This window comes from Klebsiella sp. HMSC16A12 (assembly GCF_001808265.1).
GTDB classification, from domain to species: Bacteria; Pseudomonadota; Gammaproteobacteria; order Enterobacterales; family Enterobacteriaceae; genus Klebsiella; species Klebsiella pneumoniae.
Genome location: NZ_KV792516.1, coordinates 1 through 57,671 on the forward strand (window position 1 = coordinate 1; position 57,671 = coordinate 57,671).

Here is a 57,671-nt window from a genome sequence, read left to right on the forward strand (position 1 = left end):
CGACGAGCTACCAGGCTGCTCCCCCCCGCGTCCGTGGAAGCGCACTATACTCCGCTAGCGAGATGATGCAACCTTTTTTCGACCAAATCGACATTTTTGTAAGAATTGGCTTATAAAACGCCACGTTGTGGTGTTTTTTTACACAAATCTGTGCCATCGATGAGATCGCGCATTTCAATAGCTCCGGCGCTTTGTTATCTTCAACACGCACTAAGGCTTCGCAGCAAAAGATGAGACACCATGAAAGGACGTTGGGCAAAATATGTAGCGACGGGGGCAATGCTGGCCATGCTCGCCGCCTGTTCCTCAAAACCGACCGACCGCGGTCAGCAATATAGCGATGGCAAGTTCACCCAGCCGTTTTCACTGGTAAACCAGCCGGATGCCGTCGGGGCGCCGATCAACGCCGGCGACTTCTCCGAGCAGGTTAATCAAATTCGTAACGCCTCGCCACGCCTCTATAATAGCCAGAGCAACGTCTATAACGCGCTGCAGGAGTGGCTGCGCGCCGGCGGCGACACCCGTACGCTGCGCCAGTTTGGCATCGACGCCTGGCAGATGCAGGGCGTCGACAACTATGGCAACGTCCAGTTTACCGGCTACTACACGCCGGTGGTGCAGGCGCGCCACACCCGTCAGGGCGAATTCCAGTACCCCATTTACCGTATGCCGCCGAAACGCGGTAAGCTGCCGTCCCGCGCCAGCATCTATGCCGGCGCGCTGAGCGATAACTATGTGCTGGCGTACAGCAACTCGCTGATGGATAACTTCATCATGGACGTGCAGGGCAGCGGCTATATCGACTTTGGCGATGGTTCGCCGCTCAACTTCTTTAGCTATGCCGGGAAAAACGGCTGGCCCTATCGCAGCATCGGCAAAGTGCTGATCGACCGCGGGGAAGTGAAGAAAGAAGATATGTCGATGCAGGCGATCCGCGAGTGGGGTGAGAAGCACAGCGAAGCGGAAGTGCGTGAGCTGCTGGAGCAGAACCCGTCGTTCGTGTTCTTTAAACCGCAGTCTTTCGCGCCGGTGAAAGGGGCCAGCGCTGTGCCGCTGATCGGCCGCGCCTCGGTGGCCTCCGACCGGTCGATTATTCCGCCAGGAACCACCTTGCTGGCCGAGGTGCCTCTGCTGGATAATAACGGCAAGTTTAACGGCCAGTACGAACTGCGCCTGATGGTCGCGCTCGACGTCGGCGGGGCCATCAAAGGTCAGCATTTCGACATCTATCAGGGCATTGGGCCTGACGCGGGCCACCGTGCCGGCTGGTATAACCACTACGGCCGCGTATGGGTGCTGAAAAACGCCCCGGGCGCGGGGAATGTTTTTAGCGGCTAACTCCCCTGGCCATGCCTGTTGACCAGGGCGCCCGGATGACGCCGTTTACGGCGGCCTCCGGGCGCTGTCATTTTGTTCTGAGGTTCTATGTCTGTTGTAATCAGCGATGCCTGGCGCCAGCGTTTTGGCGGTACGGCACGTTTATATGGTGAAAAAGCGCTGCGATGTTTTGCCGACGCCCACGTCTGCGTGGTCGGGATCGGCGGGGTCGGCTCCTGGGCGGCGGAAGCGCTGGCGCGGACCGGCATCGGGGCGATCACCCTTATCGATATGGACGATGTCTGCGTCACCAACACCAATCGTCAGATCCACGCCCTCAGCGGCAACGTCGGACTGGCGAAAGCGGAGGTGATGGCGGAGCGTATTCGCCTCATCAACCCGGAGTGTCGGGTGACGGTGGTGGATGATTTCGTGACCCCGGAAAACGTGGCGGAATATCTTGGCGTCGGCTTTAGCTATGTTATCGACGCCATCGATAGCGTCCGGCCGAAAGCGGCGCTTATCGCCTGGTGTCGCCGCTACAAGGTGCCGCTGGTGACTACCGGCGGGGCGGGTGGTCAGATTGACCCAACGCAGATCCAGGTCGCGGACCTGGCGAAGACCATCCAGGATCCGCTGGCGGCCAAACTGCGCGAGCGGCTGAAAAGCCAGTTTGGGGTGGTGAAAAACAGCAAAGGTAAGCTCGGTGTAGACTGCGTCTTCTCTACGGAAGCGCTGGTCTACCCGCAGGCGGACGGCAGCGTCTGCGCAATGAAGAGCACGGCGGAAGGGCCGAAGCGGATGGACTGCGCTTCCGGCTTTGGCGCGGCGACGATGGTGACCGCGACCTTCGGGTTCGTCGCGGTGTCGCATGCCCTGAAGAAGATGCTGGCGAAAGCGCAGCGTGACGCTGCGGCTTCCGGAAAATAGTTTCCCCACCGGGCGCGGCGGCGGGAAAGCGAAATCGGGAGATTACCTTTCGCGGGCGGCGGCGAGCACCGCCTCGCTCAGGGCGCTGAGGCCCTGGCTGCGCGAGGCGCTGAGCTGGCCGCGCAGCCCCAGCTCGTCGAACAGCGCCAGCGGATCCTGCGCCAGGATCCCGGCGCGGGTTTTTCCTTCCACGGCGGTTAAAAGTACCGCCAGCAGACCGCGCACAATCCTTCCTTCGCTGTCGCCAAAGAAGTGCAGCCTGCCCTCGGCGTCCTCCTCATAGCCCAGCCAGACGCGGTTCTCACAGCCGGCAATCTCATGGGCCTGCGCTTTGCGCTCGTCGGTCAGCGTCGGCAGCTTTTTGCCCAATAAAATCAGCTGACGGTATTTATCCTCCCACTGGTTCAGCGGGGCGAAGATCTGGCGCAGCGTAGCGTCGGTAATGGTTGTGCCGAAGGGGTGCAGAGTTGTCATTAATCCACCAGAATTTCCAGGGCGCGATCCACCGCGTGGACCAGCGCCGCAACATCGTCTTGGGTATTGTAGGGGGCGAAAGAGGCCCGCAGGGTGCCGCTGACCCCTAAGGCCGCCAGCAGCGGCTGGGCGCAGTGTTGCCCGGCGCGCAGGGCAATGCCGGACTCCGCCAGCAGCGTCACCAGATCGCTGTGATGAATACCCTCAAATTCAAAGGCCAGCAGGCTTGACTGCTGGCAGCGGAAAGAGCGGAAGCCCGGCCGTTTCGCCAGTTCCTCTTCCGCCAGGCTCGCCAGACTGCGGCTCCAGTTTTCCGCCTGGCCGATATCGCTCTGCGCCAGCCACTCCAGCGCGGCGCTGAGGCCGATAACCCCGGCGACATTCGGCGTACCGGCCTCGAGGCCATAGGGGGCCGGCTGCGGCGTAAAGCCGTCAAAGCTGACCTCGACGATCATTTTCCCGCCGCCGAGCCAGGGCGACATCGCTGCCAGCAGCTCGCTTTTGCCGTACAGGGCGCCGATCCCGGTCGGGCCATACAGCTTATGGCCGGAAAAGGCGTAAAAATCGATATCCAGCGCCTGCACATCAGCGGGGAAATGCACCGCCCCCTGGGCGCCATCGACCATCACCACCATCCCGGCGGCGTGGGCAAGGCGGATAGCCTGGGCCAGGTCCGGGCAGCCGCCGGTGACGTTGGACATCTGGCCGATGGCCAGCACCCGGCTGCGCGGGGTAATCAGCGCGCTGAGGCTGGCGATATCCGGCAGACGGTCGGCGCCAAGCGGCAGTTTGACCACTCTGGCGCCGGTCTGCCCGGCCACCATCAGCCAGGGCACGAGGTTGGCATGATGCTCGGCTTCGCTAACGATAATTTCATCGCCAGGCTGCAGGCGCGGCCGGACGTAGCTCTGCGCCACCATATTGATGGCCTCGGTGGTCCCTCGCGTCCAGACGATATCTTTGCCGGACGGGGCGTTAAGCCACGCCGCCACGCGATCGCGGGCCGCCTCGTAGCGCTCGGTCAGCCGCTGGGCGGCGGCGAACTGGCTGCGATGGACATTGCCGGCGCTCAGGCGATAAAACTGGTCGCTGGCGTCGATCACCGCCAGCGGTTTGAGCGCTGTCGCCGCGCTGTCGAGATAGACGCCGGCATCGGCCAGAGCCGGAAACTGCGCGCGAAAGTGCGCCGGGTTGAATGCGTTCATGGAATTCCTCGTATCAATGCCGCGATCGTCGCGCAATTTGCCGGGCGTGACAAGGTCTCTGCGTCCTGTGGAATTGTCCGAATGTGACTCCACGTCGGTCAAAGAGGGTTATGCTGAAAAGTGTTGGGTTTGTGTTTTAACCTATTACTTAACGAGTTACGAATAGTATAAATAGCCGTAAGGAGAGAAGAATGAAAATGACTAAGGCCGCTGCGATTATCTCTGCCTGTATGCTGACTTTAGGCCTGAGCGCCTGTTCCTCTAACTATGTGATGCATACCAATGATGGGCGGACCATCGTTACCGACGGGAAACCGCAAACCGATAATGACACTGGCATGATCTCGTATAAAGACGCGTGGGGCAACAAACAGCAGATCAATCGCTCTGACGTGAAACAACTGGGTGAACTGGACGAGTAAGGCAGTAAAAAGGCAAAAAAAAGCACCGCGCGTTGCGGTGCTACATTAAATCACTATGGACAGACAGGGTAAATGTACAGGAAGTGAAAAGGGGTAGCTTTGCTACCAGGGTCTGCAAAAACAGACCAATTGCAAACACAACAACACAACATCACAACCGTAAGCCAAAAGCTTGATGGAACACGCATTCCAAAAAAAGCTTCTCGTTCCGGCTCAGGAAGTGCCGCCACTATAGGTATTTGCTGGTAGAACCTCAACGGACAATTTATAATGGCTCAGATAAAAAAAACTAATAGGTTAATCATTGTTTCCTATTTGTTAAATTGAGTTAACATCTAAGCCAGAATAACCATGTCGAAGCGATTACCACCTCTGAATGCATTACGTGTTTTTGATGCAGCCGCACGTCATCTCAGCTTCACTCGGGCAGCCGATGAGCTTTTTGTGACGCAGGCCGCAGTCAGCCATCAAATCAAGTCTCTCGAGGATTTTCTGGGCCTTAAGCTGTTCCGTCGGCGCAATCGTTCGCTGCTGTTAACGGAAGAAGGGCAGAGCTATTTTCAGGATATTAAAGAGATTTTTTCGCAACTGACGGAAGCGACGCGTAAACTGCAGGCGCGCAGCGCCAAAGGGGCATTAACGGTCAGTTTATTGCCAAGTTTCGCCATTCAGTGGCTGGTGCCAAGACTCACAAGCTTTAACTCAGCTTATCCGGGAATCGACGTCAGGATCCAGGCGGTGGACCGTCAGGAGGATAAGCTGGCGGACGATGTCGATGTGGCGATTTTTTACGGCCGCGGCAACTGGCCGGGCCTGCGTGTGGAAAAATTGTACGCCGAGTATCTGCTGCCGGTCTGTTCCCCGCTCTTGCTCACCGGCGACAAAGCATTGAAAACGCCTGCCGATCTGGCGCAACATACCCTGCTTCACGATGCGTCCCGCCGCGACTGGCAAACTTATACCCGTCAGCTTGGTCTAAGCCATATTAATGTGCAGCAGGGGCCGATTTTCAGCCATAGCGCGATGGTGCTGCAGGCGGCCATTCACGGGCAGGGCGTGGCGCTGGCCAACAACGTCATGGCGCAGTCCGAAATTGAAGCCGGTCGTCTGGTGTGTCCGTTTAATGATGTTCTGGTCAGTAAGAATGCGTTTTACCTTGTTTGCCATGACAGTCAGGCAGAACTGGGTAAAATAGCCGCTTTCCGGCAGTGGATCCTGGCGAAAGCGGCAAGTGAACAAGAAAAATTCCGCTTTCGTTATGAACAATAATTACTTGTAGGGTAACAACATGACCAGCCGTTTTATGCTGATATTCGCCGCGATTAGCGGCTTTATCTTTGTGGCTCTGGGCGCCTTTGGCGCGCATGTCTTAAGTCAATCGCTCGGCGCGGCGGAGATGGCCTGGATCCATACCGGCCTGGAGTACCAGGCCTTCCATACCCTGGCGATTTTTGGTCTGGCGGTGGCGATGCAGCGTCGGATCAGTATCTGGTTCTACTGGAGCAGCGTATTTCTGGCGTTAGGGACCGTGCTGTTCAGCGGCAGCCTCTATTGTCTGGCGCTCTCTCATTTACGTCTGTGGGCGTTCGTGACCCCGGTGGGCGGCGTAAGCTTCCTCGCCGGTTGGGTTTTAATGTTAATTGGTGCAATTCGTCTGAAACGTAAGGGCGTTGTTCATGAATAAGGTTGTCCTCTATTGTCGCCCTGGGTTTGAGAAAGAGTGCGCAGCAGAAATTACCGATAAGGCAGCCCGCCTTGAGGTGTTTGGTTTTGCCCGGGTCAAAGAAGACTCTGGCTATGTAATTTTTGAAGGTTATCAGCAGGACGACGGCGAGAAGCTGGTGCGCGATCTGCCGTTCAGCTCGCTAATTTTCGCCCGTCAGATGTTTGTGGTCGGCGAACTGCTGCGCGACCTGCCGCCGGAGGATCGCATTACCCCGATCGTCGGCATGCTGCAGGGCGTGGTGGAGAAGGGTGGCGAGCTGCGTGTGGAAGTGGCGGATACCAACGAAAGCAAAGAGCTGATGAAGTTCTGCCGCAAGTTTACGGTGCCGTTACGCGCGGCGCTGCGCGAGGCGGGCGTGCTGACCAACTATGAAACGCCAAAGCGACCGGTGGTGCATGTGTTCTTTATCGCACCCGGCTGCTGCTATACCGGCTACTCATACAGCAACAACAACTCACCGTTCTATATGGGCATTCCGCGGCTGAAGTTTCCGTCCGACGCCCCGAGCCGTTCCACCCTCAAGCTGGAAGAGGCGTTCCACGTCTTTATTCCGGCGGACGAGTGGGACGAGCGTCTGGCGAACGGCATGTATGCCGTCGATCTCGGCGCCTGCCCGGGCGGCTGGACCTATCAGCTGGTGAAGCGCAACATGTGGGTCTCTTCGGTCGATAACGGCCCGATGGCCCAGAGCCTGATGGATACCGGCCAGGTGACCTGGCTGCGCGAAGACGGTTTCCGCTATCGTCCGAACCGCAACAACATCTCGTGGATGGTCTGCGATATGGTGGAGAAACCGGCGAAGGTGGCGGCGCTGATGGCGCAGTGGCTGGTCAACGGCTGGTGCCGGGAGACCATCTTCAACCTCAAGCTGCCGATGAAAAAGCGCTATGAAGAGGTGTCGCAGAATCTGGCCTATATTCAGGCCCAGCTGGACGAGCACGGCGTTAACGCCCAGATCCAGGCGCGTCAGCTGTATCACGATCGTGAAGAGGTGACCGTTCACGTGCGCCGCCTGTGGGCCGCCGTCGGCGGACGTCGCGACGAGCGTTAATCCTTCCCCCTCAGGCCGGAGACGCGTGCGCGTCCTCCGGCCTTCCCCTTAAGGCTGCGGCGCATCCGACACAATATGCGTCACGTCATCCAGATGACCAATCCTCGCCTCGCCGGAGCGGTTGAACTTGCTTTTGTCGATCAGCAGTAGCGACTGCGCCGCCCGCTTAAGCAGGATCGATTTGAAGTCGGCATTGAACGCATTGGAGTCCCACAGCGCGCCCTGCGGGTCGATGCCTTCGCAGGAAAAAATAAACAGATCGATCTCCAGCGATTTCAGCTGGGAAATCAGCGCCGGGTTCACGTAGCAGCCATATTTCCGCTGCAGAGTGCCGCCGGAGCAGGTGAGCGTGATCTGGTCGCGTTTGGCCAGCTCCTGGCAGATGGGCTGGCTGTTGGTAAAGACGTGCAGCGGGCGGTCCGGCAGCTGGCGGGCGAGATACCAGCAGGTGGAGCTGGCATCGAGGGCGATCACCATCCCTTCGTCAATCCAGGCCAGCGCTTCGCGGGCGATGTCGGCTTTATGCGCGTAATGGCTTTTCAGGCGCATGTGGAAAGGATCGCCGCTGTCCTGGCTGCGCTGGTGGATCACTTTGGCCCGGCCGTGGTTACGCAGCACTTTGCCCTGCGCCTGCAGCTCGCTCAGATCGCGGCGAATAGTTTCCCTGCTGACGTTGAGCTGTTTTGACAACGTTTCGGTGGTCAGGCTGCTGTGGGTGATCAGGAGATCGACGATCGCCTGCTGGCGGGCTGCTTTCATTTATTCTCATCCCATCATTGATTGAGCGTCTGCATCAGGCAGACGCTCCGGCATGAGATTACGGCGTGACTCCTTTTTTTAAAAGGATATTTCCGTACTTAGCGCACTCTCCTGTGATAACGATCGCAAAGGCTTTTTGCGCCCGGTCGTAGAAGGCAAAGCGGTCAATCCGCACGATATCCGGGCAGGGGGCCTGCGCCGAGAGCGCCTGCCGATAGCGTTGTTCCACCGTCGGGTCGAGCGCATCGCCTTCGACGGCGGCCATCATCACCACCGGCGGCGCATAGCTGTCTAATTCGAACAGCGGGATAATCGCCTGCAGCAGATCGCTGACTCGCAGGCCATCGGCGCGGATCACCTGCGGCCCCATGCTGTGCGCCGGGAAATGGGCATCGGAAAAAATGATTTCATCCCCATGGCCCATTTCGGCCAGCACTTTCAGCAGTTCCGGCGATATCAGCGGGGAAATGGTTTTGAGCATCTCAGGCTTCCTCTATCAGTTCAGGTTCAGTTTGCGGCCAGAAATAGCGGTAGCGGTACGCGACCTGCGCTCTGGCCTGTTCTGGCGAAGAGAACTCGCCCACGCCATACCAGCCAAACATCGCCGCGCCGGCCACGGTGGTTTCGGCATCGTCGAGGACTTTGATCGGTATCCCGAGTCGGTTGGCCTTGATCTGGTTCCATAGCGCGTTGCGGCTGCCGCCGCCCACCAGCAGCAGCTCTTTCGACCTGAAGCCGCCGATTTTTTCCAGGGTTTGCAGATGCTGCGCCAGCTGATCGCTTAACCCCTCCAGCGCGGCGCGGTAAAAATGGCCGCGGGTGGTGTTGAGCGTGACGCCCTGCCAGCCGGCGTGCTGGCTGGCGAGCAGGTCACACTGCATCCTGACGCCCTGGGCGCCGGGCGGGATCGCCTGCGCTTCGTCAATCAGCGTCTGCCATGGGGTGTCAGCGCTATACAGCAGTTTGCGCACCCACTCGAGCACGCCGGAGGCCAGCCACTGCATCCCCGGGTTATAGCGGCCCGGCTGGCTGTCCAGCTCGCAGGTGGAGCCGCTGTAGTCACAGAGCAGCGAGGTGTCGACCTGCGCGCTGCGCACCATCAGGATCTCCCAGGTCCCGGAGGAGAGCACCGGCTCATCCTGCCCGGCGCCGGCGCCAAACAGAGCGAACTGGGTGTCATGCCCGGCCGAGATAACTGGGATCCCGACGGGGAGGCCCAGCAGCGCAGCGGCCTCCGGCAGCAGGGTGCCGATCGGCTGGCCTGCTTCAACCAGCCGCGGGAACAGGCGGCGCGGCAGGCCGGTCGCCTGCAGGATCGGCGCGCTGAAATCGCGCTGCCGGAGATCGAGCATCTGGCTGGTGCCCGCCATGGTGAGGTCGGTGGTGAACTCCCCGGTCAGCCGATGGTTGATCAGCGATGAAATAAACAGCCAGGCATGGGCCTGCGCCAGCAGCTGCGGGTGGTTCTCTTTCAGCCACACCAGCTTATACAGGGTGTTGAACGCAAACGCGCCGACGCCGGCTATCTGCTGCAGCTGGCGCGCGGGCATATACTGGCTGATTTTCTCCATCACCGCCGCGGTGCGTGGGCATTTCCAGCTGATGATCGGATACAGCAGGGCACCCTTCTCATCTACCAGCGCGCCATCGACGCCAAAGGTCGTGACGGTAATGCCGCGCACCGTGCAGGAGGCCAGCTGGTCATGGATCTGCCGACAGCAGTCGGCAAAGCGCTGCATAATGGCCTCCAGCGACCCCTGGTGCCAGTCGCTTTTTTCCGCCGCGATGTCGCTGGCGTTCGCCGTTGCGGCGCGGGCGATAATGTTCCCTTGTCGATCCACGGCCATCGCCCGCACGTTCGTGGCGCCGCAGTCGAGGACCAGGATAACGTCTTGCTTCATAGTGACTCCCGAAACAACATTGCCGGATGGCGCAGCGCTTATCCGGCCTACAGACCGCGCGCGTCTGTAGGCCAGGTAAGCCTGCTCCTCCGGGCGAAACCAACCTGTTAACGCTTATACAGCGGCCCGTAGTTCTGGCAGGCGCGGTAGTCCTGGCCCTCGATATCCATGCCGTGCGCGGCCCAGGCGGAAGGGCGATAGATTTTCGCCTCTTCCACGTTGTGCATGGAGACCGGAATGCGCAGCATGGCGGCGAGGGTAATGAAATCTGCGCCAACGTGGCCGATGGTCAGCACGCCGTGGTTGGCGCCCCAGTTGGCCATCACCGAGTACACATCGCTGAACGGGCCCTTGCCGGTCAGGCGTGGGGCAAACCAGGTGGTGGGCCAGGTGGAGTTGGTGCGGGCGTCGAGCTGGTCGTGCATCGCTTTGGGCAGCGCTACGCTCCAGCCTTCGGCAATTTGCAGCACCGGCCCCAGACCTTTGATGATGTTCACCCGGGTCATGGTGAACGGCACGCCGCCTTCGGTCAGGAAGCGGGAAGAGAAGCCGCCGCCGCGGAAGTATTCGTGGATCGCCGGGCACCATTCGGTCGCCGCGAGGCAGGCATCCGCCTCGCTCTGCTCAATCTCCCAGTGGGGTTTCATCGTCGGATTGCCCTGCGCGTCGCGCTGCTGGCAGGAGCCGTCCAGCGCCGCAGAGCCGGAGTTAATCAGGTGAATGATGCCGTGCTCCGCCCGCCCGGTGAGCGTCTGCCCGGTGACCCGTTCAACGGCATCCGGCGACCAGTAGGTGCGTACGTCGGCAAACATCTGGGCGGTGCCGGTGAGCTGATGGCCCATCAGCATGGCCACGCCGTTGAGGCTGTCGTTTTCGGTAGCGACGACAAACGGTTCGCGCACCCCGTTCCAGTCAAAAGAGCTGTTGAGCAGCGCTTCGGCGGTATCGCCATTGGGGTATTGATCGGTCCAGTGGCGCTGACCCTGGAAACCGGCGGCGATGGCGTTGTAACCCAGCGACTCCTCCACCAGCCCTTTTTCTGCGAGCTTCGGGTTGCCCTGCATCATGTCGCGGATGCACATCGCCATCAGCAGGCTCTCTTTCAGCACCGCGCGGCTCTGCGTTTCATTGCGCTTATACTGTTCAGCGTTCTGATCTTCGCCGTAGCGGAAGTGTTTATCCGCCCACGCCAGCGCCATCTCCAGCTCGGTTTCATCATAGATTTTTTGATCGATTCGCCGGCGCAGCTCCGTCATGTCGACAGCCTGCACCTTCATGCCGAGCCAGGACTCAAAAAAGTTGTGGTCGACTATAGATCCGGCGATGCCCATTGAGACGCCGCCCAGCGACAGATAGCTTTTCCCTTTCATACTGGCGACAGCCAGGCCGGCGCGAGCGAAGCGCAACAGCTTTTCTTCGACATCCGCTGGGATCGACGTGTCATCGGCATCCTGCACGTCATGTCCGTAGATGGAGAACGCCGGGATCCCTTTCTGGCTATGGGCCGCCAGCGCCGCGGCCAGATAGACCGCCCCCGGACGCTCGGTGCCGTTAAAGCCCCAGATGGCCTTCGGGCGCAGCGGATCCATGTCGATGGTTTCGCTGCCGTAGCACCAGCAGGGGGTGACGGTGATGGTGACGCCGACGTTCTGGCTGCTGAATTTCTCTTCACAGGCGGCCGACTCGGCCATGCCGGCGATGCAGGTATCGGCAATCACGCACTCCACCCGGGCGCCGCAGGCGTGGCGCAGTTTCTCGCTGATAAGCGCGGCGGTGGCTTTCGCCATGTTCATGGTTTGCGCTTCCAGCGACTCGCGGACCCCCATGCGACGACCATCGATTACCGGACGAATACCGATCTTCGGTAAGCTGATTTTTTTCATTACAGATCCCTCAGGTTATGCGGATAACAGGTTTAGTTCGTCGCCGCTTGTGAACGGAAACGGGCAAAAATAAAGATGATGGCGAAGCACAGCGCCGGGACCAGTTCGGCGGTCGGGATATTGCCGGCGGCGTCGCTGACAAAGCCCATCACCGGGGTAACTATCCCGCCGCCGATAATGGTCATGACGATAAATGACGAGCCATATTTGGTGTCCTGGCCCAGATGCTTAATCCCCAGCGAGAAGATGGTCGGGTACTGAATGGACATAAAGGCGCTGCACAGGGTCAGGGCCAGCAGACCGACGTGGCCGCCGCTGAAGGCGGAGAGCAAGCAGAGCAGCATGGCGATAAACGCATAGATAGCGAGCACGTTGTGCGGCGCGAAGCGGCGGATAAGCCAGGTGCCGGTAAAACGGCCGATAAAGAAGCAGACCATGGTGGCGGTCAGGTAGTTGGCGGCGAAACCGGCCGTCATGCCCGGGATCTCTTCGATAGCGTAGCGAATCAGGTAGCTCCAGCAGGCGGTTTGCGCGCCGACGTAGCAGAACTGGGCCAGTACCGCCCAGCGCCAGTGGCGGATGCGCATCAGGCGCGTCAGCGAGGCGAAAAAAGTGCTCTGCGCGCTGTCGCTGTGGTCATCGCTTTGCAGGGAGGGGAAGCGGGTGCAGACGATCAGCAGGGCGACCAGCAGGACAATGGCCACGATAATCATATAGGGGGTTTGTACCGACAGGACCAGACTGTGCTTCCAGGCGCTGAGCTGTTCCGGCGTCATTTTATCCAGCACCTCCTGCGGCTGATGCGGGACGTTAGACAAAATAAGACTCTGGCCAAATACCACGGCAATAATGGCGCCGAATGAGTTAAAGGTCTGGGCCAGATTAAGGCGGAAGTGACCGCCGCTTTCCGGACCGAGGACGGTGACAAACGGGTTGGCCGCGGTTTCCAGACAGCCAAGCCCGGCAGCGATAATAAATAATCCAATGAGAAATAAGGTGTAATTCATCACTTCGGCGGCAGGCCAGAACAGCGCGGCGCCGCAGGCATATAAAAACAGCCCCGTAAGGATGCCGGCTTTGTAGCTGAATTTTTTCATCAACATCCCGGCGGGGATGGGAATAATAAAATAGCCAAAGTAAAAGGCCGATTGAATTAATCCGGCCTGGAAGTTAGTCAGGGTAAAGGCCTGTTGAAATTGCGGTAATAAAATATCATTCAGATTATTTGCCACGGCCCACAGAAAAAAGAGGGAGCACAGCAGAGCGAAAGGAATAATGTAGCTCTTACTCTGCCCGCTCTCCATGGCGCGGTAACTTTGCGTTGGTATCGTTGTGTTTCCCATAGCGTCCTCATCAGTTCAGAAGCATTTACAACAGCATTCAGGGCGCAGTCTGGTGCTGCAGCAGACCGCAAAATTAAGTGAGCTCAGGTGACGCGCCGGTGAGTGAAATGAAAGTCACGGCGGAACTCATGGCTTCATTTTCAAATAAAAACCGCCTGTTAATATGATGATGGTCACACTTAACGTACTGTGGGCCATTTTATGTGATTATTGTCACTTTAATTTTTCAAAAACGCTGACCGTTTGAGAAAATAAATTCACAAAACCACAACGCTTATGACCGAATGAATATATATTGTGGGAAACGGGCAATTGTTACAAAGAAATAAAATGCCCGCTTGATGAAATATTATTAAGAACGGGCATTTTAATCTCTCTCGTAATGGGTATGGTTGCTTTATTCATGGCGGAATAATTGACGCGGCTCACAAAAAATAATCATGAAAATTCCCCTTTGAATATTCAGGTTGATGATGAAGACCATTATTCACCCTATCCCACGGTAGCCGACGATATTTCTGTTGCCCTGCCGTTGATGGATGATGAGTCACCAAAAGAGGAACGCAATGGAAAGAAACAGACTGGCCCGGCAGATTATCGATACCTGCCTGGAAATGACCCGCCTGGGGTTAAATCAGGGGACCGCCGGCAATGTCAGCGTGCGCTATCAGGGAGGAATGCTGATCACCCCTACCGGTATCCCATATGAAAAGCTGACGGAAGACAAGATCGTCTTTATTGATGCCGACGGCCAGCATGAGCAGGGAAAACTGCCCTCCAGCGAATGGCGTTTTCATCAGGCGGCCTACCAGACGCGACCCGATGCCCAGGCGGTGGTCCACAATCACGCTGTCCATTGTACGGCGGTGTCGATCCTCAACCGGCCCATCCCGGCCATTCACTATATGATCGCCGCGGCCGGCGGGAATTCGATCCCCTGCGCGCCCTATGCCACCTTCGGCACCCGCGAACTGTCTGAGCATGTCGCGGTGGCGCTGAAGCACCGCAAAGCCACGCTGCTGCAGCATCACGGCCTGATCGCCTGCGAGGCCAGCCTGGAGAAAGCGCTCTGGCTGGCGCATGAAGTGGAGGTCCTGGCCCAGCTCTACCTCAGTACGCTGGCGATTACCGACCCGGTCCCGGTGCTGGATGACGAGGCGATCGCCATCGTGCTGGAGAAGTTCAAAACCTACGGATTACGCATTGAAGAGTGATGCCGCAACGCTAACAGGAGAGCCACGATGGCAAACAGAATGATCCTCAATGAAACGGCATGGTTTGGCCGGGGGGCGATAAACGCATTAACCGATGAAGCGGTGCGGCGCGGTTATCGTAAAGCATTGATCGTCACCGACAGTACTCTCGCCCGCTGCGGCGTGGCGGCGAAAGTCACCGACAAACTGGATGCCGCCGGGCTGGCATGGGATATATTCAGCGACGTGATCCCTAACCCGACCATCGCCGTGGTCCAGCAGGGGCTGCAGGCCTTTCAACGCAGCGGGGCGGATTACCTGATCGCCATCGGCGGCGGTTCGCCGCAGGATACCTGTAAGGCGATCGGTATTATTCAGCGTAACCCGGAATTCGCCGATGTCCGTAGCCTCGAGGGGCTGTCGCCCACCCGTCAGCCCAGCGTGCCGATCTTCGCGGTGCCGACCACCGCGGGTACCGCGGCGGAGGTGACGATTAACTATGTCATCACCGATGAAGAACAGCGGCGCAAATTCGTCTGTGTCGACCCGCACGATATTCCGCAGGTGGCCTTTATCGATGCCGATATGATGGACGCTATGCCGCCGGCGCTGAAGGCGGCTACCGGCGTGGACGCCCTGACGCATGCTATCGAAGGGTACCTCACTCGCGGCGCCTGGGCTTTGACCGATGCTCTGCACCTCAAGGCCATCGAGATCATCGCCGGCGCGCTGCGCGGCTCGGTTGCCGGCGACGCCGGCGCGGGGGAAGCTATGGCGCTCGGCCAGTATGTGGCGGGGATGGGATTTTCCAACGTTGGGCTTGGCCTGGTACACGGTATGGCGCATCCGCTCGGCGCTTTTTACAACACGCCGCACGGCGTGGCGAATGCCATCCTGCTGCCGCACGTGATGCGCTTTAATGCTGAGGCGACCGGGGAAAAATATCGCGACATCGCCCGGTCGATGGGCGTCAGGGTGGAAGCGTTAAGCCTGACCGCCGCGCGCGAGGCGGCAGTAGAGGCGGTCTGCCAGCTTAACCGCGATGTCGGTATTCCCGGCCATCTGCGCGAGGTGGGCGTCAGGAAAGAGGATATTCCGGCGCTGGCCCAGGCGGCGCTGGCGGATGTGTGTACCGGCGGCAACCCGCGCGAGGCGAGCCTGGCGGATATCGTCGGGTTATATCAGGCGGCCTGGTGATTGCCTGGCCCGGGTAAAGCAGGCAGTTACCCTGCACCGACGCACCTCTTAACGAAGGTCAGCGCGTCAGCCGCAGCTGCTGCAGATTGCCGTCCAGCTGGAGGTCGGTCTGCAGGCGGGCCACCTCCCGGCAGGTGAAGGCCATCTCCTGATGCGCGGCCAGCTTTTTGCGCCACTTCTCCGGGACCTCGGCCAGACGGGCGTACAGCCCCTCCAGGTCCTGAAACTCGTTCAGCAGCTGGGCGGCGCTTTTGGGTCCAATGCCCGCCACGCCCGGCACCTTCGAGCTGCTGATCCCCGCCAGCCCCCAGTAATCCGCCAGCTGCTCCGGGGTGACGCCGAACTCGCTGGCGATGAAGGGGGCGTCCAGCCAGCGCTTCTGAAAGTAGTCGCGGATGCGGATGGTGGGCGACAGCAGCTGGCAGTAGCCTTTGTCGGTGGAGACAATGGTGGCCTGATGGCCCGCCTGGGCCACCTTCACCGCCAGGGTGGCGGCGAGATCGTCTGCTTCGCTGCCCGGCGAGGCCCAGCAGCGGATCCCCCGCTGTTCGAAGGCGGCCCGCAGCGTCGGCATCTCGGCCACCAGCGTCTCCGGCATCGGCGCGCGGCCGGCTTTGTACTCCGGCAGGCGCTGGTGGCGCCAGCCGTGGGCGCGATCCTCATCATCGAACACCGCCACCGCGTGGGTGGGCTGACTGTGGACAATCAGCTGCTCCAGGGCATGCAGGCAGGTATCGACGCAGGGTGAACCCTGCACCGCGTGGATGCGGCGGATTAGATTTAACGCGTCGACGATTAACAGATGAACAGCCACAGATACCCCCTTATTCTCAGCGTCTTTAGGGTAACATCGCCATCAGATCGAGGCTATCTGCGCCTGAACAATCAGGAAGATAACGCGCAAATTTCGCTAACTGACCGCCATCAGCGGTCTGATGACGTCCGGCGCGGGTTCGCCGTACCACACCGCTTCGCGCACCGGGACCGGTTTGGCGATAAGCCCGAGGGCGTAAAAGCGATCGGCGATGGTCTGCTGGGCGCGGATCACCGACAGATCCATCGGCCGCGGGCGATGGCTGCGGCGGGCGAGGGCCATGCTCAGCGACCGGGCGTCGATCCCCAGCTCTGCCGAGAGTAAGCGGGCCGCTTCGCCGCGATGCGAGTCGATAAACTGCCCGGTGTGGGTCAGCTCCGTCAGCAGGCGGCGCATGATATCGCCATGCTGAGCGAGGTAGTCCCGTCGCGAAAGATAAAACTGATGGTTGTTGACCCGGCCTTCGCCGCTGGCGACCACCCGCAGCTCGCCGGTGTGTTCGGCGTCGCTGAGCAGCGGATCCCACATCATCCAGGCGTCAACCGCCAGATAGTCGCTGGCGGTCAGCGGATATTTCGGCGGGGTATAGACCACCCGCACATCGTTCAGACCCAGGCCGGCGTCCTCGAGGATCTGCAGCAGCAGCCAGTGGACATTCGACCCTTTATTGAGGGCGATGCGTTTACCGCGCAGATCGCTGAGCTGGCGAATGTCGCTCCCCTGCGGGACGACCATCGCCACGCTGCGCGGCGCCGGCGGCTCCCACGCCACGTACATCAGTTCGCTATTGCTGGCCTGGGCAAACACCGGCGGCGCTTCTCCGGTGGTGCCGAAGTCGATCTCGTTGCAGGCGAGGGCGTGGAGGAGCTGCGGTCCGGCAGGAAACTCACTCCACAGCACGTTGACGCCGAGGCTGGCGAAGGCGGTTTCCAGGCTCTGACGGGCTTTCAGGATCCCGAGGCTGCCGAAGCGCTGGTAGCCAATGCGCAGTTCGCGATCGGCCCCGGCTGCGTTGGCGAACGCCCGCGGCGGCGCAGGCGGGCGGCGGCGGCTTTTGATCAGCCCGAGGTTAGCGAGCTGGGTGCGCAAGGTATGCCGGCTGATCCCCAACAGCGCGGCCGCCTGGCTCTGGTTATCGTCGCAATGTGCCATGGCGTGGCGAATCAGGGCGCTGGTCACTCGCTGCCACAGCGGCTCGCCGGGAAGCGCCAGCTGGTGGCGAATAAAGTCGTCCAGTTCATGATCGCTCGCCGGCCCCGGGGCGTCGTTGAGCGTCGCCAGGCGCAGCTGGGCAGGACTGATCTCCTCTTCTTTACTGAGCAGCACCGCGTTGTGCAGGGTGTTTTCCAGCTCGCGAATATTGCCCGGCCACGAATAGTCCATCAGCCGGGCCAGTGATTCCGGCGCCAGACGCAGGGTTGGCCGCCCGAGGCGCCGGGCGTAGAGTGATAAAAAGTGGTGCGCCAGCAGCGGGATATCCTGCCGACGCTGGCGCAGCGGCGGCAGCGGCACCACCGCGATATTCAGTCGATAGTAGAGATCCTCGCGAAAGCGGCGCTCGCGGATCGCCTGGGCCAGGTCAACGTGGGTGGCGGCAATCACCCGGACATTCACTTTAATCGCTTTGCGTGAGCCGACGCGGGTAATTTCACGCTCCTGCAGCACTCGCAGCAGCTTGACCTGCAGCGGCAGGCTTAATTCGCCGATCTCGTCCAGCAGCAGCGTCCCCCCTTCCGCGGCTTCAAACCAGCCGGGCTGTCCCTGCTGCGCGCCGGTGAAGGCGCCTTTCTCATGGCCGAACAGTTCAGCTTCGGCGAGGCTCTCGGTCAGCGCGCCGCAGTTAACGGCCAGAAACGGCTGCTGGCGACGGGCGCTGTGATGATGGAGATAGCGGGCCACCACCTCCTTGCCGGTGCCGGTTTCGCCCACGATCAGCACGGTCGCCTCCGTTGGCGCGAGTTTGTCCAGCAGGCTCTGGAAGGCCTTCGACGCCGGGTCGATCAGCGCGGGAGCGGTGGAAGGGGATTCTGGGTTCAGCATAGAGGGCCTCCGATCGTTGATGCTCTGAACTTATCCTGCGGCGGCCGCAGAAACCAGAGGGGGAAGGCCCGCGGCTGGTGCAAATGCGCCAGCGGATGCGCGGCGGCTGCGCGATTTGCAACAGCGCGGCGCGGCGAAGCCGTTTTCAGTGCATTGATTTTAAAAGATTAATTTTTTATTCACCATTGGCATGATTATCGCTAACACTCATATAACCAAATTAAAACATCTCTTCGATAAATATCGGATATGGTTATATAGGAAATAGATAATGACGCAGCAAGCTCCCGACAAGATCAATGTCTTCTGGTTCTTACCTACCCATGGCGATGGCCGTTATCTGGGTACCACCGAGGGTGGACGCCCGGTCGATTTACCTTATCTGCAGCAGGTGGCGCTGGCAGCCGACAGCCTGGGCTACTACGGCGTGCTGATCCCCACCGGTAAAAGCTGTGAAGATTCGTGGCTGGTGGCCTCGGCGCTGGCGCCGTTGACCCGCCGTCTGCGCTATCTGGTGGCGGTCAGGCCGGGCCTGCAGCCGCCAACCCTGGCGGCGCGGATGGCGGCCACCCTCGACCGTTTATCGGAAGGTCGGCTGCTGATCAACGTCGTTACCGGCGGCGACCCGGTGGAAAACAAAGGCGACGGTATCTTCCTCAGCCACAGCGAGCGCTATCAGGTGACCCGCGAATTTCTTGATGTTTACACCCGCCTGCTGCGCGGGGAAAAAGTGGATTATCACGGCGAGCATATTCACGTGGAAGGCGCTGAGGTGTTGTTCCCGCCGGTGCAGGAGAATGGCCCGCCGCTCTATTTCGGCGGCTCTTCTGATGCGGCCATTGATGTGGCGGCCGAGCAGATCGACAGCTATCTGACGTGGGGCGAACCCCCGGAACTGGTGGCGGAGAAGCTGGCGGTGGTGCGCGAGCGCGCCGCGGCCCGCGGACGCACCCTGCAGTACGGCATTCGTCTGCATGTCATTGTGCGCGAAACGGAAGAAGAGGCATGGGCCGCCGCCGACCGGCTGATCGCCCATCTTGACGACGATACCATTGCCCAGGCGCAAAAGATCTTCGCCCGCATGGACTCGGCCGGCCAGGCGCGGATGAGCGCCCTGCATCAGGGATCGCGCGATAATCTGCGCATTGCGCCCAATCTGTGGGCCGGCGTCGGACTGGTGCGCGGCGGCGCGGGTACCGCGCTGGTAGGTAATCCTCAGCAGGTAGCGGAACGCATCCGCGAATATCAGGCGCTCGGCATCAGCAACTTTATCTTCTCCGGCTACCCACATCTGGAAGAAGCGCACCGCTTTGCTGAGCTGGTGATGCCTCTGTTGCCGCTGGAAAACGGGGCCTCGTCGAAGGCGCGTAGCGTGAACACCGGTCCGTTTGGCGAAACCATCGGCGGCGATAAGCGCCCGGTGCGCCAGGTCAGCGCCAGCTGATGGCCCGGAGCGCGACCATGAGACAGCATACCGGAGGAGGGCAGCGATGAGTGCAGAACCGCATATCGTGATTATCGGCGGCGGCTTTAGCGGCGCGGCGGTGGCGATTGAGCTGCTGCGCCTGGCGCCGAACGGGGTGCGCGTGACGCTGCTGGAGCCGCGCCAGTCCCCCGGGGCCGGGGTGGCCTACTCCACTGCGGAGCCGACGCACCGGATTAACGTTCCGGCCGCTCGCATGCAGCTGGCCGGCGACGAAGAGGGCGCCTTCGATCATTGGTACCGCCATCAGCCTGCCTTTACCGTCGATGTGCAGGCGCTGCGCCCGGACGGTTCCGTCTACCCTCAGCGCGGCCAGTTTGGTCGCTATGTGGCGCAGCGTTTTGCCGACGCCGCGGCGTCCAGCGGCGGACGGCTTCGCCACCTGCGCGATCGGGCGCTCGCTTTTCATCAGGGGATGGTGACCACCGACGGCGGCCTGCAGCTTAAGGCCGATCTGCTGGTGCTGGCGATCAGTCATCCACCGCCTTCGCTGCCGGCACAGGCCGAAGCCTGGCGTCATCATCCGGCGCTGATTGCCAACCCGTGGCAGCCGGGCGCGCTCGATGCCATCGCCCCGCACGCCCGGGTGGCGGTGATGGGCACCGGATTAACCATGGCCGATACGGTCGCGACGCTGGACCGGCTGGGCCACCGCGGCAGTATCGTCGCCTTTTCGCGCCATGGCCTGCTGTCGCGCGGCAACCTTAGCGGCGCAGGGGCAACCTGGCCTGGTGACTATCAGCAGGGCAGCCTGCGCCAGCGCCTGCGTCAGATCCGCCTCGACGTCGCGTATGCGGCGCAGCAGGGCCTGAGCTGGCAGGTGGTGCTGGATGCGGTTCGTCAGCAGGGGCAACGGATCTGGCAGGCGCTCAGCGTCGCCGATCGCCAGCGTTTTCTGCGCCATCTGCGCCATTACTGGGATGTCCACCGCTACCGCGTGGCGCCGCAGGTCGCCGAGGTGCTGGAGGCGCGCCAGCGCACGGGCAGTCTGCAGGTGCAGGCGGCCAGGCTACTGTCGATAAGCGGTGAAGGCGAAACGCTGCGTCTGACGCTGGCGCGGCGCGGCGGCGGCGTGCAGACGCTGAGCGTCGATCACCTGATCCTGACCACCGGACCCGCACACCGCGCCCTGACCGACAGCCAGCCATTTTTACAGGACCTCGCCCGCCGCGGCCTGATTCGCGCCGATGCCCTCGGCATGGGCCTGGAGGTGGACAGCCGTTCCCGGGCAGTGGCTGAGCCGCACGTTGAGGCGCTGCCGGTGCTGGTGGCCGGTCCGGCCGCCCGCGGGCGTTTTGGCGAACTGATGGGCCTGCCGCAGGTAGCCGACCATGCCGCTGACGTGGCGGCGCAAGCGTTACTCACGCTCGGGATCCCGCAGGACTCCCGATGTCCTGCGTACTGAATACCTCTCTTTCTTTTCCCTGATTCATTTTGCCGCGTGCGCCCCGGCGACGGGCCGCGCTATGGAGATTGCTATGTCATCACAACGTGAAATTCGTCTTAACGCTTTCGATATGAACTGCGTCGGCCATCAGTCGCCGGGCCTGTGGGCGCATCCCCGGGATCGCTCCTGGCAGTATAAAGATCTGGAGTACTGGGTGGATCTGGCGCGGCTGCTGGAGCGCGGCAAGTTCGACGGGCTGTTTATCGCCGACGTGCTGGGGATTTATGACGTGCTGAACGGCAGCGGCGATGCGGCGATCCGCCAGGCGACGCAGGTTCCGGTCAACGATCCGCTGGCTCTGATCACCCCAATGGCGCTGGTGACGGAGCATCTGGGCTTCGGCCTGACCGCCTCGCTGTCGTTTGAGCATCCTTACCCCTTCGCTCGTCGTCTGTCGACGCTCGATCATCTGACCAAAGGGCGGGTGGGCTGGAATATCGTCACCTCCTATCTGGAGAGCGGGGCGCGCAATATCGGCCAGCAGACCCAGACCGACCATGACACCCGCTATGACTATGCCGATGAGTATTTGCAGGTGATCTATAAGTTGCTGGAGGGAAGCTGGGAGGATGGGGCGGTGCTGCGCGACAGAGAGCGGAAGATCTTCAGCGATCCGCGGAAAATCCATCCCATTAACCATCAGGGACAGTTCTTTTCCGTGCCGGGGATCCACCTCTGCGAGCCATCCCCGCAGCGCACGCCGGTGCTGTATCAGGCGGGGGCGTCCAGCCGCGGCAAACAGTTCGCCGCCGGCCATGCCGAATGCGTCTTCGTCGCAGCGCCGTCGAAGGTGCTGCTGAAGAAGACGGTGGCGGATATTCGCCGCCGGGCAGCTGAGGCGGGGCGCGATCCGCACAGCATCCTGATCTTCAACCTGCAGACGGTAATTGTCGGCGACACCGACCGCGAGGCACAGGCGAAGTGGCAGGAATATAAGCAGTACGTCAGCTATGAAGGCGCGCTGGCGCTGCTCTCCGGCTGGACGGGGATCGATTTCGGCCAGTATCAGCCGGATCAGGTGCTGAAGTATCTGCACACCAACGCCATTCAGTCGGCGGTGGAGGCCTTTTCGACCGCTGATCCGAACCGCCAGTGGACGGTGCAGGCCCTGGCCGATTGGGCGGGGATCGGCGGCTTCGGTCCGCTGGTGGTTGGCAGCGCGCAAACCGTGGCGGACGAACTGCAGTCCTGGGTCGAAGAGACGGACGTCGATGGCTTTAACCTCGCCTATGCCGTCACTCACGAAACCTTCCGCGATGTCGTCGAGCTGCTGGTGCCTGAGCTGCAAAAGCGCGGCGTCTTTAAGCAAGAGTACCGCGAGGGGACCCTGCGCGAAAAACTGTTCGGCGGCGGCCCGCGTCTGGCCGCGCCTCACCCGGGCGCCAGCTACCGCCGCGATGCGCGCACGGCGGCATCGGTAGAGGAGAAGGTGACATGATCGCTATTGATGACCTGCATAAAAGTTACCGCACGGCGGATGGCCGGCTCAGCGCGGTGCTGAAAGGGCTGTCGCTGCAGGTGCCTGAGCGCTCCATCACCGCGGTGGTGGGGCCGAGCGGCGCCGGTAAATCAACCCTGGCGCGCTGCATCAGCCTGCTGGAGCAACCGGACAGCGGCAGCATTCGTATCAATGGCCAGGATCTGTCGGCGCTGTCCGGCGAGGCGCTGCGCCGGGAACGGCGGGCGATTGGCACCGTTTTCCAGTCTTCGGCGCTGTTGAGCCGCAGGACCGCCTGGGAGAATGTCGCCCTGCCGCTGGCGTGGCTTGGTGTGGTGGAGCGCGATATCAAGGCGCGGGTTGGCGAGCTGCTGGAGAGCGTCGGCCTGAGCCACAAAGCGGATGCCTGGCCGGCCCAGCTCTCAGGCGGCCAGCGCCAGCGGATCGGCATTGCCCGCGCGCTGGCGCTGCGCCCGTCCGTTCTGCTGGCGGATGAAGCCACCTCCGGCCTCGATCCTCAGGCCACGGCCTCGGTGCTGGCTCTGCTCAAGCGGCTGCGTGATGAGTACCAGCTGGCGATCGTCCTGATTACCCATGAAATGGACGCGGTGCGCACGGCGGCGGATGCGGTGGCGGAGATCCGCGACGGGACGATCGTCCAGTACGGGCGGATCGAAGATCTGCTGGCGCGTCCCGATTCTCTGCTCGGCCAGCAGCTGTTGCCGCTGACGCCGGCGGCAGCTACCCACAGCGATCTGCTGCTGCGTCTGAGCTACCGCTGGGATGTGCCGGTGGCCACCGACTGGATCAGCCGCCTGAGCCAGCAGTGGGCGCTGCAGATCGATCTCCTTGGCGGTCACGTCGAGGTGATTAATGGTCGGCTGGCCGGTCGCCTGCAGGCCGGAGTGCGCTTTCAGGGCGAACGCCTGTCGCCCGCGCGACTGCAGGGCCTGCTGGCGCAGCTCGGCATAACGGCGGAGATCCTCGACAGCGCGCCGTTGCTCAGGGAGGCGGTATGAAACCGACAGTCATCAGTCAGGATACCCCCTGGGGCGAAATCCCTTCGCTGCTGCTCCCCGCCTATGGCGAAACCTGGCTGATGGTGGCCATTGTGATGCTGTTTGTCGTCACGCTGGGAGGACTGGTGGGGGTGGTGTTGTTTAACGCCTCGCCGCGGGGCTTATTTCCGCACGCACTGCTGTACCGGCTGCTGAACTGGGTGGTCAATATGGGACGTTCGCTGCCGTTTCTGGTGCTGATGGCCGCCATTATCCCGTTCACTTACTGGCTGACCGGCACCACGATTGGCATACCCGCCGCGGTCGTGCCGATGATCGCCGCCGGCGTCCCGTTCTTTGGCCGTCTGGTGGAGAACGCGCTGCGCGAGTTGCCGGCGGAGGTCACCGCGGTGGGGGTCGTCTGCGGCGGGTCGCGCTGGCAAATCATTGCCAGCGCGCAGCTCAGTGAAGCCATGCCCGCGCTGGTGGCGGCGGTGACGCTAAACCTGGTCTCGATGATCGAGTATTCGGCTATCGCCGGGACCATCGGCGCCGGCGGCATCGGCTACCTGGCCGTGGTGTACGGCTATCAGCGCTTCGACAACCACATCATGATCGCGACGATCGTTGCCCTGATCGCCACGATCCAGTTGATTCAATTTTTGGGTGACCGTCTGGTCAACCGTTTACGCCACACGCAGGGGAACCTTGTATGACAACAGAGCAATTTGAGTTACGTAAAGCGCGGCGCTGGCCCTGGCTGGCGGCGCTGGCGGTGATTATCCTGCTCGCCATCGCCTTCTGGTGGTGGCGGGGACATACCCAAAGCCAGCAGGTGGTCTTCGGCAGCACGTTAAAAATTCACTACGAGCCGGCGATGGCCGGCGAGCAGCGGATCATTGAGTATATTAATCAGCATATTGCGCCCGATTACGGTCTGAAACTGGAGGCGGTGGGGGTGCAGGATCCGGTCCAGGCTGACCGCGCGGTAGCGGAAGGTCAGTATGCCGGGACGATCTATCAGCATCAGTGGTGGCTTAAACAGGTGGTGGACGCTAACGGCTTTGCGCTGTCGACCACGGTGCCGGTGTTCCAGTGGGCGTTTGGCATCTATTCCGACCGCTACTCGTCGGTACAGGCGTTGCCCAACGGCGCGACCATTGTCGTGCCTGACGATGGCGCCAATCAGGGGCAGGCCCTGTGGCTGCTCCAGCGCATTGGGTTGATCTCGCTCGACCCGGCGGTGGAGCCGCGCACGGCGAAGCTGAAAAATATTGTCGGTAACCCGCATCAGTTTGTCTTTAAAGAGCTGGATCTGCTGACCATGCCGCGGGCGTTAAATTCGGTGGATGCCGCCATCGGCTATGTCTCGCAATTTGACGCCGGGAAAGTGCCGCGTGAGAAAGGCATATTATTCCCGCCGGCGCCGCGCACCTTTGCTTCGCAATTAGTGATTGGTACACCGTATTTATCGCAGGAAAATATCGTCAAATTAAAACAGGCTTTTTCTGATCCGCGGATCCAGACGTGGTTAAAAACCACCGATGACCCGCTGGTAAAAGACGTATTAGTTCCAGTGTCCGCGGAATAAGCGTCCTGCACGACGTCTATTTTCGTTGTTATTTATTTCCCTTGAGGATGCGTGAAAGCGCGTCCTTTTTGTGCTGGTGATATTTATTAACTTATTGATTATATTGATTATTATAGAATGATTTGTTGTTTTGATTCTCGTCGCGCGCGGTCTATAACCGCTGATGACCTGCACAAAATAATAAGGTGAAAAAATGAGTACATTACCAGTGGATAATCCCGGTATCGCTTCGGTACCGGTCAGTAGCGTCGGGGATGTGGCGCGGCTAATTAATTCCGGCAAGGAACAAGCGAAATATGCGCGGATGATTGTCTTCCTCGCGCTGGGGGGCGTTTTTCTCGACGCATATGACTTAACCACGCTCTCCTACGGTATTGATGACGTTGTACGTGAATTTCAGCTCTCACCGCTGCTGACCGGCCTGGTGACTTCGTCCATTATGGTCGGGACTATCGTCGGCAATATTATCGGCGGCTGGCTGACCGATAAATATGGTCGCTATTCGGTTTTTATGGCCGATATGTTCTTTTTCGTGATTTCGGCTATCGCCGCCGGGCTGGCGCCGAACGTCTGGGTGTTGATTGGCGCCCGCTTCCTGATGGGCATCGGCGTTGGCATCGACCTGCCGGTAGCGATGTCCTATCTGGCCGAGTTTTCCCGCTTTGCCGGCAAAGGCAACAAAGCGGCTCGCCTCGCGGCGTGGTGCCCGATGTGGTACGCCGCCTCAACCGTCTGCTTTCTCATTATCTTCGGCCTCTATTTCCTGCTGCCGCAGGAGCATCTTGACTGGCTGTGGCGCGCCTCCCTGCTGTTCGGCGCCGTGCCGGCACTGCTGATTATTGCCGTCCGCAGTCGATTTATGAATGAATCCCCGCTGTGGGCGGCGAACCAGGGCGATCTGACCTCTGCAGTGCGTATTTTACGCGACTCCTGGGGGATCCATGCCCATGAGGTCCCGGCGGCGAAGCCCGCGCCAGCGCCGAAAGTGAGCTTCCGCGTGCTGTTCGAAAAACCCTACCGCGAGCGGACTATCGTCGCCGGGGTGATGAATATCTGTATCTCCTTCGAGTACACGGCGATTGCCTTTTTCCTGCCGTCAATTCTTGCCCAGTTCCTCGGGGCTGGCGTCTTCGAAACTATTTCGGCATCGCTGGGGCTGAACGCCCTGTTTGCTTTTACCGGTGGGCTGCTCGGTATGCATCTGGCGTGGAAATATCCTTCGCGTCATGTGGCGATAGCCGGCTTCGCCCTGCAGTTTGTGGCGCTGATTGTGCTGGCGCTGGTGGGGCAACCGCACGCGACGGCAGGTATCGTGCTGGCTATCGCGATGCTGGGGCTGTGGCTGTTCGCCGAAGGGTTTGGCCCGGGGGCGCAGCTGATGATCTACCCGGCGCTCTCCTATCCTACTGCCATTCGCGCCACCGGGGTCGGTTTCAGCCGGGCACTCTCCGGGATCGGCAGCGCGCTGGCGTTGTTTATTCTGCCGCTGCTGCAGGCCTCCCTCGGCACGCAGATGTTCTGGGTGGTCTCGCTTGCCGCCATTATTCCCATTTTCTTCCTGCTGGCGGTCCGTCATGAACCGACGCGAGAAGATATCGACGCACTTCATGAATAAGGAACTGACAATGACCCTGCTTTCTACTGGCACCGATTATGACGCGCTGGCGGCCGCCTTCCGCCCGATATTCACCCGTATCGCCCAGGGCGCTGCGGAGCGCGAACAGCAGCGCATTCTGCCCGATGAGCCGATCCGCTGGCTGAAAGAAGCGGGCTTCGGCACGCTGCGTATCCCGCGCGAGAAGGGCGGCTGGGGCGCTTCGCTGCCGCAGCTCAGTGCGCTGCTGATCGAGCTGGCGCAAGCGGACTCTAACCTGCCGCAGGCCCTGCGCGCGCACTTTGCCTTTGTGGAAGATCAGCTGAATCAGCCGGATTCCGCCGGGCGCGACCGCTGGTTTCGTCGCTTCCTCGACGGTGAGCTGGTGGGCAGCGGCTGGACGGAGATCGGCGCGGTTAAGCTGGGAGAGGTGAACACCAGAGTGACGCCGACAGAGGGCGGCTGGCGACTCGACGGCGAGAAGTTTTACAGCACCGGCGCGCTGTACGCCGACTGGATCGATGTGTTTGCCCGGCGCAGTGATACCGCCAGCGATGTGATAGCCCTGGTCAGCACCCAGCAGACCGGCGTGGTGCGGGAAGATGACTGGGATGGCTTTGGCCAGCGGTTGACCGGCAGCGGGACCACCCGCTTTACCGGCGCTCGGGTGGAAACCGAACATGTCTATGATTTTGCCCAGCGCTTTCGCTATCAGACCGCCTTCTACCAGCATGTGCTGCTGGCGACCCTCGCGGGCATTGGCCTGGCGGTTGAGCGGGATGCCGCGCAGGGCGTCAAACATCGTTCCCGGATGTACAGCCACGGCAACGCCGCCGTGCCGCGCGATGACGCCCAGGTTCTGCAGGTCGTTGGGCAGATCAGCAGCTGGGCATGGGCGATCCGGGCCGCGGTCCTGCAGGCCGCGGAATCGCTGCAGCAGGCCTATGTGGCGCACGTCAGCGACGACGAAGCATTGATTGCCCGGCGTAACCAGCTGGCGGAAGTGGAAGCGGCGCAGGCGCAGGTGATCGCCAGCGACTGGATCCCGCGGGCGGCGACGGAGCTGTTTAATGCCCTCGGGGCGTCGGATACGCGAACTCGCCTTGCGCTGGATCGCCACTGGCGCAATGCGCGGACGGTTGCCTCGCATAATCCGGTGATTTATAAGGCACGTAATATCGGTAACTGGCTGGTGAACGGTGAAGCGCCCACCTTTATCTGGCAGATAGGCAATGGTGAGAAAACGGCGGGGTAAGCCTGTCGGCGACGGGAGGCGCAGAGCTTCCCGTCGTCAGGAAAATCAAGGTTTATCCAGCGACCAGGTGGCGCTGCGCACGTCGACTTTCACCGGCAGCAGGCCGATGCGCGTAAAGGTATCCGCCAGCGCCTGCTGTTCGTTATACACCGCCGGGGTCATGCGTTCGGCACCGTAGGGCAGGCGGGCCAGGGTCTTCAGCCAGATGGCTTTATCCAGTCCGGTTGAGGTCGACAGCAGCCCGGCGGCCTCGTCCTGATGGCTGTTCGCCCACGCGCTGAGTTTACCCAGCTCATCCACCACCTGCTTTGCTGTCTCCGGGTAGGTATCTGCAAACTTGCGGCTGGCGAGATAGAAGGTGTAGTGCGGCACCAGCCCCTCGGCATTGCGGATCTGTCGGGCTTTCGCGTTGGTTTCCACTTCTGCGAGGAACGGATCCCAGATCACCCACGCATCAATCGCCCCGCGCTGGAAAGCGGCGCGGGCGTCCGCCGGCGGCAGATAGACCGGGGTGATGTCTTTATAGCTGAGGCCCGCTTTTTCCAGTGCGGCAACCAGCAGGTAGTTGACGTCAGACCCCTTGTTCAACCCCACGCGCTTGCCCTTCAGATCGGCCACGCTGTGGATTGCCGACTGTTCAGGCACCACAATCGCTTCCGTTTTCGGGTTAGCGGGGGAGTGGGCAAGGTAGACCAGATCGGCTTGCGCCGCCTGGGCAAAGGCCGGAGGCGCATCGCCGGTCGCGGCCAGATCGATACTACCGACGTTCAGCCCCTCCAGCATTTGCGGCCCGGCGGGGAATTCGACCCAGCGTACGGCAATGCCCTGTTTTTTCAGGCTCTCATCCAGCGTGCCGCGGTACTTCAGCAGCGCGAAGATATTCGCCTTTTGATAGCCGATGTTGACGGTTTCCGGCGCTTTGGCCAGCGCGGAGGTAGAGAGGGCGGCGAGGACCAGCAGCCAGGCGGGGCGGAATCGGTTGGACATTGTCTGTTCTCCTTAGCGGTTTTGCGTAAGGTAACAAACAGCGCTTATAACCATTAAATAACTAAAATTTTATTAATATAACAAAAAGAGTTATGCAGGACGATGGCCCGACACGCCGACGCGTGGCGGGCCAGCAGGTTAGTCGCAGGCAACAATCTTCATCGCCAGACCACCGCGGGAGGTTTCCCGGTACTTGGCGTTCATGTCTTTGCCGGTTTCGTACATGGTCTCGATCACTTTATCGAGACACACTCGCGGCTCGCTGGTCCGGCGCAGCGCCATTCGCGCGGCGTTGACCGCTTTCACGGCAGCGATAGCGTTGCGTTCGATGCACGGCACCTGCACCTGGCCGGCGACCGGGTCGCAGGTCAGGCCGAGGTTATGCTCCATAGCGATCTCTGCCGCGATGCACACCTGACCCGGGCTGCCGCCCAGCAGTTCCGCCAGACCGGCCGCCGCCATCGAGCAGGCGACCCCCACTTCACCCTGGCAGCCGACTTCGGCGCCGGAGATGGAGGCGTTCATCTTATACAGCGAACCAATCGCGCTGGCGACCAGCATATAGCGGGCCAGGGAGTTGCTGTTCACCTTGCGGATAAACTTGTCGTAGTAGGCCAGCACCGCCGGCACGATACCGCAGGCGCCGTTGGTTGGCGCGGTCACCACCCGGCCGCCGGCGGCGTTCTCTTCGTTCACCGCCAGGGCGAACATATTGATCCAGTCGACCACCGCCATCGGATCGCTGTTGGTGGTGTCCTGGCTCACCAGCATACGGCGCAGCGCGGCGGCGCGGCGCGGGACGCGCAGTTTGCCCGGCAGGACGCCTTCGGTGGTGATGCCGCGCTCGATACCGGCGCTCATCACTTCCCACACCGCGGCGAAGTGTTGCTCAAGGGCTTCTTTGCTGTGCAGCGCCAGTTCGTTCTGCATCATCAGGCCGGAGAGCGACAGCCCGGTTTCACGGCAGTGACGCTGCAGGTCGGCGGCGTTTTTGTAAGGGTAAGGAACGGCAACCGGCGCCTCGGTAGTCTGGCCGAAGTGCTCCTCATCAACGATAAAGCCGCCGCCGATAGAGTAATACTTCTGGCTGTAGAGCACCTTGTCGCCGGCCAGGGCGGTGATGCGCATGCCGTTCTCATGCAGCGACAGGTTGTCGGCATGGAAATTCATGCACTGATCCACCGGGAAGTCCACTTCGTGCTGACCGTTGGCCAGCATCAGGCGGCCATGGGTATTAACGTCCTGAATAAAGCCCGGAATGGCGTCGATGTCGACGGTGTCCGGCAGGTTGCCGGCGAGTCCCATGATAATCGCGATATCGGTATGGTGGCCTTTACCGGTCAGGGAGAGGGAGCCGTAGACGTCGACGACGACTTTGCTCACCTCGGCCAGCAGGCCGCGCGCGATCAGGTCGTCAGTGAATTGTTTGCCCGCTTTCATCGGTCCAACGGTATGGGAGCTGGAAGGGCCAATGCCGATTTTAAAGATATCGAATACGCTGATCATATGTATTCCCGTGCTGTCGGAAAGCGCGCCGCCGTAAAGCGGCGCGGGGGGAGGCGTTGAATGAATTAGCTGAACAGAGAGTAGAAGATCGCGGAGATGGCAATCAGGCCCATAATCACCACGAAGACGTTGCTGATATGGCCGCTGTATTTACGCATCGCCGGGACTTTCTGAATCGCGTACATCGGCATCAGGAACAGGATCATCGCGATAATCGGGCCGCCAAGGGTCTCGATCATACCGAGGATGCTCGGGTTCAGGGTTGCCACAATCCAGGTGGTGATCAGCATGAACAGCGCGGTCAGCTTGTTCAGTTTGTTGATTTCAATCGATTTGCCTTTACTGCGCAGGGATTTGATCACCATGCCGTTAAAGCCTTCGCGAGCGCCCAGATAGTGGCCAAGGAAGGATTTGGTGATGGCGATCATCGCGATGATCGGCGCCATCCAGGCAATGATTGGCGCGTTAAAGTGGTTCGCCAGGTAAGACAGAATCGAGATGTTCTGCTCTTTCGCCGCCGCCAGGTCTGCCGGAGAGAGGCTCAGAACGCAGCTGAAGACGAAGAACATCACGGTCAGCACCATCATGATGTGGGCGCGAGCGAGGATACTGGAGCATTTCTTCTCAGCGCCTTCGCCGTACTCTTCACGTTTGGCTACCGCGAAGGAAGAGATGATCGGCGAGTGGTTGAAGGAGAAGACCATCACCGGGATCGCCAGCCACAGGGTCATCAGCAGGCCGTTGCCGGTAACGGAAGCGCCGCTCAGGGAGAGCGTCTCCAGCGCCGCGCCGTTCCACTGCGGGATCAGATACAGAGCCAGCACCATCAGCGCGATAACGAATGGGAACACCAGCACGCTCATCGCTTTCACAATCATCTGCTCGCCGAAACGCACGATGGTCATCATGCCGACGATCAGGATCAGCGACAGAATGGCGCGCGGCGGCGGCGTCATGTGCAGCTGATGCGCCATGAAGGTTTCGACGGTGTTAGTGATCGCCACGCTGTAAACCAGCAGGATCGGGTAGATAGCGAAGAAATAAAGCAGGGTAATCAGCTTACCTGCGCCTACGCCGAAGTGTTCTTCCACTACTTCGGTGATGTCTTCGCCCGGGTTTTTCCCGGAGAGCACGAAGCGGGTCATGCCGCGGTGGGCGAAGAAAGTCATCGGGAAGGCCAGAATCGCCATGATGATCAGGGGGATCATGCCGCCAACGCCGGCGTTGATCGGCAGGAACAAGACGCCCGCGCCAATCGCTGTACCGTACAGGCCCAGCATCCACATGGTGTCGGTTTTACGCCATCCGCTGCGGGTTTCGCCCGAAACGATGGTGCTGGTTTGAGTGGTTTCCATCTGTATCTCCTGGAGGAATCAACAAAATCTAATGAATAAATACAATTGCGTAACATGAAATTCGTTTAATTACGGTATTTTTAGAAATTTTCTCCGTAATAATTGGGCCGGAAAGATACATTTATATGGTTTATGCATCAGTGATCGCGATCTCAAATGCAATAATCCACTTTCAATGTGCGTATTTTTAGTCCAACAGCCTGTTTCTGGTGATCAGCCAGCGATTTGTGGCGCGAAGGCTACCATTTGCAGCATATGAGATAAAAGCGGAGCGGCGTAATAACGAGGGATTTACTGTAAAAAAGAGAACTAGTCGACGTTTTTGCGCTTAAAACCATTTTTTGTAGTGATAATTGTCGCAGTTTTTACCAACGCAAACGTTTGGCTATGTAGAAATAATTCAGGTGATTGATTAGTAACAGAAAGGTTTTTAGCGCGTTCTGGAAGTCAGAGGAAGAGAGCCCGCCGGGGGCAGGCGTCAGGCGATGCCCCGGCGGGAGTGTGGGAAATCAGGCGATGATTTCGTAGCAAGGAATATAGGCGGTGCCGCCCGGAAGCTTCATGCGGTGCTGGGCGACGAAGCCCTGCAGCAGATCGTCCATACGGCGCATCATCTCCGGATCGCCGTGCAGTTTGTAAGGACCGTACTGCTCAATGGCCTGGATGCCCACCTCTTTGACGTTCCCCGCGACAATCCCGGAGAAGGCACGACGCAGGTCGGCGGCCAGCACTTCCACCGGCTGATCCGGGGAGAGTTTGAGGTTGGCCATGTTCTCGTGGGTCGGATCAAACGGCATCTGCAGGTCCGGCGAGATGCGAATCGACCAGTTAAAGCTATAGGCGTCATCGGTCTCGCGACGGCTCTCTTTCACCAGCGGCATCGCTTTTTTCATCTGCCGCGCCACTTCCGCGGGGTCGTCAATGATGATCCGGTAGTGGCGACGGGCCGATTCGCCCAGGGTATGGGTGATAAACTCGTCCAGTACGCGGAAGTAGTCGGCGCTCTCCTTCGGCCCGGTGAGGATCAGCGGCAGCACCTGCGCTTTGTTGTCGGGGTGCATCAGAATACCCAGCAGGTAGAGCAGCTCTTCGGCAGTGCCGACGCCGCCCGGGAAAATAATGATCCCGTGGGCGATACGTACGAAGGCCTCCAGACGCTTTTCGATATCCGGCATGATGATCAGTTCATTGACCAGCGGGTTCGGTGGTTCCGCAGCGATAATGGATGGTTCGGTCATGCCGATAAAGCGGCTGTCTTTGTAGCGCTGCTGCGCATGGCCGACGGCGGCGCCTTTCATCGGCGCCTCCATTGCGCCAGGCCCGCAGCCGGTGCAGATATTCAGTTCCCGCAGGCCCAGCTGCGTACCGACGCGGCGGGCGTAGAGATATTCGTTTTCGTTGATGGAGTGGCCGCCCCAGCAGACGATCATGTTCGGCGCCTCGCCGACGTGCAGCGCGCGGGCGTTGCGCAGGATCGAGAACACCAGGTTAGTGATATGAACCGAACTTTCGAGATCGAGGTTCGGGAAGCGAACGGTATTGTGGATCTGGCCGTAAACGAACAGGATATCGCGCAGCACGGCGAACAGGTTGGCCTGCAGGGAGCGGATAATCCGCCCGTCAACGAAGGCGTCTTCCGGCGGGTTGATCAGTTCCAGCTTCACGCCGCGTTCGCGCCGCAGCACGTTAATCTCGAAATTTTCGAAACGGGACAGGAGCTCCTTGCTGTTATCGGTCAGGCTCCCCGAATTGAGCACAGCAAGCGAGCAGTTGCGAAAGAGTTGGTACAGGTCGCTGCTGGCGGTGCGCTTAAGCATATCCACTTCCAGCTGCGACAGCATATCCATTGAACCAAGCGGGCTAACATGTGTAATCAAGTGAACTCCTTACAGGACGCTTATGGTCTTCCTGTGATTACAATAGCCCTGCGAACGGCGTTTCCACAACCTTGCGCGCGCCTAAACGCACGCAAATTGTGAAATTGTTTATTATTGACGGGCGAGGCGGCCGGTGGCGGGGGAAAAGTCGCCATTGCTGCGCCAGGGGTTGATATCCAGACCGCCGCGTCGCGTATAGCGGGCGTAAACGGAAAGCGATTCCGGCTGGCAGAAACGGAGAATATCGTTAAAGATACGCTCGACGCACTGCTCATGGAATTCGTTATGGTGGCGGAACGAAACCAGATAGCGCAGGAGCTGCTCGCGGTCGATTTTCGCCCCCCGATACTGGATCTGCACCGAGCCCCAGTCCGGCTGATGAGTGATAAGGCAATTAGACTTCAGCAGGTGGCTGACCAGCGTCTCCTCCACGATTTTGCCGCTGGCGGCGCCCTGCAGGTAATCGGCGCTGAACTGATAGTTATCGATCTCGATATCCTGATCGTCGATGCAGGTGCCGTGCAGGCGGGCAATCGGCTGGCCTTCCAGTTCATCCAGGCGGTAGAGCGATACCTTAACCTTCCCCTGCGCGCAGGCGCTGAGATCGCGAGTCAGCGTCTCTGCAACGTCCTGCCAGCTAGCGAAACGGGTCTGGTTAAAGCTGTTGAGATAGAGCTTAAAGCTTTTCGACTCCACCAGATTGAGGCTGGTATCGGGCAGCTCGACGTGGCCGACAGCTACCTGCGGCAGACCTTTGCCGTTCAGCCAGGAGAGTTCGTACAGCGTCCAGATATCGGCGCCGTGAAACGGCAGATTATCGGCATGCAGGCCCAGCGGGTCGCGGTTTAAACTGCGCGGCACGCCCTGCAGCAGCGAGGCGTCATAGGTATCGCGGTAATCGGTTGATTTACCGAGCGTCAGGCCGGCCAGCGCCTGATGATTATCGTAAGAAGACATGTTTCACCATAGTAAAGCGGGTACACTATTGCTCCAGTGTATCCTGTCTAACGTGAAGAGAGAAACCGGTGGACCATCAGACAGCAGAAGCGCTACGCGCTTTTACCCAACGATATTGCGCCGCCTGGCAGCAGCAGCGCCACAGCCTGCCGCGCAGTGAAGAGCTTTACGGCGTCCCGTCGCCTTGCGTTGTCGACACCCAGGGCGAGGCCGTTTTCTGGCAGCCGCAGCCGTTTTCGCTGGCGCAAAATATCAGCGCGGTTGAACGCGCCCTCGACATTGTGGTACAACAGCCGCTTCATTCTTATTATACCACTCAGTTTGCCGGCGATATGTCCGGCCGGTTTGCCGGCGAAACCTTGACGCTGCTGCAGACCTGGAGTGAAGAGGATTTCCAGCGGGTGCAGGAAAATTTAATCGGGCACCTGGTGGTGCAGAAGCGGTTGAAGCTGTCGCCGACGCTGTTCATCGCCACCCTCGAGAGTGAACTGGATGTGATATCCGTCTGTAATCTCAGCGGCGAGGTAGTCAAAGAGACCCTCGGCACCGCCAAACGCATTACGCTTTCTCCCTCACTTGCGGGTTTCCTCAACCACCTTGAGCCAGTTCTGTAATCCAGTCTGCCAGATCGTTTGTGAGAGATCTCTTACAAAACCTGTAAGAGATCGTCATCATTTAAGGTAAATTTAATCCATACTTTTTTATATAAGTTGTTGGTATTAAATCAGATCTTAATTTTTTCGTCCTTTTGAGTGGGGACTAATCTTAAGAGATTGTCTCAAGAAGGGTTGTAAGAAGGGGCAGAATCAGTGATCCTATGTCTGTCGACAGGACGTCGCGAAATGAAGCGAACATCAGGATGATGGCGCTTCTGCAGGACCCGCCAGGACGGCGTTGCAGGGACAGGCTTCAGGATGAAGCAAGGATAACGCAGGATCGCGTAATGGACACCTCCAGGATGGAGAACGAGAGCCGCTCAGGATGAACGGTGGATCAGGAAGATCGGGACAAACTTATGGATAAGTCATTTCGCATCGGGGTGGTGTGAAAGCAGGATGCACGTGTTTATGGATGAACATGGTCAGGAGACCTCAGGAAAAGTTTTCAAGGACGAGCAGGGAGCACCAATGTAGCGGGACTGCTGCAAAACGAACCGGGAGCACTGTTTATACAGTGCTCCCTTTTTTTATTTCTCCTGCGGATTTGCTATCCTGCGCCCGGTTTTTAACTCATCGAGGTTTCCCCATGACTCTTCACGATAGCGTGCGCGATCGCCTGCGCGCCATTGAAGCCCTGCTGCGCGAAACGGAGCACTGGCAGGAGACGGCGCCGGACAGCAGCGCCTTCGCCAGCGATAAGCCGTTTTGCCTGGATACCCTGGAGCCGCTGGAGTGGCTGCAGTGGGTCCTGATCCCGCGTATGCACCAGCTGCTGGAGAGCGGCCAGCCGCTGCCGCAAAATTTTGCCGTTGCGCCTTATTACGAAATGGCTCTGGATCAGGCCCACCCGGTCCGCGAATCCATGCTGGCGGAACTTCTGCTGTTAGACGCGCTGTTTGCCGGTGAGCAGGCCTGATGCTGGAGATTATCTACCTGGACGACTGGCTGGTGGCGGTCAACAAACCCTCGGGCTGGCTGGTGCATCGCAGCTGGCTCGATCGCGACGAGAAAGTGGTGGTGATGCAGACTGTGCGCGACCAGATCGGTCAGCACGTTTTTACCGCTCATCGTCTCGACCGGCCCACCTCCGGCGTGCTGCTGATGGGATTGTCGAGCGAGGCGGGCCGGCTGCTGGCGCAACAGTTCGAGCAGCACCAGATCCGGAAGCGCTACCATGCGATCGTCCGCGGCTGGCTGATGGAAGAGGCGCTGCTGGATTACCCGCTGGTAGAGGAGCTGGATAGAATCGCCGATAAGTTCGCCCGCGAAGATAAAGGGCCGCAGCCAGCGGTAACCCACTACCGCGGTCTGGCGACAGTGGAGATGCCAGTGGCGACTGGGCGCTATCCCACCTCGCGCTATGGGCTGGTGGAACTGGAGCCGAAAACCGGCCGCAAGCACCAGCTGCGCCGTCATCTGGCCCACCTCCGTCATCCGATCCTCGGCGACAGCAAGCACGGCGATCTGCGGCAAAACCGCAGCGCCGCGGAACATTTCGGCTGTCACCGCCTGATGCTGCACGCCAGCGAGCTGTCATTAACCCATCCTTTTACCGGCGAGCCGCTGACCCTGCGCGCCGGTTTTGACGACGTCTGGATGCGCGCGCTGTCGCAGTTTGGCTGGCGCGGGCTTCTCCCGCTAAATGAAAGGGTTGAGTTTGCCGACGACAGCGGTCAGGATGAAGAGAATAAGGTCAATCCAGGGAGATAATAGCATGGCGGAAGTCGGAATTTTTGTCGGCACCATGTACGGCAACTCGCTGCTGGTCGCGGAAGAAGCGGAAGCGATCCTCAGCGGACTGGGACACAAGGCTACCGTGTATGAGGATCCGCAGGTCAACGACTGGGAATCCTACACGGGTAAGTATGTGCTGGTGGTCACCTCCACCACCGGGCAGGGCGATCTGCCGGACAGCATCGTCCCGCTGTATGAGGGCATCAAAGATATGTATCAGCCTCACCTGCGGTACGGCATTATCGCGCTCGGCGACAGCACCTATGCCAACTTTTGCGGCGGCGGCCTGAAGTTCGATCAGCTGCTGCAGGAGCAGGGCGCGAAGCGCATCGGCGAGATGCTGAAGATTGACGCCAGCGAAGACCCGGAGCCGGAGAGCGTCTCCAATCCGTGGGTTGAGCAGTGGGCCACCCTGCTCGCATAAAAGCGCTGCCCTCTCCCTACGCAGAGGGCGCTCTTTCAATACGTCGCGGCCAGATACGCGGACGTCAAAATAGTAGCGCTTTCCAGGCGCCGCGCCTTTAGGCAAACGCCACAATATCCTTAGCAATATCATGGCTTAAGCCAGCCAGTTTCACCGGGTCAAGTGAGGTATTTCACACTCCGGCCCTTTTTGCTGCGCTATGCGGCGCCAGCGGCGCTGGCTTTTCATTTCCGTGAACTTCCCCCCATTCTTTCAGGCATTCGCCACAAACCACCTGCAATAGCGGCGTAAAAGCTGTGTGGATGCACGGTGAGCCGCGGTGTGCCTCTTCATATACTGCTCCAGCCAGTGATAAATGCAGTGCCAGATATAACGACAACTATCAAAACACGACCACGTCATTCTGATTACCCTACAGGTTGTGCTGTTCAGAATGAACGTAGCTAAACGCTATGATTCAGGAGTACAACAATGAGTTCATTAAGTCAGGCGGCGACGGCGGCTGAAAAGCGTACCAACGCCCGCTACTGGATAGTGGTGATGCTGTTTATCGTCACCTCTTTTAACTATGGCGACCGGGCGACGCTGTCGATCGCCGGTTCGGAAATGGCCAGGGATATCGGCCTTGATCCGGTGGGGATGGGGTATGTGTTCTCCGCCTTCTCATGGGCTTATGTCATCGGCCAGATCCCGGGCGGCTGGCTGCTCGACCGCTTCGGCTCGAAGCGCGTCTATTTCTGGTCGATCTTCATCTGGTCGATGTTTACCCTGCTGCAGGGCTTCGTCGATATCTTCAGCGGCTTTGGCATTATCGTTGCGCTGTTTACCCTGCGCTTCCTCGTCGGCCTTGCCGAGTCGCCGTCATTCCCCGGCAACAGCCGGATCGTCGCCGCCTGGTTCCCGGCGCAGGAGAGGGGGACAGCGGTATCGATTTTTAACTCCGCCCAGTACTTTGCCACCGTTATTTTCGCGCCGATCATGGGCTGGCTGACGCATGAGGTGGGTTGGTCGCATGTGTTCTTCTTTATGGGCGGGCTGGGGATTGTGATCAGCTTTGTGTGGCTGAAAGTGATCCACGATCCGAACAACCACCCGGGCGTGAACCAGAAAGAGCTGGACTATATCGCCGAAGGCGGGGCGCTGATCAACATGGATCAGAAGAGCAGCGCGCAGAAAGTGCCGTTTAGCGTCAAAATGGGGCAGATCAAGCAACTGATCGGCTCGCGGATGATGATCGGCATCTATATCGGTCAGTACTGCATCAACGCCTTAACCTACTTCTTTATCACCTGGTTCCCGGTTTATCTGGTGCAGGCGCGCGGCATGTCGATCCTCAAAGCCGGCTTTGTCGCCTCGATTCCGGCGGTGTGCGGCTTTGTCGGCGGGGTGCTGGGCGGGGTGATCTCCGACTGGTTAATGCGCCGCACCGGCTCGCTGAACATTGCGCGCAAAACGCCGATTGTGCTGGGGATGCTGCTCTCCATGACCATGCTGATGTGTAACTATGTCAACGTGGAGTGGATGGTGATCGGCTTTATGGCAATGGCCTTCTTCGGCAAAGGGATCGGCGCCCTCGGCTGGGCGGTGATGGCGGATACCGCGCCGAAAGAGATTAGCGGTCTCTCCGGCGGTTTGTTCAATATGTTCGGCAATATCTCCGGCATCGTCACCCCGATCGCCATCGGCTATATCGTCGGCACCACCGGCTCGTTCAACGGCGCGCTGATCTACGTCGGTATCCATGCCCTGGTGGCGGTGCTGAGCTATCTGGTGCTGGTGGGCGATATCAAACGTATCGAACTGAAACCTGTAGCGGGACGTTAATCATGACTACTCAATCCAGCCCGATTATCACAGAGATGAAGGTCATTCCGGTGGCCGGGCACGACAGCATGCTGCTGAACATCGGCGGAGCGCATAACGCATGGTTTACCCGCAATATCGTGGTGTTAACCGATAACGCCGGCCATACCGGCGTCGGCGAAGCGCCCGGCGGAGAGGTCATCTACCAGACGCTGCTGGCGGCGATCCCGCAGGTGGTGGGCCAGGAGGTCGCCCGACTCAATCGCGTGGTGCAGCAGGTGCACAAAGGCAATCAGGCGGCGGATTTCGACACCTTCGGCAAAGGGGCGTGGACCTTCGAACTGAAGGTTAACGCGGTGGCGGCGCTGGAAGCGGCGCTGCTCGACCTGCTCGGCCAGGTGCTTAATGTGCCGGTCTGCGAGCTGCTGGGCCCGGGTAAGCAGCGTGATGCCGTCACCGTGCTGGGCTACCTGTTCTATATCGGCGATCGGCAGAAAACCGACCTTGGTTATCTGGACCATACGCCGGGCGATCACGAATGGTACCGCCTGCGCCACCAGCAGGCGTTGAGCAGCGAGGCGATAGTGCGTCTGGCGGAAGCCGCCCAGGATCGCTACGGTTTCAAAGACTTTAAGCTCAAAGGCGGCGTGCTGCCCGGCGAGCAGGAGATCGACACCGCGCGGGCGCTGAAAAAGCGTTTCCCGGATGCGCGCATCACCGTCGACCCTAACGGCGCCTGGCTGCTGGATGAGGCCATCGCGCTGTGTAAAGGGCTGCAGGATGTTCTGACCTATGCCGAAGATCCGTGCGGCGCCGAGCAGGGTTTCTCCGGCCGGGAGGTGATGGCCGAGTTCCGCCGCGCCACCGGGCTGCCGGTCGCCACCAATATGATAGCCACTAACTGGCGCGAAATGGGCCATGCGGTGATGCTCAACGCCGTCGATATCCCGCTGGCGGACCCGCACTTCTGGACGCTCTCCGGCGCGGTGCGGGTGGCGCAGCTGTGCGACGACTGGGGGCTCACCTGGGGCTGCCATTCCAACAACCACTTTGATATTTCCCTGGCGATGTTTACCCACGTCGGCGCCGCCGCGCCGGGCAACCCCACCGCCATCGATACCCACTGGATCTGGCAGGAGGGCGACGCGCGCCTGACCAAAAATCCGCTGCAGATTATTAACGGCAGCATTGCCGTGCCAGACGCGCCGGGACTCGGCGTGGAACTTGACTGGGAGCAGGTGCGCAGAGCCCATGAGGCCTATAAAGCGCTGCCGGGCGGCGCGCGCAACGACGCGGGCCCGATGCAGTACCTGATCCCCGGCTGGACATTCGACCGCAAACGTCCCGTTTTCGGCCGCCACTAATTAAAAAGGATGATGCTATGACGACTTTCTCTTCAACGCCCGTTGTCACCACCATGCAGGTGATCCCGGTTGCCGGCCATGACAGCATGCTGATGAACCTGAGCGGCGCCCACGCCCCGTACTTCACCCGCAATATCGTAATTATCAAAGATAACGCCGGCCATACCGGCGTCGGTGAAATCCCGGGCGGTGAAAAGATTCGCCAGACCCTGGAGGATGCCATTCCGCTGGTGGTGGGCAAAACGCTGGGCGAGTATAAAAACGTGCTGGGCGCGGTGCGCAATCAGTTTGCCGACCGCGACGCCGGGGGCCGCGGCCTGCAGACCTTTGACCTGCGCACCACCATTCACGTGGTGACCGGCATCGAAGCGGCACTGCTGGATCTGCTGGGCCAGCACCTTGGGGTCAACGTCGCCTCGCTGCTAGGCGATGGCCAGCAGCGCAGCGAAGTCGAAATGCTGGGCTATCTGTTCTTTGTCGGTAATCGCCATGCGACGCCGCTGGCCTATCAGAGCCAGCCGGATGAGCAGTGCGAGTGGTATCGCCTGCGCCATGAAGAGGCGATGACGCCGGATGCGGTGGTCCGCCTGGCGGAAGCGGCGTATGAAAAATATGGTTTCAACGACTTTAAGCTGAAGGGCGGCGTGCTGGCCGGTTTTGAAGAAGCCGAAGCGATCAGCGCCCTGGCGAAGCGCTTCCCGAATGCTCGCGTCACTCTCGACCCGAATGGCGCCTGGCTGCTTGAGGAGGCCATTCAGATTGGTAAACAGCTGAAGGGCGTGCTGGCCTATGCGGAAGATCCGTGCGGCGCCGAACAGGGCTTCTCCGGCCGCGAAGTGATGGCCGAGTTCCGCCGCGCGACGGGCCTGCCGACCGCCACCAATATGATCGCCACCGACTGGCGGCAGATGGGCCATACCTTGTCCCTGCAGTCAGTGGATATCCCGCTGGCGGACCCGCACTTCTGGACCATGCAGGGGTCGGTGCGCGTAGCGCAGATGTGCCATGAGTTCGGTCTGACCTGGGGTTCGCACTCTAATAATCACTTCGACGTGTCGCTGGCGATGTTCACCCACGTCGCGGCAGCGGCGCCGGGCAAGATCACCGCTATCGATACCCACTGGATCTGGCAGGAGGGCAACCAGCGTCTGACCAAACAACCTTTTGAAATCAAAGGCGGCATGGTGCAGGTACCGAGTACCCCGGGCCTGGGGGTTGAGCTGGATATGGACCGCGTGATGCAGGCAAATGAGCTATATAAGAAACATGGTCTTGGCGCCCGCGACGATGCGATGGCGATGCAGTATCTGATCCCGGGCTGGACCTTTGACAACAAGCGTCCATGCATGGTGCGCTAAAAGTCCGCCGGCCTCTGCGGGGGCCGGCATTGCGCGACAGCGCCAGGGGTTGGCTCAGAGTAAGGACAGCAGATGAAAATAGTGATCGCACCGGATTCCTGGAAGGAGAGCCTGAGCGCGCTGGAAGTGGCCAGTGCGATAGAGCAAGGCTTTCGCGAGATTTATCCTGACGCCGAGTACGTCAAGCTGCCGGTTGCCGATGGTGGGGAAGGGACGGTGGAAGCCATGGTGGCGGCGACCGGCGGGCTTCTGGTTCCGCTGACGGTCACCGGGCCGCTGGGCGAGCCGGTTGAGGCATTTTACGGGCTGTCCGGCGATCGCCAGTGCGCCTTTATCGAAATGGCGGCGGCCAGCGGCCTGGAGAGCGTCCCGCCGGCGCAGCGTAACCCGCTGCTGACCACTTCCTGGGGTACCGGGGAGCTTATCCGCCATGCGCTGGACGCCGGGGTAAGACAGATCATTATTGGTATTGGCGGCAGTGCGACCAATGACGGCGGCGCCGGGATGGCGCAGGCGCTGGGGGCGAAACTGCTGACCGCCGAGGGCCAGCAAATTGCCTCCGGGGGCGGCGCGCTGGAGACGCTGGCGCGAATCGATCTCAGCGAACTCGATTCGCGGCTGGCAGATTGCCGGATTGACGTTGCCTGCGACGTCACCAACCCGTTGACCGGCCCGCAGGGCGCCAGCGCGGTGTTCGGCCCGCAAAAAGGGGCGACGGCGCAGATGATCGACCGGCTCGATAGCGGCCTACGGCACTATGCCCGGATTATCGCCCGCGATTTAGATATCGACGTGCTGAGCCTTGAGGGCGGCGGCGCGGCGGGCGGCATGGGTGCGGCGCTGTATGCGTTCTGTGGTGCTCAGTTGCGTCCGGGCATTGAGATTGTCACCGATGCGCTACAGCTGGCTGAGCGGGTGGCGGATGCCGATTTAGTGATCACCGGCGAAGGGCGTATCGATAGCCAGACGATCCACGGCAAAGTGCCGGTGGGGGTGGCGAGGGTGGCGAAGCGTTTTAACGTCCCGGTGATCGGGATTGCCGGCAGTCTTACCGCCGATGTTGGCGTCGTGCATCAGCACGGGCTGGATGCGGTATTCAGCGTGTTGTATACCATCTGTACCCTTGATGAAGCGTTGGCCAATGCCGCCGCCAACTTGCGAATGACGGCGCGTAACGTAGCCGCGGTTTTGCAGATGGGCGACAGGCGGTAACCCGGCTGGCGCAGTGGTATTTGTAGTCCGGATGAGGCGCGTAGCGCCGCTATCCGGGGTTTACACCCCCATCCGGCACGCTTCGCGGGCCACATTATCCATCTCATCTAACAGCTCAAGCAGCTCCGGCTCCAGATCCTCGGCGGCGGTGCCTGCCCGCAGCTGACTTTCCAGGGTATGGCACAGCTTTTTCAGCCGCGGCACGCCGCTATAGCTGCAGCTGCCGTGCAGTTTATGGATCAGATCCACCAGCCCTTCCGGCTGCTCGCCCACCAGCTGCTCCTCAACTTTGTTACGCACCTCCGGCATAAAGGCGATCAGCATTTGCAGCATCTCCCGCGCCAGGTCCGGCTTCATGGCCGCCTGGCGCAGCGCCAGCTGCCAGTCGAGCGTTTGATTATGATCGACGATCGGCTCTGCGGGCGGTAGCGACGCCGGAACGACGCTGTGCAGGCCGGGCTGATAGCGCAACAGCAGTGCGTGCAGTTTCTCTTCTTCGATTGGCTTCGCCAGATAGTCGTTCATGCCGGCGCTCAGTAATTTCTCACGCTGGCCCTCCAGGGCGTGCGCGGTGACCGCAATAACCGGGGTTTGCTGATGATGGGACAGGTGATGGATAAGCTCACAGGCGCGGATGCCGTCCATATCCGGCATCTGAATATCCATCAGGATCAGATCCATCTGCAGCTGCTTGGCCTTGTCCACCGCCTGCTGGCCGCTGTCGCAGAGGATCACCTGCTGCACAAGATCATCCAGCAGGGCGCCAATCAGCTTCAGGTTAGCCGGGTTGTCGTCGACGGCCATTACCGTCATTGGCAACTTATGACTGTCGATCTGCATCAGCGGCGCGGAGGCAAGCGCGTGGCTGGTAGCCACCAGCGCCGGTAGCAGACGGGTGGTGGTGAGCGGCTTTAACAGGCAGGCGGCAACGCCGTCGCGCTTCAGGGCTTCGGCGCTGACCTGGGCATGGCACGGCAGGGCCAGCAGTACGTTATCGGACATCGCGCAGGCTTTGGCTAATTTTTCCCGATGCGGCGACAAATCGCGCATTGAAACCGGGATACCGACCAGCAGAATGTCATACTGCGCTTCCGCCAGCGAGGAGAAGGTAGGGCTGTAGATAACCTCCAGCGGCGTAGCGGCCAGCATCTCCAGGGTACACTGCGCCGCCGTCGCGTTGGCTTCCACATAGGCCAGACGTTTGCCGACAAGCCCGTCGGTGTTCAGCGTATCCGGAATGGCGTTCGGGTTGAGATCGAGGCTGATATGGAACCAGAAGGTGGAGCCGCGGTTCGGCTGGCTGTGGAACGAAATATCCCCGCCCATCTCTTTGACCAGACGCTGAGTGATCACCAGCCCGAGCCCGGTGCCGCCGTGGCGGCGTGAAATACTGGCATCGGCCTGACGGAAGGCCTGGAATAGCCGGGACTGGTCGCGCTCGGGGATGCCGATGCCGGTATCGTGGATCTGAATTTCGATCTGTACCCGGGAATTACTGATGGCCCGCTGCTCCACCAGTACGTCGATATTGCCGTGCTCGGTAAATTTGATGGCGTTGCCCACGAGGTTGGTCACAATCTGCTGCAGACGCAGCGGATCGCCAATGACGTTATCCGGTACATTGTTCTTAATATTCAGCGTCAGCTCCAGCCCTTTATCGTGCGCGGAATGCGCCAGCAGGGTGACCACTTCATCAAGCGAAGTGCGCAGCAGGAACGGAATACTCTCCAGGATCAGCTTCCCGGCTTCCAGCTTGGAAAAGTCGAGCACGTCATTGATGATCGCCAGCAGATTGTTGGCCGAACGTTCGATGGTGGTCAGGTGGTCGCGCTGCGTAGCGTTGAGATCGGTTTTCAGCGTCAGGCGGGTAAAGCCGATCACCCCATTGAGCGGGGTGCGCAGCTCGTGAGACATATTGGCCAGGAACTCAGACTTAATGCGCGCCGCCTCCTGGGCGCGCTTTTTCGCCAGGTCCAGCTCGACGTTCTGGATCTCCATCTGCTCAAGCGTTTCCCGTAGATCGGAGGTCGCCTGGTCGACGTTGTGTTGCATCTCTTCGTGGTATGCCGCCAGCGACATGGCCATCGAGTTAATGCCATTTTTCAGCATATCCAGTTCGCCGAGCATAAAGCCTTCGACCCGGCTGTCCAGCTGTCCGCGGCGGATGCGGTCGACAGTGTTAACCATATTGCGGATTGGCCCGGTGACGTCGCGCATCAGCCTCCAGCCGAAGATTAACGCGATGCCGATACAGAACAGCATCATTACGCTGGAGATAAAAATCTCTTTGTACTGCTGGAGGCGAACCGATTTTAGATCCAGCTCCAGGGCGACGTAGCCCAGCATATTGCCCGGCATTTTAGCGTCAGATTCGGGTGATTCATCCGGAGAATAGCTTTCCGAGACAATAGGCGTGCGCAGGATCATCATGTCGCCATCGCGGATGACGCTGAGGTGACGGGGGAATACCTCGCCTTTCGGGATCTGCAGTTCGCTGGGATTGAGCTGGTAATTGGAGGTGACAAATAAGCGGTTATGCGAATCGTACACCGAGATGGCCCGCACGATCTCCGAGTGGCGACGATGCAGAACGCTGATCAGCTGGCCGATGGATTCGCGGTTTTGCAAGTTCATGCCGTATTCGCTGGAGACCGCCAGCGGTTCGATAATACTGGCGCCAGCGTCCTCCAGCTGGCGTTGCAGGTCGTTATAACGATGAGCGACAAAGAAAATACTGAGCAACAGTCCTATCAGGACGGTTGGCGCCAGAATCAGAATCATCATGCGAGCACGCAGGCTGTAGTTGGTCATGCGGTTCCATTATGGGAGAATATAGACATCATCGTTCTGTGCAGCGTCGCTGCGCCTCGCGGCGCTGCCGCTCTGAACGAGCTCGTTTTATTTGATTGAGACAACTCTCTACGATGGCGCAATTCTACTCTGCAAAACGGCGTGTGACGACGCGCCAGATCATAACCGTTACAGTCAACGACCTCGATCCCTTTGGTCAGGGTGTTGCCCGCCATCAGGGGAAGGCGTTGTTCGTGAGCGGCGTGCTGCCCCACGAGCAGGCCGAGGTGGTGCTGGTGGAAGATAAAAAACAGTACGCCCGCGCCGAGGTGAAACGCCGACTGACCGACAGCCCGCAGCGCCAGGCGCCGCGCTGCCCCCATTTTGGCGTCTGCGGCGGATGCCAACAACAACATGCCAGCGTTCCGCTTCAGCAGCAAAGTAAACGCGCCGCGCTGGGGCGACTGATGAAGCGCGAGGTAGATGACGTCATCGCCGGCGCGCCGTGGGGCTACCGCCGTCGCGCACGCTTGAGCTTGAATTATCAGCCGAAGACCCAACAATTGCAGATGGGTTTTCGCCAGGCCAACGCCAAAGCGATCGTCGATGTAGTGCAGTGCCCTGTTTTGGTGCCCCAACTTGAGGCATTGCTGCCCGCCGTGCGCGAGTGCTTAAGCGCGCTGAGCGCATTACGCCATCTCGGCCACGTCGAGCTGGTGCAGGCGGACAACGGTCCGCTGATGGTGCTGCGCCATACCGCAACCCTGCCGGCGACAGACAGGGAAAAACTGGAACACTTTTCGCAAACTCACGGTCTTTCCCTGTACCTCGCGCCACAAAGCGAGATACTGGAGCATATTCATGGCGAAGCGCCATGGTATACCTCAGACGGACTACGCTTAGTGTTCAGCCCGCGGGATTTTATCCAGGTCAACGACGGCGTAAATCAGCAGATGGTGCGTACCGCACTGGAGTGGCTGGATCTGCGGCCAGAGGACCGGGTGCTGGATCTGTTCTGCGGGATGGGCAACTTTACCCTGCCGCTGGCGACACGCGCCGCCCATGTGGTGGGCGTGGAAGGGGTGCCGGCGCTGGTGGAGAAGGGGCGGGAAAACGCCGCCCGCAATGGTTTATCAAATGTCACTTTCTTCCATGAAAATCTGGAAGAAGACGTCACCCGTCAGGCCTGGGCGAAGCACGGCTTTGATAAAGTGCTGCTGGACCCGGCCCGCGCCGGCGCGCCGGGCGTGATGCCGCATATAATAAAACTGGCACCGCGGCGGGTGGTGTATGTTTCCTGCAACCCGGCGACGCTGGCGCGAGACAGCGAAACCCTGTTGCAGGCTGGATATCAGATTCAACGCCTGGCGATGCTGGATATGTTCCCGCATACCGGCCATCTGGAATCAATGGTGTTGTTTGAGCGCAGGCTTACATAAGGTCATTCACAACGTCGCAGAAGAGCCACCCTGGCCATGAATGCTGACGCGACCTGCAGGATGACATGTAGAAAGTTGAGGCTTGCCGACTTCGGCAGGCCGGTCCCTTAAGGAGAGGACAATGGTTGCGGTAAGAAGTGCACATCTTAATAAAGCTGGTGAATTTGACCCGAAGAAATGGATCGCGAGTCTGGGAATTTCCAGCCAGCAGTCGTGTGAGCGCTTAGCCGAAACCTGGGATTATTGTCGCGAAAAAACGCAAGGACACCCGCAGGCGGACCTGCTGCTGTGGCGGGGCGTCGAAATGGTGGAGATCCTCTCCACCCTAAGTATGGACATCGATACGCTGCGCGCGGCGCTGCTGTTCCCGCTGGCCGACGGCGAAGTTGTCAGCGAAGAGGTGATGCAGGAGAGCGTAGGTAAATCGGTCGTGACCCTGATTCACGGGGTGCGGGACATGGCCGCTATCCGCCAGCTGAAGGCTACCCATACCGACTCGGTCTCTTCCGAGCAGGTGGATAACATTCGCCGTATGCTGCTGGCGATGGTTGACGATTTCCGCTGCGTGGTCATCAAACTTGCTGAGCGGATCGCGCATCTGCGCGAGGTCAAGGACGCGCCGGAAGATGAGCGCGTTCTTGCGGCGAAAGAGTGCACCAATATCTATGCTCCCCTGGCGAACCGCTTAGGTATCGGCCAGCTGAAGTGGGAGCTGGAAGATTACTGCTTCCGCTATCTGCACCCGGCGGAATACAAGCGCATTGCCAAACTGCTCCACGAGCGCCGTATCGACCGCGAGCATTACATCGAAGAGTTTGTCGGCCACCTGCGCTCAGAGATGAAAGCCGAAGGCGTCAAGGCCGAGGTCTATGGCCGGCCGAAGCATATCTACAGTATCTGGCGCAAAATGCAGAAAAAACACCTCGCTTTCGACGAGCTGTTTGACGTTCGCGCGGTGCGTATTGTGGCTGAGCGTTTGCAGGATTGCTATGCCGCGCTGGGGATCGTCCATACTCACTACCGCCATCTGCCGGATGAATTCGACGACTACGTGGCCAACCCGAAACCCAACGGTTACCAGTCTATCCATACCGTGGTGCTGGGGCCGAGCGGCAAGACGGTGGAGATTCAGATCCGCACCCGGCAGATGCATGAAGACGCCGAGCTGGGCGTGGCCGCGCACTGGAAGTACAAAGAGGGCGCGGGAGCCGGCACCAGCGGCGGCCGCGGCTATGAAGACCGCATCGCCTGGCTGCGTAAGCTGATTGCCTGGCAGGAAGAGATGGCCGACTCCGGCGAGATGCTCGACGAAGTGCGCAGCCAGGTCTTCGACGACCGGGTGTATGTCTTTACGCCGAAAGGCGACGTGGTGGACCTGCCTGCGGGGTCGACGCCGCTCGACTTTGCCTATCATATTCACAGCGATGTCGGCCATCGCTGCATCGGCGCCAAAATTGGCGGCCGCATCGTGCCATTCACCTACCAGCTGCAGATGGGCGATCAGATCGAAATTATTACCCAGAAGCAGCCGAACCCGAGCCGTGACTGGCTGAACCCTAACCTCGGCTATGTGACCACCAGCCGCGGACGTTCGAAGATCCACGCCTGGTTCCGTAAGCAGGATCGCGACAAGAACATTCTCGCCGGTCGGCAGATCCTCGACGACGAGCTGGAGCATTTGGGCATCAGCCTGAAGGATGCGGAAAAGCACCTGCTGCCGCGCTATAACTTCAACGAGCTCGATGAACTGCTGGCCGCCATCGGCGGTGGCGATATCCGTCTCAACCAGATGGTCAACTTCCTGCAGGCGCAGTTCAATAAACCTAGCGCCGCCGAGCAGGATGCGGCCGCGCTGAAGCAACTGCAGCAGAAAACCTACACGCCGCAAAATCGCACCAAGGACAATGGCCGGGTAGTGGTGGAAGGGGTAGGCAACCTGATGCACCATATTGCCCGCTGCTGCCAGCCAATCCCGGGCGACGAGATCGTCGGCTTTATCACCCAGGGGCGCGGGATCTCCGTGCATCGCGCGGACTGCGATCAGCTGGCAGAACTGCAGTCGCATGCCCCGGAGCGCATCGTCGATGCGGTATGGGGCGAAAGCTACTCGGCGGGCTACTCGCTGGTGGTCAGGGTGGAGGCGAACGATCGCAGCGGTTTACTGCGCGATATCACTACCATCCTCGCCAATGAGAAGGTGAACGTGCTGGGCGTCGCCAGCCGCAGCGATACCCGTCAGCAGCTGGCAACCATCGATATGACCATCGAGATTTACAACCTGCAGGTGCTGGGCCGGGTGCTCGGTAAGCTCAACCAGGTGCCGGATGTGATCGACGCGCGCCGTCTGCACGGCGGTTAATTCGTCTGTAGGCCGGATAAGGCGAAGCCGCCATCCGGCAATTTCGCAACGTCGGATAAGGTCTAAACGCCTTATCCGGCCGACTATTTTTAAAATTTCCAGGATTGTCACATGACTCAAATTGACCGCTTGCTCGGCATCATGCGCCGCCTGCGCGACCCGGAAAACGGCTGCCCATGGGATAAAGAGCAGACCTTTGCCACCATCGCCCCTTACACCCTTGAGGAGACCTACGAGGTCCTCGATGCTATCCAGCGGGAAGATTTTGACGATCTGCGCGGTGAGCTGGGCGATCTGCTGTTCCAGGTGGTGTTCTATGCGCAAATGGCGCAGGAAGAGGGACGCTTTAACTTTGACGATATCTGCGCCGCCATCAGCGACAAGCTGGAGCGTCGCCACCCGCATATCTTCGGCGAGGCATCGGCGGGCAATAGCACGGAAGTCCTGGCCCGCTGGGAGCAAATCAAAAGCGCGGAGCGAGCGGAAAAAGCCCAGCATTCGGCCCTGGACGATATTCCCCATAGCCTGCCGGCGCTGATGCGCGCGCATAAAATCCAGCGCCGCTGCTCGGCAGTGGGTTTCGACTGGACCTCGCTGGGCCCGGTGCTCGACAAAGTGCATGAAGAAATTGATGAAGTGATGCATGAAGCGCAGCAGGCGGTGGTGGATGAAGCAAAACTGGAAGAGGAAGTGGGCGATCTGCTGTTTGCCACGGTGAATTTATCCCGTCATTTGGGCGTCAAAGCCGAGGTGGCGCTGCAGAAAGCAAACCTCAAATTTGAGCGTCGTTTCCGCGAGGTCGAGCGTATTGTCGCCGCCCGAGGCCTGGAAATGACCGGCGTCGACCTCGATACCATGGAAGAAGTGTGGCAGGAAGTAAAACGCCAGGAAACTGATCTCTAACGGATTTTCGTGATCAAGCGCGATTTGTGTGATTTTATAAATAACAAGCGCTTGATTTACGTCAAAAACATTTCGCCAAAAGCGTCTATTTTCTCTTTCCGTTATGTCGTTGAAACACCATGTAGCCTGCCTCTTCGAGTTGTTCGAGTCGCAACACAGGTGCAACTTGAAGAACGAAGGGGAGGGGAAGAATGAAAGTTTGTGGCGTCACGCATGTTCGGGTATACTACTTTCCCGTCCTGGTTATTCCATCGTTTTACCCTAACTTCTCAGGTTCAGCATGACAACGAACTATATTTTTGTGACCGGCGGGGTCGTATCCTCTCTGGGTAAAGGCATTGCCGCAGCCTCCCTGGCAGCCATTCTTGAAGCCCGTGGTCTCAACGTGACCATCATGAAACTGGATCCGTATATCAACGTCGATCCGGGCACCATGAGCCCAATCCAGCATGGGGAAGTGTTCGTTACTGAAGACGGCGCAGAAACCGATCTGGACCTGGGCCACTATGAGCGTTTTATCCGCACCAAGATGACGCGCCGCAATAACTTCACCACCGGCCGTATCTACTCCGACGTGCTGCGCAAAGAGCGCCGTGGCGACTACCTGGGCGCGACCGTTCAGGTTATCCCGCACATCACCAACGCTATCAAAGAGCGCGTACTGGCGGGCGGCGAAGGCCATGACGTCGTGCTGGTGGAAATCGGCGGTACCGTAGGCGATATCGAATCCCTGCCGTTCCTCGAAGCGATTCGTCAGATGGCGGTAGAGATCGGCCGCGAGCATACCCTGTTCATGCACCTGACTCTGGTGCCGTACATGGCCGCCGCGGGCGAAGTCAAAACCAAGCCGACCCAGCACTCCGTAAAAGAGCTGCTCTCCATCGGTATTCAGCCTGATATTCTGATCTGCCGCTCCGATCGCGCGGTTCCGGCCAACGAACGAGCCAAAATTGCTTTGTTCTGTAACGTTCCGGAAAAGGCTGTGATTTCTCTGAAAGACGTCGATTCCATTTATAAAATTCCGGGCCTGTTGAAATCTCAGGGGCTGGACGATTATATTTGTAAACGATTCAGCTTAACTTGTCCGGAAGCAAACCTGGCCGAATGGGAACAGGTAATCTATGAAGAAGCTAATCCGGCAGGCGAAGTCACCATCGGTATGGTCGGTAAGTACATTGAACTGCCGGATGCCTACAAGTCGGTGATTGAAGCGCTGAAACACGGCGGTCTGAAAAATCGCGTTACCGTCAACATCAAGCTGATCGATTCGCAGGATGTGGAAACGCGCGGCGTCGAAATCCTCAAGGATTTAGACGCTATCCTGATCCCGGGCGGCTTCGGCTACCGCGGCGTTGAAGGCAAGATCGCCACCGCGCGCTATGCGCGTGAAAACAATATTCCTTATCTGGGCATCTGCCTGGGTATGCAGGTTGCGCTGATTGAGTTCGCGCGTAACGTAGCGGGTATGGAAAACGCCAACTCGACGGAATTTGTGCCAGACTGTAAATACCCGGTCGTGGCCCTGATTACCGAATGGCGTGACGAAGATGGCAACGTTGAAGTCCGCTCTGAGAAGAGCGATCTGGGCGGCACCATGCGCCTGGGCGCGCAGCAGTGCCAGCTGAGTGATGATTCTCTGGTACGCCAGCTTTACGGCGAGCCGACCATCACCGAGCGTCATCGTCACCGCTACGAAGTCAACAACATGTTGTTGAAACCGATTGAAGCTGCCGGTCTGCGCGTTGCGGGCCGTTCCGGGGATGATCAGTTGGTCGAGATCATCGAAGTGCCGAACCATCCGTGGTTTGTGGCCTGCCAGTTCCACCCGGAGTTTACTTCGACGCCGCGTGATGGACACCCGCTGTTTGCCGGCTTTGTGAAAGCCGCGAGCGAGTACCAGAAACGCCAGGCGAAGTAAAAAGAGTTTGAACGGCAATGCACCCATCCGGGTGCATTGTTTGTCTGGAGTTTTAGTTTAACTTGTACTGAGGAAAACCTAATGTCCAAAATCGTTAAAGTCATCGGTCGTGAAATCATCGACTCCCGTGGTAACCCGACTGTTGAAGCCGAAGTACACCTGGAAGGTGGTTTCGTCGGTATGGCAGCTGCTCCGTCAGGTGCTTCTACTGGTTCCCGCGAAGCGCTGGAACTGCGCGATGGCGACAAATCCCGTTTCCTGGGTAAAGGCGTAACCAAAGCTGTTGCTGCGGTAAACGGCCCGATCGCTCAGGCAATCCTGGGCAAAGATGCTAAAGATCAGGCTGGCATCGACAAGATCATGATCGACCTGGACGGTACTGAAAACAAATCTAACTTCGGTGCGAACGCTATCCTGGCCGTTTCTCTGGCGAACGCCAAAGCAGCTGCTGCGTCCAAAGGCCTGCCGCTGTACGCGCACATCGCTGAACTGAACGGCACTCCGGGCAAATACTCCATGCCGGTTCCGATGATGAACATCATCAACGGCGGTGAGCACGCTGACAACAACGTCGACATCCAGGAATTCATGATTCAGCCGGTTGGCGCGCCGACCCTGAAAGAAGCAGTACGCATGGGTTCTGAAGTGTTCCATCACCTGGCGAAAGTGCTGAAGTCCAAAGGCATGAACACTGCCGTTGGTGACGAAGGCGGCTACGCGCCGAACCTGGGTTCCAACGCCGAAGCGCTGGCTGTTATCGCTGAAGCGGTTAAAGCTGCAGGCTACGAGCTGGGCAAAGACATCACCCTGGCGATGGACTGCGCGGCGTCTGAATTCTACAAAGACGGTAAATACGTTCTGGCTGGCGAAGGCAACAAAGCGTTCACCTCTGAAGAGTTCACTCACTTCCTGGAAGAGCTGACCAAACAGTACCCGATCGTCTCCATCGAAGATGGTCTGGACGAATCTGACTGGGAAGGTTTCGCTTACCAGACCAAAGTACTGGGCGACAAAATCCAGCTGGTTGGTGACGACCTGTTCGTAACCAACACCAAGATCCTGAAAGAAGGCATCGAAAAAGGCATCGCTAACTCCATCCTGATCAAGTTCAACCAGATCGGTTCTCTGACCGAAACTCTGGCTGCTATCAAGATGGCGAAAGACGCTGGCTACACCGCTGTTATCTCTCACCGTTCTGGCGAAACTGAAGACGCTACCATTGCCGACCTGGCTGTTGGTACCGCTGCAGGCCAGATCAAAACTGGTTCTATGAGCCGTTCTGACCGCGTTGCTAAATACAACCAGCTGATTCGTATCGAAGAAGCGCTGGGTGAGCAAGCGCCGTTCAACGGTCGTAAAGAGATCAAAGGTCAGGCTTAATCCTGTCCTTGTGAAATAATCATGCCAGCCTTCGGGCTGGCATTTTTTTTACGCCTGCGGCCATTATTTAAAGTCGACGGCCATTTGCTGAGGGATCGACAACCCGCGGGTGGTTTCCACGCAGCGGTCGATGTAATCGGTAAAGCGCGGCGGTTTTGGCATCCCCATGCTCAGCAGCTTGTCGTTACTAAAGCGCACGTTCAGGGTGGCGAACGCGCCGTATAAGCGCATGGCTTTCAGCATCAGCCGCTCATTGCATGGCCCAAATATCCCTTTCAGTTCGCGTCTCATTTTGACCAGCGTTTCATAGCTCACCTGGGCGTACTTATCCCCCACCGGCGCCTGCTCCAGGGCCTGAGCCATCGCCCGGTCGATTTCGGCAAACTTCACGCTGTTCTCTTCGCCAGCAGAGATATGCACCACCTCGCCGTGAGCCAGAGGCTGGTTAAGCAGCATTAGCAGGGCGTCGGCGCAGTAGTCCACCGGGATAACGTCAATTCGGTCCTCCATGGAGCACATGAATTTCTGCAGCATCAGCCCCATGCTGAACACCCAGAAAATACTGCTGGAAGGCCGGCAGCCGTGATGGGTATGACCCACCACGATAGAGGGGCGGGCAATTACCAGCGGTAGCGTAGGGCACTGCTGCTGCATCAGCTGCTCGATGGTCGACTTCGAGTGGGTATATTCCACCAGGTGCTCAGCGCGTTCCCGAAACTCCGCGCTTTCGGCGACCAGTGAATCCGGTTCAGGCGAACATGACATCGCCGTACCGACGTGCAGAAAGCGCTGCAGACCCGTCACCTGCGCCATACGTTGCGCCAGGCGCAGCGTGCCCTCAACGTTAACCTTCCAGATAAGCGGGTTGCTGCCAAATGAGGCGACAGCGGCGCAGTTGAGGATGTGCGTGACCTGATCGAGGCGCGGATCGTTAAGAAAATGCTCCGGAGAGGCGAGATCGCCCAGAAGGATATGCTGCTGGCGCAACATCGCCAGCTTCTCCTCGGCGATGTTGAACTTACGCATGTTCTCTTTGACCCGTTCGAGGCCAGCCTCGGGGCTATCAGCACGTACCAGCAGCAGCAGATCTAACCGGGTTTCCTGATGGAGTATTTTCTCTAACGCGGCACCGCCCAGAAACCCCGTAACGCCGGTAATTAATAATGTGGTCATAAACGCTATCTCATTATGGTTGGTCTGCGGGATTCTAGGCGGGCAAAAGTAAACGACAATTAAATAAAAAAGGGGCCCGATCAGGGCTTTATTAAGACCAGTTTAAGGTTATTATTACCGGGGGATAGAATTGGACTCGCAGATCGGCCAGATAATTCACTCTTTCATGTATCAGTTTGTACATTGCTGTATTTTAAGGTTTTTTATTTTGGTTCTTGGACCTTTTATTTTATCCTGAATGACAGGAATAACATTTTCTGTTACATATTTCCCCCCGCGCGTCAGAATGCTATTTATTTTAATTCTTACCATGCTAATAAACTAAGCCAAAAGAAAAGATTGCTTTTTTAATCAATAATATTATTCCCGACACGGATATTGACGGAGGGGTAAAAAAGCGATCGCAGCGCAGGACAAGACCTGGGCAGCGAAATCTGCGATAATGAACGTTTATCACCCTAAACAGAGATGACTATGCAGTACCCGATTAACGAGATGTTCCAGACCCTGCAAGGCGAGGGTTACTTCACCGGCGTGCCTGCCATCTTTATTCGTCTGCAGGGATGCCCGGTAGGATGCGCGTGGTGTGACACCAAGCATACCTGGGACAAGCTGGCCGATCGGGAAGTGTCGTTGTTCAGCATCCTGGCGAAAACCAAAGAGAGCGACAAGTGGGGCCCGGCAAGCAGCGAGGATCTGCTGGCGATTATTGGGCGGCAGGGGTGGACAGCCCGCCACGTGGTTATTACCGGCGGTGAGCCCTGCATTCATGATTTAACGCCGTTAACCTCGCTTCTGGAACAAAACGGCTTTAGCTGTCAGATTGAAACCAGCGGCACCCATGAAGTACGCTGCAGCCCCAATACCTGGGTGACGGTTTCCCCGAAGGTCAACATGCGCGGTGGCTATGACGTGCTGTCTCAGGCCCTGCAGCGGGCGGATGAGATCAAGCATCCGGTAGGGCGCGTCCGCGACATAGAAGCGCTGGACGAACTGCTGGAAACGCTGAGCGATGACAAACCGCGGATCATCGCCCTGCAGCCGATCAGTCAGAAAGAAGATGCGACGCGCCTGTGTATCGACACCTGCATCGCCCGCAACTGGCGCCTGTCCATGCAGACGCACAAGTATCTGAATATTGCCTGATAAAAAAGCCCGGCAGCGTACTGACCGGGCTTTTTTTCGCTTACTCGCCGCGATAGACGCAGCCGGCGGTGCAGGTCTCTTTGACCATCACGGCGCTAAGCAGCGGCACCCGCGGTTTCATCTCATCCCAGATCCATTTGGCCAGCACTTCGCTGGTGGGGTTTTCCAGACCAGGAATATCGTTCAGATAATAGTGGTCGAGGCGATCGTATGTCGGCTTAAAGGCGGCCTTCAGCTCGGCAAAATCCATGATCCACCCGGTATGGGGATCGACTTCACCGGTGATCTCCAGACGCACCATAAAGGAGTGGCCATGCAGGCGACCGCATTTGTGTCCTTCCGGGACGTGCGGCAGGTGGTGGGCGGCTTCGAAGGTGAAATCTTTAAACAGCGTGGTGGACATCATTGACTCTCAACAGGACGAAAAAAACCGCCGTAGGGTACCGGAAAGTACATTTTTTCGCATTAACTAAAACGGCCGTGAACAGAAAATGGACATGTTTATCTGCTTTATTTGATTTAATCTATTATATTTCAATTGCTTATTTAATCGATTTTGTTGTTAATAACTACAACTAAAACAGGTTAGTCCATTTGGTTATTTATTATTTCCATCCCTTCTTTAATTGTTACTATGCCCGCCGTTAACCTTCTATTCTCTTCTGTTTTTGTCGCGCTGACAGGGTGCGAATAACAGCTTTGCTTACTGGAACAAACGACGCATGACGACACAGGCCCCACCTTCCAACTTGCTACCGCTCAACCCGGAGCAACTGGCGCGCCTTCAGGCGGCCACCACTGACTTCACGCCCACTCAGCTCGCCTGGGTATCTGGCTATTTCTGGGGCGTGCTGAATCAGCAGTCCGGCGCGGCGGTAGCCGAACCCGCCCCGGCCGCCGAGGTACCGACGATCACGCTGATTTCCGCCTCGCAAACCGGCAACGCCCGCCGCGTCGCCGAAGCGCTGCGTGACGATCTGCTGGCGGCGAAGCTGAACGTGAAGCTGGTGAATGCAGGCGATTATAAATTCAAACAAATTGCTGCGGAAAAACTGCTGGTGGTAGTGACGTCCACCCAGGGGGAAGGAGAGCCGCCGGAAGAAGCGGTCGCATTGCATAAGTTCCTGTTCTCTAAGAAAGCGCCGAAGCTGGACGGGACCGCATTCGCCGTCTTTGGTCTCGGCGATACCTCTTATGAATTTTTCTGTCAGTCCGGCAAAGATTTCGACAACAAGCTGGCCGAGCTCGGCGCGGAACGTCTGCTCG

At 59.2% G+C, this 57,671-nt stretch carries 49 protein-coding genes (1 of these 49 running past the window's edge); 32 read left to right on the plus strand and 17 right to left on the minus strand.

The window, feature by feature from the left end; translation table 11 throughout:
- The first annotated feature begins 240 nt into the window (after positions 1-240).
- Both mltA and tcdA read left to right on the plus strand, forming a co-directional pair.
- Positions 241-1,338, plus strand: a complete 1,098-nt coding sequence (mltA, locus tag HMPREF3140_RS00005; protein WP_002915579.1) for a murein transglycosylase A — start codon at positions 241-243, stop codon at positions 1,336-1,338.
- Positions 1,339-1,425: 87 nt separating this feature from the next.
- On the plus strand, positions 1,426-2,247 hold the full coding sequence (tcdA, locus tag HMPREF3140_RS00010) for a tRNA cyclic N6-threonylcarbamoyladenosine(37) synthase TcdA (protein WP_016530752.1): 822 nt from the start codon (positions 1,426-1,428) through the stop codon (positions 2,245-2,247).
- Positions 2,248-2,289: 42 nt separating this feature from the next.
- Here tcdA and csdE read toward each other — a convergent pair whose 3' ends face one another.
- Both csdE and csdA read right to left on the minus strand, forming a co-directional pair.
- On the minus strand, positions 2,290-2,721 hold the full coding sequence (csdE, locus tag HMPREF3140_RS00015; RefSeq protein ID WP_004142894.1) for a cysteine desulfurase sulfur acceptor subunit CsdE: 432 nt from the start codon (positions 2,719-2,721) through the stop codon (positions 2,290-2,292).
- Positions 2,721-3,926 (minus strand): cysteine desulfurase CsdA, encoded by a 1,206-nt coding sequence (csdA, locus tag HMPREF3140_RS00020; RefSeq protein WP_032412282.1) that lies wholly within the window; start codon positions 3,924-3,926, stop codon positions 2,721-2,723. The genes csdE and csdA overlap by 1 nt, the downstream gene beginning before the upstream one ends.
- Before the next feature lie 197 nt (positions 3,927-4,123).
- On the opposite strand from csdA, the gene HMPREF3140_RS00025 reads away from it, so the two are divergent.
- From HMPREF3140_RS00025 to rlmM, 4 genes are all read left to right on the plus strand, one after another.
- Entirely contained in the window at positions 4,124-4,348 is a 225-nt protein-coding gene (locus HMPREF3140_RS00025; protein ID WP_002915549.1) for a YgdI/YgdR family lipoprotein, read from the plus strand.
- Positions 4,349-4,699: 351 nt separating this feature from the next.
- A complete protein-coding gene (gene gcvA, locus HMPREF3140_RS00030) occupies positions 4,700-5,617 on the plus strand; it encodes a glycine cleavage system transcriptional regulator GcvA (protein ID WP_002915545.1) in 918 nt (305 codons plus the stop codon).
- Between the two features lie 19 nt (positions 5,618-5,636).
- Entirely contained in the window at positions 5,637-6,032 is a 396-nt protein-coding gene (locus HMPREF3140_RS00035; RefSeq protein ID WP_002915543.1) for a DUF423 domain-containing protein, read from the plus strand.
- Positions 6,025-7,125 (plus strand): 23S rRNA (cytidine(2498)-2'-O)-methyltransferase RlmM, encoded by a 1,101-nt coding sequence (gene rlmM / locus HMPREF3140_RS00040; protein ID WP_002915541.1) that lies wholly within the window; start codon positions 6,025-6,027, stop codon positions 7,123-7,125. The genes HMPREF3140_RS00035 and rlmM overlap by 8 nt, the downstream gene beginning before the upstream one ends.
- A 48-nt stretch (positions 7,126-7,173) precedes the next feature.
- On the opposite strand, the gene fucR is transcribed toward rlmM, so the two are convergent.
- From fucR to fucP, 5 genes are all read right to left on the minus strand, one after another.
- Complete coding sequence (fucR, locus tag HMPREF3140_RS00045; protein WP_004142883.1) at positions 7,174-7,884, minus strand: L-fucose operon activator; 711 nt, start codon at positions 7,882-7,884, stop codon at positions 7,174-7,176.
- Between the two features lie 58 nt (positions 7,885-7,942).
- Entirely contained in the window at positions 7,943-8,365 is a 423-nt protein-coding gene (gene fucU / locus HMPREF3140_RS00050; protein WP_002915538.1) for an L-fucose mutarotase, read from the minus strand.
- Position 8,366: 1 nt separating this feature from the next.
- Positions 8,367-9,785 carry an L-fuculokinase gene (gene fucK, locus HMPREF3140_RS00055; protein ID WP_070552789.1) on the minus strand — a complete coding sequence of 473 codons (1,419 nt, stop codon included), beginning with the start codon at positions 9,783-9,785 and terminating at the stop codon, positions 8,367-8,369.
- 107 nt (positions 9,786-9,892) lie between these two features.
- A complete protein-coding gene (gene fucI / locus HMPREF3140_RS00060; protein WP_004174612.1) occupies positions 9,893-11,668 on the minus strand; it encodes an L-fucose isomerase in 1,776 nt (591 codons plus the stop codon).
- A gap of 32 nt (positions 11,669-11,700) precedes the next feature.
- The gene (gene fucP / locus HMPREF3140_RS00065) at positions 11,701-13,011 is read right to left on the minus strand and encodes an L-fucose:H+ symporter permease (RefSeq protein ID WP_004151076.1); all 1,311 of its coding nucleotides are present in this window, start codon (positions 13,009-13,011) and stop codon (positions 11,701-11,703) included.
- Between the two features lie 566 nt (positions 13,012-13,577).
- Between fucP and fucA the strand changes: the two genes are divergently transcribed.
- Entirely contained in the window at positions 13,578-14,225 is a 648-nt protein-coding gene (gene fucA, locus HMPREF3140_RS00075; protein ID WP_002915470.1) for an L-fuculose-phosphate aldolase, read from the plus strand.
- Between the two features lie 27 nt (positions 14,226-14,252).
- The gene (gene fucO, locus HMPREF3140_RS00080) at positions 14,253-15,401 is read left to right on the plus strand and encodes a lactaldehyde reductase (protein ID WP_032412274.1); all 1,149 of its coding nucleotides are present in this window, start codon (positions 14,253-14,255) and stop codon (positions 15,399-15,401) included.
- Between the two features lie 58 nt (positions 15,402-15,459).
- On the opposite strand, the gene xni is transcribed toward fucO, so the two are convergent.
- Entirely contained in the window at positions 15,460-16,215 is a 756-nt protein-coding gene (gene xni / locus HMPREF3140_RS00085; protein WP_004174615.1) for a flap endonuclease Xni, read from the minus strand.
- 96 nt (positions 16,216-16,311) lie between these two features.
- Complete coding sequence (locus HMPREF3140_RS00090; RefSeq protein ID WP_004174618.1) at positions 16,312-18,255, minus strand: sigma-54-dependent Fis family transcriptional regulator; 1,944 nt, start codon at positions 18,253-18,255, stop codon at positions 16,312-16,314.
- Positions 18,256-18,332: 77 nt separating this feature from the next.
- On the opposite strand from HMPREF3140_RS00090, the gene HMPREF3140_RS28515 reads away from it, so the two are divergent.
- The 9 genes from HMPREF3140_RS28515 to HMPREF3140_RS00135 all read left to right on the plus strand — a co-directional run bounded on the left by HMPREF3140_RS28515 (position 18,333) and on the right by HMPREF3140_RS00135 (position 28,061).
- Positions 18,333-18,449 (plus strand): hypothetical protein, encoded by a 117-nt coding sequence (locus tag HMPREF3140_RS28515; protein ID WP_004219275.1) that lies wholly within the window; start codon positions 18,333-18,335, stop codon positions 18,447-18,449.
- 77 nt (positions 18,450-18,526) lie between these two features.
- Complete coding sequence (ssuD, locus tag HMPREF3140_RS00100) at positions 18,527-19,699, plus strand: FMNH2-dependent alkanesulfonate monooxygenase (RefSeq protein WP_002915347.1); 1,173 nt, start codon at positions 18,527-18,529, stop codon at positions 19,697-19,699.
- 46 nt (positions 19,700-19,745) lie between these two features.
- Positions 19,746-21,143, plus strand: a complete 1,398-nt coding sequence (locus tag HMPREF3140_RS00105; protein ID WP_004149578.1) for an FAD/NAD(P)-binding protein — start codon at positions 19,746-19,748, stop codon at positions 21,141-21,143.
- A 73-nt stretch (positions 21,144-21,216) separates the two neighbouring features.
- The gene (locus tag HMPREF3140_RS00110) at positions 21,217-22,623 is read left to right on the plus strand and encodes an LLM class flavin-dependent oxidoreductase (RefSeq protein WP_002915313.1); all 1,407 of its coding nucleotides are present in this window, start codon (positions 21,217-21,219) and stop codon (positions 22,621-22,623) included.
- Positions 22,620-23,642 carry a methionine ABC transporter ATP-binding protein gene (locus HMPREF3140_RS00115; protein WP_004174621.1) on the plus strand — a complete coding sequence of 341 codons (1,023 nt, stop codon included), beginning with the start codon at positions 22,620-22,622 and terminating at the stop codon, positions 23,640-23,642. Before HMPREF3140_RS00110 ends, HMPREF3140_RS00115 begins: the two co-directional genes overlap by 4 nt.
- On the plus strand, positions 23,639-24,337 hold the full coding sequence (locus HMPREF3140_RS00120) for a methionine ABC transporter permease (RefSeq protein WP_002915267.1): 699 nt from the start codon (positions 23,639-23,641) through the stop codon (positions 24,335-24,337). Before HMPREF3140_RS00115 ends, HMPREF3140_RS00120 begins: the two co-directional genes overlap by 4 nt.
- Positions 24,334-25,212 (plus strand): MetQ/NlpA family ABC transporter substrate-binding protein, encoded by an 879-nt coding sequence (locus tag HMPREF3140_RS00125; RefSeq protein ID WP_002915265.1) that lies wholly within the window; start codon positions 24,334-24,336, stop codon positions 25,210-25,212. Before HMPREF3140_RS00120 ends, HMPREF3140_RS00125 begins: the two co-directional genes overlap by 4 nt.
- Before the next feature lie 193 nt (positions 25,213-25,405).
- Complete coding sequence (locus tag HMPREF3140_RS00130) at positions 25,406-26,827, plus strand: MFS transporter (protein WP_004151071.1); 1,422 nt, start codon at positions 25,406-25,408, stop codon at positions 26,825-26,827.
- 10 nt (positions 26,828-26,837) lie between these two features.
- A complete protein-coding gene (locus HMPREF3140_RS00135) occupies positions 26,838-28,061 on the plus strand; it encodes an acyl-CoA dehydrogenase family protein (RefSeq protein WP_070552790.1) in 1,224 nt (407 codons plus the stop codon).
- A 45-nt stretch (positions 28,062-28,106) separates the two neighbouring features.
- On the opposite strand, the gene HMPREF3140_RS00140 is transcribed toward HMPREF3140_RS00135, so the two are convergent.
- The 5 genes from HMPREF3140_RS00140 to queF all read right to left on the minus strand — a co-directional run bounded on the left by HMPREF3140_RS00140 (position 28,107) and on the right by queF (position 34,743).
- Positions 28,107-29,048, minus strand: coding sequence for an aliphatic sulfonate ABC transporter substrate-binding protein (locus HMPREF3140_RS00140; RefSeq protein ID WP_002915261.1), 942 nt, complete (start codon positions 29,046-29,048; stop codon positions 28,107-28,109).
- Between the two features lie 138 nt (positions 29,049-29,186).
- Positions 29,187-30,554 (minus strand): L-serine ammonia-lyase, encoded by a 1,368-nt coding sequence (locus tag HMPREF3140_RS00145; protein WP_032412267.1) that lies wholly within the window; start codon positions 30,552-30,554, stop codon positions 29,187-29,189.
- Positions 30,555-30,619: 65 nt separating this feature from the next.
- The gene (locus HMPREF3140_RS00150) at positions 30,620-31,909 is read right to left on the minus strand and encodes an HAAAP family serine/threonine permease (protein WP_004151070.1); all 1,290 of its coding nucleotides are present in this window, start codon (positions 31,907-31,909) and stop codon (positions 30,620-30,622) included.
- Positions 31,910-32,418: 509 nt separating this feature from the next.
- Entirely contained in the window at positions 32,419-33,786 is a 1,368-nt protein-coding gene (gene ppnN, locus HMPREF3140_RS00155; RefSeq protein ID WP_002915258.1) for a nucleotide 5'-monophosphate nucleosidase PpnN, read from the minus strand.
- Between the two features lie 111 nt (positions 33,787-33,897).
- On the minus strand, positions 33,898-34,743 hold the full coding sequence (gene queF, locus HMPREF3140_RS00160; RefSeq protein WP_004174633.1) for an NADPH-dependent 7-cyano-7-deazaguanine reductase QueF: 846 nt from the start codon (positions 34,741-34,743) through the stop codon (positions 33,898-33,900).
- Between the two features lie 68 nt (positions 34,744-34,811).
- On the opposite strand from queF, the gene syd reads away from it, so the two are divergent.
- The 8 genes from syd to HMPREF3140_RS00200 all read left to right on the plus strand — a co-directional run bounded on the left by syd (position 34,812) and on the right by HMPREF3140_RS00200 (position 43,297).
- Entirely contained in the window at positions 34,812-35,357 is a 546-nt protein-coding gene (syd, locus tag HMPREF3140_RS00165) for a SecY-interacting protein (RefSeq protein ID WP_004174635.1), read from the plus strand.
- A gap of 631 nt (positions 35,358-35,988) precedes the next feature.
- Positions 35,989-36,318, plus strand: coding sequence for a YqcC family protein (locus tag HMPREF3140_RS00170; protein ID WP_002915249.1), 330 nt, complete (start codon positions 35,989-35,991; stop codon positions 36,316-36,318).
- The gene (gene truC, locus HMPREF3140_RS00175) at positions 36,318-37,112 is read left to right on the plus strand and encodes a tRNA pseudouridine(65) synthase TruC (RefSeq protein ID WP_032412265.1); all 795 of its coding nucleotides are present in this window, start codon (positions 36,318-36,320) and stop codon (positions 37,110-37,112) included. Before HMPREF3140_RS00170 ends, truC begins: the two co-directional genes overlap by 1 nt.
- 4 nt (positions 37,113-37,116) lie before the next feature.
- Positions 37,117-37,560 carry a flavodoxin gene (locus HMPREF3140_RS00180; protein ID WP_002915235.1) on the plus strand — a complete coding sequence of 148 codons (444 nt, stop codon included), beginning with the start codon at positions 37,117-37,119 and terminating at the stop codon, positions 37,558-37,560.
- Positions 37,561-38,031: 471 nt separating this feature from the next.
- Complete coding sequence (locus HMPREF3140_RS00185) at positions 38,032-39,384, plus strand: MFS transporter (RefSeq protein ID WP_002915225.1); 1,353 nt, start codon at positions 38,032-38,034, stop codon at positions 39,382-39,384.
- A 2-nt stretch (positions 39,385-39,386) separates the two neighbouring features.
- Positions 39,387-40,727 (plus strand): enolase C-terminal domain-like protein, encoded by a 1,341-nt coding sequence (locus HMPREF3140_RS00190; RefSeq protein ID WP_002915224.1) that lies wholly within the window; start codon positions 39,387-39,389, stop codon positions 40,725-40,727.
- Positions 40,728-40,744: 17 nt separating this feature from the next.
- On the plus strand, positions 40,745-42,085 hold the full coding sequence (gudD, locus tag HMPREF3140_RS00195) for a glucarate dehydratase (protein ID WP_002915223.1): 1,341 nt from the start codon (positions 40,745-40,747) through the stop codon (positions 42,083-42,085).
- 72 nt (positions 42,086-42,157) lie between these two features.
- On the plus strand, positions 42,158-43,297 hold the full coding sequence (locus HMPREF3140_RS00200) for a glycerate kinase (RefSeq protein ID WP_002915222.1): 1,140 nt from the start codon (positions 42,158-42,160) through the stop codon (positions 43,295-43,297).
- Between the two features lie 60 nt (positions 43,298-43,357).
- Here the strand turns inward: HMPREF3140_RS00200 and barA are convergent, their stop codons facing one another.
- The gene (barA, locus tag HMPREF3140_RS00205) at positions 43,358-46,108 is read right to left on the minus strand and encodes a two-component sensor histidine kinase BarA (protein WP_032412262.1); all 2,751 of its coding nucleotides are present in this window, start codon (positions 46,106-46,108) and stop codon (positions 43,358-43,360) included.
- Positions 46,109-46,221: 113 nt separating this feature from the next.
- On the opposite strand from barA, the gene rlmD reads away from it, so the two are divergent.
- The 5 genes from rlmD to eno all read left to right on the plus strand — a co-directional run bounded on the left by rlmD (position 46,222) and on the right by eno (position 54,086).
- Positions 46,222-47,526, plus strand: coding sequence for a 23S rRNA (uracil(1939)-C(5))-methyltransferase RlmD (gene rlmD / locus HMPREF3140_RS00210; protein ID WP_032412257.1), 1,305 nt, complete (start codon positions 46,222-46,224; stop codon positions 47,524-47,526).
- 121 nt (positions 47,527-47,647) lie between these two features.
- Positions 47,648-49,885 carry a GTP diphosphokinase gene (gene relA / locus HMPREF3140_RS00215; RefSeq protein ID WP_002915217.1) on the plus strand — a complete coding sequence of 746 codons (2,238 nt, stop codon included), beginning with the start codon at positions 47,648-47,650 and terminating at the stop codon, positions 49,883-49,885.
- A gap of 111 nt (positions 49,886-49,996) precedes the next feature.
- Positions 49,997-50,788, plus strand: coding sequence for a nucleoside triphosphate pyrophosphohydrolase (gene mazG / locus HMPREF3140_RS00220; RefSeq protein WP_002915215.1), 792 nt, complete (start codon positions 49,997-49,999; stop codon positions 50,786-50,788).
- A 280-nt stretch (positions 50,789-51,068) separates the two neighbouring features.
- Positions 51,069-52,706, plus strand: coding sequence for a glutamine hydrolyzing CTP synthase (gene pyrG / locus HMPREF3140_RS00225; protein ID WP_004142808.1), 1,638 nt, complete (start codon positions 51,069-51,071; stop codon positions 52,704-52,706).
- A gap of 81 nt (positions 52,707-52,787) precedes the next feature.
- Positions 52,788-54,086, plus strand: coding sequence for a phosphopyruvate hydratase (gene eno / locus HMPREF3140_RS00230; RefSeq protein WP_002915213.1), 1,299 nt, complete (start codon positions 52,788-52,790; stop codon positions 54,084-54,086).
- Positions 54,087-54,149: 63 nt separating this feature from the next.
- Here the strand turns inward: eno and HMPREF3140_RS00235 are convergent, their stop codons facing one another.
- Positions 54,150-55,259 carry an SDR family oxidoreductase gene (locus HMPREF3140_RS00235; RefSeq protein WP_004210593.1) on the minus strand — a complete coding sequence of 370 codons (1,110 nt, stop codon included), beginning with the start codon at positions 55,257-55,259 and terminating at the stop codon, positions 54,150-54,152.
- 474 nt (positions 55,260-55,733) lie between these two features.
- On the opposite strand from HMPREF3140_RS00235, the gene queE reads away from it, so the two are divergent.
- Positions 55,734-56,405 carry a 7-carboxy-7-deazaguanine synthase QueE gene (queE, locus tag HMPREF3140_RS00245; protein WP_002915210.1) on the plus strand — a complete coding sequence of 224 codons (672 nt, stop codon included), beginning with the start codon at positions 55,734-55,736 and terminating at the stop codon, positions 56,403-56,405.
- Between the two features lie 40 nt (positions 56,406-56,445).
- On the opposite strand, the gene queD is transcribed toward queE, so the two are convergent.
- A complete protein-coding gene (gene queD / locus HMPREF3140_RS00250) occupies positions 56,446-56,811 on the minus strand; it encodes a 6-carboxytetrahydropterin synthase QueD (protein WP_004174641.1) in 366 nt (121 codons plus the stop codon).
- A 316-nt stretch (positions 56,812-57,127) separates the two neighbouring features.
- Between queD and cysJ the strand changes: the two genes are divergently transcribed.
- Positions 57,128-57,671, plus strand: partial view of an NADPH-dependent assimilatory sulfite reductase flavoprotein subunit gene (gene cysJ / locus HMPREF3140_RS00260; protein ID WP_023284186.1) — the 5' portion only. Its footprint extends 1,256 nt past the window's final position; the window shows 544 of its 1,800 coding nt (coding positions 1-544); it begins with the start codon at positions 57,128-57,130; the stop codon falls past the right edge of the window.

What these genes read in the sequence shown, in the direction of transcription:
- mltA (WP_002915579.1), top strand. Translation starts at nt 241, where the DNA reads ATGAAAGGACGTTGGGCAAAATATGTAGCGACGGGGGCAATGCTGGCC.
- tcdA (WP_016530752.1), top strand. Translation starts at nt 1,426, where the DNA reads ATGTCTGTTGTAATCAGCGATGCCTGGCGCCAGCGTTTTGGCGGTACG.
- csdE (WP_004142894.1), bottom strand. Translation starts at nt 2,721, where the DNA reads ATGACAACTCTGCACCCCTTCGGCACAACCATTACCGACGCTACGCTG.
- csdA (WP_032412282.1), bottom strand. Translation starts at nt 3,926, where the DNA reads ATGAACGCATTCAACCCGGCGCACTTTCGCGCGCAGTTTCCGGCTCTG.
- HMPREF3140_RS00025 (WP_002915549.1), top strand. Translation starts at nt 4,124, where the DNA reads ATGACTAAGGCCGCTGCGATTATCTCTGCCTGTATGCTGACTTTAGGC.
- gcvA (WP_002915545.1), top strand. Translation starts at nt 4,700, where the DNA reads ATGTCGAAGCGATTACCACCTCTGAATGCATTACGTGTTTTTGATGCA.
- HMPREF3140_RS00035 (WP_002915543.1), top strand. Translation starts at nt 5,637, where the DNA reads ATGACCAGCCGTTTTATGCTGATATTCGCCGCGATTAGCGGCTTTATC.
- rlmM (WP_002915541.1), top strand. Translation starts at nt 6,025, where the DNA reads ATGAATAAGGTTGTCCTCTATTGTCGCCCTGGGTTTGAGAAAGAGTGC.
- fucR (WP_004142883.1), bottom strand. Translation starts at nt 7,884, where the DNA reads ATGAAAGCAGCCCGCCAGCAGGCGATCGTCGATCTCCTGATCACCCAC.
- fucU (WP_002915538.1), bottom strand. Translation starts at nt 8,365, where the DNA reads ATGCTCAAAACCATTTCCCCGCTGATATCGCCGGAACTGCTGAAAGTG.
- fucK (WP_070552789.1), bottom strand. Translation starts at nt 9,785, where the DNA reads ATGAAGCAAGACGTTATCCTGGTCCTCGACTGCGGCGCCACGAACGTG.
- fucI (WP_004174612.1), bottom strand. Translation starts at nt 11,668, where the DNA reads ATGAAAAAAATCAGCTTACCGAAGATCGGTATTCGTCCGGTAATCGAT.
- fucP (WP_004151076.1), bottom strand. Translation starts at nt 13,011, where the DNA reads ATGGGAAACACAACGATACCAACGCAAAGTTACCGCGCCATGGAGAGC.
- fucA (WP_002915470.1), top strand. Translation starts at nt 13,578, where the DNA reads ATGGAAAGAAACAGACTGGCCCGGCAGATTATCGATACCTGCCTGGAA.
- fucO (WP_032412274.1), top strand. Translation starts at nt 14,253, where the DNA reads ATGGCAAACAGAATGATCCTCAATGAAACGGCATGGTTTGGCCGGGGG.
- HMPREF3140_RS00090 (WP_004174618.1), bottom strand. Translation starts at nt 18,255, where the DNA reads ATGCTGAACCCAGAATCCCCTTCCACCGCTCCCGCGCTGATCGACCCG.
- ssuD (WP_002915347.1), top strand. Translation starts at nt 18,527, where the DNA reads ATGACGCAGCAAGCTCCCGACAAGATCAATGTCTTCTGGTTCTTACCT.
- HMPREF3140_RS00105 (WP_004149578.1), top strand. Translation starts at nt 19,746, where the DNA reads ATGAGTGCAGAACCGCATATCGTGATTATCGGCGGCGGCTTTAGCGGC.
- HMPREF3140_RS00110 (WP_002915313.1), top strand. Translation starts at nt 21,217, where the DNA reads ATGTCATCACAACGTGAAATTCGTCTTAACGCTTTCGATATGAACTGC.
- HMPREF3140_RS00115 (WP_004174621.1), top strand. Translation starts at nt 22,620, where the DNA reads ATGATCGCTATTGATGACCTGCATAAAAGTTACCGCACGGCGGATGGC.
- HMPREF3140_RS00120 (WP_002915267.1), top strand. Translation starts at nt 23,639, where the DNA reads ATGAAACCGACAGTCATCAGTCAGGATACCCCCTGGGGCGAAATCCCT.
- HMPREF3140_RS00125 (WP_002915265.1), top strand. Translation starts at nt 24,334, where the DNA reads ATGACAACAGAGCAATTTGAGTTACGTAAAGCGCGGCGCTGGCCCTGG.
- HMPREF3140_RS00130 (WP_004151071.1), top strand. Translation starts at nt 25,406, where the DNA reads ATGAGTACATTACCAGTGGATAATCCCGGTATCGCTTCGGTACCGGTC.
- HMPREF3140_RS00135 (WP_070552790.1), top strand. Translation starts at nt 26,838, where the DNA reads ATGACCCTGCTTTCTACTGGCACCGATTATGACGCGCTGGCGGCCGCC.
- HMPREF3140_RS00140 (WP_002915261.1), bottom strand. Translation starts at nt 29,048, where the DNA reads ATGTCCAACCGATTCCGCCCCGCCTGGCTGCTGGTCCTCGCCGCCCTC.
- HMPREF3140_RS00145 (WP_032412267.1), bottom strand. Translation starts at nt 30,554, where the DNA reads ATGATCAGCGTATTCGATATCTTTAAAATCGGCATTGGCCCTTCCAGC.
- HMPREF3140_RS00150 (WP_004151070.1), bottom strand. Translation starts at nt 31,909, where the DNA reads ATGGAAACCACTCAAACCAGCACCATCGTTTCGGGCGAAACCCGCAGC.
- queF (WP_004174633.1), bottom strand. Translation starts at nt 34,743, where the DNA reads ATGTCTTCTTACGATAATCATCAGGCGCTGGCCGGCCTGACGCTCGGT.
- HMPREF3140_RS00170 (WP_002915249.1), top strand. Translation starts at nt 35,989, where the DNA reads ATGACTCTTCACGATAGCGTGCGCGATCGCCTGCGCGCCATTGAAGCC.
- truC (WP_032412265.1), top strand. Translation starts at nt 36,318, where the DNA reads ATGCTGGAGATTATCTACCTGGACGACTGGCTGGTGGCGGTCAACAAA.
- HMPREF3140_RS00180 (WP_002915235.1), top strand. Translation starts at nt 37,117, where the DNA reads ATGGCGGAAGTCGGAATTTTTGTCGGCACCATGTACGGCAACTCGCTG.
- HMPREF3140_RS00185 (WP_002915225.1), top strand. Translation starts at nt 38,032, where the DNA reads ATGAGTTCATTAAGTCAGGCGGCGACGGCGGCTGAAAAGCGTACCAAC.
- HMPREF3140_RS00190 (WP_002915224.1), top strand. Translation starts at nt 39,387, where the DNA reads ATGACTACTCAATCCAGCCCGATTATCACAGAGATGAAGGTCATTCCG.
- gudD (WP_002915223.1), top strand. Translation starts at nt 40,745, where the DNA reads ATGACGACTTTCTCTTCAACGCCCGTTGTCACCACCATGCAGGTGATC.
- HMPREF3140_RS00200 (WP_002915222.1), top strand. Translation starts at nt 42,158, where the DNA reads ATGAAAATAGTGATCGCACCGGATTCCTGGAAGGAGAGCCTGAGCGCG.
- barA (WP_032412262.1), bottom strand. Translation starts at nt 46,108, where the DNA reads ATGACCAACTACAGCCTGCGTGCTCGCATGATGATTCTGATTCTGGCG.
- rlmD (WP_032412257.1), top strand. Translation starts at nt 46,222, where the DNA reads ATGGCGCAATTCTACTCTGCAAAACGGCGTGTGACGACGCGCCAGATC.
- relA (WP_002915217.1), top strand. Translation starts at nt 47,648, where the DNA reads ATGGTTGCGGTAAGAAGTGCACATCTTAATAAAGCTGGTGAATTTGAC.
- mazG (WP_002915215.1), top strand. Translation starts at nt 49,997, where the DNA reads ATGACTCAAATTGACCGCTTGCTCGGCATCATGCGCCGCCTGCGCGAC.
- pyrG (WP_004142808.1), top strand. Translation starts at nt 51,069, where the DNA reads ATGACAACGAACTATATTTTTGTGACCGGCGGGGTCGTATCCTCTCTG.
- eno (WP_002915213.1), top strand. Translation starts at nt 52,788, where the DNA reads ATGTCCAAAATCGTTAAAGTCATCGGTCGTGAAATCATCGACTCCCGT.
- HMPREF3140_RS00235 (WP_004210593.1), bottom strand. Translation starts at nt 55,259, where the DNA reads ATGACCACATTATTAATTACCGGCGTTACGGGGTTTCTGGGCGGTGCC.
- queE (WP_002915210.1), top strand. Translation starts at nt 55,734, where the DNA reads ATGCAGTACCCGATTAACGAGATGTTCCAGACCCTGCAAGGCGAGGGT.
- queD (WP_004174641.1), bottom strand. Translation starts at nt 56,811, where the DNA reads ATGATGTCCACCACGCTGTTTAAAGATTTCACCTTCGAAGCCGCCCAC.